The organism is Salipiger pallidus, from assembly GCF_014643635.1.
Taxonomy (GTDB): domain Bacteria; phylum Pseudomonadota; class Alphaproteobacteria; order Rhodobacterales; family Rhodobacteraceae; genus Salipiger; species Salipiger pallidus.
This window is the reverse complement of record NZ_BMJV01000007.1, coordinates 111,531-166,427: the sequence shown is the minus strand read 5'-3', so window position 1 is coordinate 166,427 and position 54,897 is coordinate 111,531. Positions and strand designations below refer to the sequence as shown.

58 protein-coding genes (2 of these 58 running past the window's edge) are annotated in these 54,897 nt (G+C 65.2%); 31 read left to right on the top strand and 27 right to left on the bottom strand.

Features of this window, described 5'->3' with window-relative positions; all coding sequences use genetic code 11:
- From dxs to IEX41_RS16865, 6 genes are all read right to left on the bottom strand, one after another.
- Nucleotides 1–1,703, bottom strand: partial view of a 1-deoxy-D-xylulose-5-phosphate synthase gene (gene dxs / locus IEX41_RS16890; RefSeq protein WP_188791486.1) — the 5' portion only. It extends 199 nt beyond the left edge of the window; 1,703 of the gene's 1,902 nt are visible here — the first part of the coding sequence; the start codon lies at nucleotides 1,701–1,703; its stop codon lies beyond the left edge, outside the window.
- Nucleotides 1,704–1,718: 15 nt separating this feature from the next.
- Nucleotides 1,719–2,588 (bottom strand): polyprenyl synthetase family protein, encoded by an 870-nt coding sequence (locus IEX41_RS16885; RefSeq protein ID WP_188791484.1) that lies wholly within the window; start codon nucleotides 2,586–2,588, stop codon nucleotides 1,719–1,721.
- 6 nt (nucleotides 2,589–2,594) lie between these two features.
- The gene (locus IEX41_RS16880) at nucleotides 2,595–2,849 is read right to left on the bottom strand and encodes an exodeoxyribonuclease VII small subunit (protein WP_188791482.1); all 255 of its coding nucleotides are present in this window, start codon (nucleotides 2,847–2,849) and stop codon (nucleotides 2,595–2,597) included.
- Nucleotides 2,846–3,772: a histone deacetylase family protein gene (locus tag IEX41_RS16875; protein ID WP_188791481.1), complete on the bottom strand. Its 927-nt coding sequence runs from the start codon at nucleotides 3,770–3,772 to the stop codon at nucleotides 2,846–2,848. The genes IEX41_RS16880 and IEX41_RS16875 overlap by 4 nt, the downstream gene beginning before the upstream one ends.
- Before the next feature lie 87 nt (nucleotides 3,773–3,859).
- Nucleotides 3,860–4,561 (bottom strand): response regulator, encoded by a 702-nt coding sequence (locus IEX41_RS16870; protein WP_188791479.1) that lies wholly within the window; start codon nucleotides 4,559–4,561, stop codon nucleotides 3,860–3,862.
- The gene (locus tag IEX41_RS16865; protein ID WP_188791478.1) at nucleotides 4,558–5,070 is read right to left on the bottom strand and encodes a MarR family winged helix-turn-helix transcriptional regulator; all 513 of its coding nucleotides are present in this window, start codon (nucleotides 5,068–5,070) and stop codon (nucleotides 4,558–4,560) included. Before IEX41_RS16865 ends, IEX41_RS16870 begins: the two co-directional genes overlap by 4 nt.
- A 190-nt stretch (nucleotides 5,071–5,260) precedes the next feature.
- Here IEX41_RS16865 and IEX41_RS16860 point away from each other — a divergent pair, with 190 nt between their 5' ends.
- From IEX41_RS16860 to IEX41_RS16850, 3 genes are all read left to right on the top strand, one after another.
- Complete coding sequence (locus tag IEX41_RS16860; RefSeq protein ID WP_188791476.1) at nucleotides 5,261–6,130, top strand: branched-chain amino acid aminotransferase; 870 nt, start codon at nucleotides 5,261–5,263, stop codon at nucleotides 6,128–6,130.
- 382 nt (nucleotides 6,131–6,512) lie between these two features.
- Nucleotides 6,513–7,997 (top strand): AMP nucleosidase, encoded by a 1,485-nt coding sequence (locus tag IEX41_RS16855; RefSeq protein ID WP_188791474.1) that lies wholly within the window; start codon nucleotides 6,513–6,515, stop codon nucleotides 7,995–7,997.
- A gap of 131 nt (nucleotides 7,998–8,128) precedes the next feature.
- On the top strand, nucleotides 8,129–8,419 hold the full coding sequence (locus IEX41_RS16850; RefSeq protein WP_188791472.1) for an HU family DNA-binding protein: 291 nt from the start codon (nucleotides 8,129–8,131) through the stop codon (nucleotides 8,417–8,419).
- A 97-nt stretch (nucleotides 8,420–8,516) separates the two neighbouring features.
- Here the strand turns inward: IEX41_RS16850 and argC are convergent, their stop codons facing one another.
- The 4 genes from argC to IEX41_RS16830 all read right to left on the bottom strand — a co-directional run bounded on the left by argC (nucleotide 8,517) and on the right by IEX41_RS16830 (nucleotide 13,224).
- Nucleotides 8,517–9,491, bottom strand: a complete 975-nt coding sequence (gene argC / locus IEX41_RS16845) for an N-acetyl-gamma-glutamyl-phosphate reductase (protein WP_188791470.1) — start codon at nucleotides 9,489–9,491, stop codon at nucleotides 8,517–8,519.
- A gap of 262 nt (nucleotides 9,492–9,753) precedes the next feature.
- Nucleotides 9,754–10,449: a GNAT family N-acetyltransferase gene (locus IEX41_RS16840; protein WP_188791468.1), complete on the bottom strand. Its 696-nt coding sequence runs from the start codon at nucleotides 10,447–10,449 to the stop codon at nucleotides 9,754–9,756.
- Between the two features lie 4 nt (nucleotides 10,450–10,453).
- The gene (locus tag IEX41_RS16835) at nucleotides 10,454–11,854 is read right to left on the bottom strand and encodes an aminotransferase family protein (RefSeq protein ID WP_188791467.1); all 1,401 of its coding nucleotides are present in this window, start codon (nucleotides 11,852–11,854) and stop codon (nucleotides 10,454–10,456) included.
- 404 nt (nucleotides 11,855–12,258) lie between these two features.
- Nucleotides 12,259–13,224: a zinc-ribbon domain-containing protein gene (locus IEX41_RS16830; protein ID WP_188791465.1), complete on the bottom strand. Its 966-nt coding sequence runs from the start codon at nucleotides 13,222–13,224 to the stop codon at nucleotides 12,259–12,261.
- Between the two features lie 172 nt (nucleotides 13,225–13,396).
- Here IEX41_RS16830 and IEX41_RS16825 point away from each other — a divergent pair, with 172 nt between their 5' ends.
- From IEX41_RS16825 to IEX41_RS16815, 3 genes are read left to right on the top strand one after another with little or no spacing between them, the layout of a single operon-like run.
- Complete coding sequence (locus IEX41_RS16825) at nucleotides 13,397–14,074, top strand: cell division ATP-binding protein FtsE (protein WP_188791464.1); 678 nt, start codon at nucleotides 13,397–13,399, stop codon at nucleotides 14,072–14,074.
- A 14-nt stretch (nucleotides 14,075–14,088) separates the two neighbouring features.
- Nucleotides 14,089–14,964, top strand: a complete 876-nt coding sequence (locus tag IEX41_RS16820) for a cell division protein FtsX (RefSeq protein WP_188791526.1) — start codon at nucleotides 14,089–14,091, stop codon at nucleotides 14,962–14,964.
- Entirely contained in the window at nucleotides 14,964–15,701 is a 738-nt protein-coding gene (locus IEX41_RS16815; protein ID WP_188791462.1) for a lysophospholipid acyltransferase family protein, read from the top strand. The genes IEX41_RS16820 and IEX41_RS16815 overlap by 1 nt, the downstream gene beginning before the upstream one ends.
- A 126-nt stretch (nucleotides 15,702–15,827) precedes the next feature.
- On the opposite strand, the gene lpdA is transcribed toward IEX41_RS16815, so the two are convergent.
- The 10 genes from lpdA to sucC all read right to left on the bottom strand — a co-directional run bounded on the left by lpdA (nucleotide 15,828) and on the right by sucC (nucleotide 26,533).
- Complete coding sequence (gene lpdA / locus IEX41_RS16810; protein WP_188791460.1) at nucleotides 15,828–17,222, bottom strand: dihydrolipoyl dehydrogenase; 1,395 nt, start codon at nucleotides 17,220–17,222, stop codon at nucleotides 15,828–15,830.
- Between the two features lie 95 nt (nucleotides 17,223–17,317).
- On the bottom strand, nucleotides 17,318–17,707 hold the full coding sequence (locus IEX41_RS16805) for an MAPEG family protein (protein WP_188791459.1): 390 nt from the start codon (nucleotides 17,705–17,707) through the stop codon (nucleotides 17,318–17,320).
- Nucleotides 17,707–18,099, bottom strand: a complete 393-nt coding sequence (locus IEX41_RS16800; protein ID WP_188791457.1) for an MAPEG family protein — start codon at nucleotides 18,097–18,099, stop codon at nucleotides 17,707–17,709. The genes IEX41_RS16805 and IEX41_RS16800 overlap by 1 nt, the downstream gene beginning before the upstream one ends.
- A gap of 115 nt (nucleotides 18,100–18,214) precedes the next feature.
- Nucleotides 18,215–18,451 (bottom strand): DUF3303 family protein, encoded by a 237-nt coding sequence (locus IEX41_RS16795; protein ID WP_188791454.1) that lies wholly within the window; start codon nucleotides 18,449–18,451, stop codon nucleotides 18,215–18,217.
- Between the two features lie 176 nt (nucleotides 18,452–18,627).
- Entirely contained in the window at nucleotides 18,628–20,193 is a 1,566-nt protein-coding gene (gene odhB, locus IEX41_RS16790; protein ID WP_188791453.1) for a 2-oxoglutarate dehydrogenase complex dihydrolipoyllysine-residue succinyltransferase, read from the bottom strand.
- A 4-nt stretch (nucleotides 20,194–20,197) separates the two neighbouring features.
- Nucleotides 20,198–23,167: a 2-oxoglutarate dehydrogenase E1 component gene (locus IEX41_RS16785; RefSeq protein ID WP_188791452.1), complete on the bottom strand. Its 2,970-nt coding sequence runs from the start codon at nucleotides 23,165–23,167 to the stop codon at nucleotides 20,198–20,200.
- Nucleotides 23,164–23,790: a hypothetical protein gene (locus tag IEX41_RS16780; protein ID WP_373285654.1), complete on the bottom strand. Its 627-nt coding sequence runs from the start codon at nucleotides 23,788–23,790 to the stop codon at nucleotides 23,164–23,166. The genes IEX41_RS16785 and IEX41_RS16780 overlap by 4 nt, the downstream gene beginning before the upstream one ends.
- Nucleotides 23,791–23,871: 81 nt before the next feature.
- Nucleotides 23,872–24,756: a succinate--CoA ligase subunit alpha gene (sucD, locus tag IEX41_RS16775; RefSeq protein WP_188791448.1), complete on the bottom strand. Its 885-nt coding sequence runs from the start codon at nucleotides 24,754–24,756 to the stop codon at nucleotides 23,872–23,874.
- Between the two features lie 142 nt (nucleotides 24,757–24,898).
- Nucleotides 24,899–25,252 carry a hypothetical protein gene (locus IEX41_RS16770; RefSeq protein ID WP_188791447.1) on the bottom strand — a complete coding sequence of 118 codons (354 nt, stop codon included), beginning with the start codon at nucleotides 25,250–25,252 and terminating at the stop codon, nucleotides 24,899–24,901.
- A gap of 87 nt (nucleotides 25,253–25,339) precedes the next feature.
- Entirely contained in the window at nucleotides 25,340–26,533 is a 1,194-nt protein-coding gene (sucC, locus tag IEX41_RS16765; protein WP_188791445.1) for an ADP-forming succinate--CoA ligase subunit beta, read from the bottom strand.
- Nucleotides 26,534–26,815: 282 nt separating this feature from the next.
- On the opposite strand from sucC, the gene IEX41_RS16760 reads away from it, so the two are divergent.
- Nucleotides 26,816–27,862 (top strand): glycosyltransferase family 2 protein, encoded by a 1,047-nt coding sequence (locus IEX41_RS16760; protein WP_188791443.1) that lies wholly within the window; start codon nucleotides 26,816–26,818, stop codon nucleotides 27,860–27,862.
- An 18-nt stretch (nucleotides 27,863–27,880) separates the two neighbouring features.
- Here the strand turns inward: IEX41_RS16760 and mdh are convergent, their stop codons facing one another.
- Nucleotides 27,881–28,843 carry a malate dehydrogenase gene (mdh, locus tag IEX41_RS16755; RefSeq protein ID WP_188791441.1) on the bottom strand — a complete coding sequence of 321 codons (963 nt, stop codon included), beginning with the start codon at nucleotides 28,841–28,843 and terminating at the stop codon, nucleotides 27,881–27,883.
- Nucleotides 28,844–29,128: 285 nt separating this feature from the next.
- Nucleotides 29,129–29,449 carry a hypothetical protein gene (locus IEX41_RS16750; protein ID WP_188791438.1) on the bottom strand — a complete coding sequence of 107 codons (321 nt, stop codon included), beginning with the start codon at nucleotides 29,447–29,449 and terminating at the stop codon, nucleotides 29,129–29,131.
- A 323-nt stretch (nucleotides 29,450–29,772) separates the two neighbouring features.
- On the opposite strand from IEX41_RS16750, the gene IEX41_RS16745 reads away from it, so the two are divergent.
- The 19 genes from IEX41_RS16745 to IEX41_RS16655 all read left to right on the top strand — a co-directional run bounded on the left by IEX41_RS16745 (nucleotide 29,773) and on the right by IEX41_RS16655 (nucleotide 44,158).
- Nucleotides 29,773–30,624, top strand: coding sequence for an HpcH/HpaI aldolase/citrate lyase family protein (locus tag IEX41_RS16745; RefSeq protein ID WP_188791436.1), 852 nt, complete (start codon nucleotides 29,773–29,775; stop codon nucleotides 30,622–30,624).
- A 42-nt stretch (nucleotides 30,625–30,666) separates the two neighbouring features.
- A complete protein-coding gene (locus IEX41_RS16740; RefSeq protein ID WP_188791434.1) occupies nucleotides 30,667–31,212 on the top strand; it encodes an NnrU family protein in 546 nt (181 codons plus the stop codon).
- Nucleotides 31,213–31,221: 9 nt separating this feature from the next.
- On the top strand, nucleotides 31,222–31,425 hold the full coding sequence (locus IEX41_RS16735) for a DUF1737 domain-containing protein (RefSeq protein WP_188791433.1): 204 nt from the start codon (nucleotides 31,222–31,224) through the stop codon (nucleotides 31,423–31,425).
- Nucleotides 31,425–32,456, top strand: coding sequence for a MaoC family dehydratase (locus IEX41_RS16730; protein WP_188791432.1), 1,032 nt, complete (start codon nucleotides 31,425–31,427; stop codon nucleotides 32,454–32,456). The genes IEX41_RS16735 and IEX41_RS16730 overlap by 1 nt, the downstream gene beginning before the upstream one ends.
- 444 nt (nucleotides 32,457–32,900) lie before the next feature.
- Nucleotides 32,901–33,296, top strand: coding sequence for a succinate dehydrogenase, cytochrome b556 subunit (gene sdhC, locus IEX41_RS16725; protein WP_188791430.1), 396 nt, complete (start codon nucleotides 32,901–32,903; stop codon nucleotides 33,294–33,296).
- A 9-nt stretch (nucleotides 33,297–33,305) separates the two neighbouring features.
- Entirely contained in the window at nucleotides 33,306–33,677 is a 372-nt protein-coding gene (sdhD, locus tag IEX41_RS16720) for a succinate dehydrogenase, hydrophobic membrane anchor protein (RefSeq protein WP_188791429.1), read from the top strand.
- A gap of 18 nt (nucleotides 33,678–33,695) precedes the next feature.
- The gene (gene sdhA / locus IEX41_RS16715) at nucleotides 33,696–35,501 is read left to right on the top strand and encodes a succinate dehydrogenase flavoprotein subunit (RefSeq protein ID WP_188791427.1); all 1,806 of its coding nucleotides are present in this window, start codon (nucleotides 33,696–33,698) and stop codon (nucleotides 35,499–35,501) included.
- Nucleotides 35,501–35,854 carry a hypothetical protein gene (locus tag IEX41_RS16710; RefSeq protein ID WP_188791425.1) on the top strand — a complete coding sequence of 118 codons (354 nt, stop codon included), beginning with the start codon at nucleotides 35,501–35,503 and terminating at the stop codon, nucleotides 35,852–35,854. Before sdhA ends, IEX41_RS16710 begins: the two co-directional genes overlap by 1 nt.
- Before the next feature lie 8 nt (nucleotides 35,855–35,862).
- The gene (locus tag IEX41_RS16705; RefSeq protein ID WP_188791423.1) at nucleotides 35,863–36,186 is read left to right on the top strand and encodes a hypothetical protein; all 324 of its coding nucleotides are present in this window, start codon (nucleotides 35,863–35,865) and stop codon (nucleotides 36,184–36,186) included.
- A gap of 5 nt (nucleotides 36,187–36,191) precedes the next feature.
- Complete coding sequence (locus IEX41_RS16700) at nucleotides 36,192–37,013, top strand: hypothetical protein (RefSeq protein ID WP_188791422.1); 822 nt, start codon at nucleotides 36,192–36,194, stop codon at nucleotides 37,011–37,013.
- Between the two features lie 95 nt (nucleotides 37,014–37,108).
- Nucleotides 37,109–37,888: a succinate dehydrogenase iron-sulfur subunit gene (locus IEX41_RS16695; RefSeq protein WP_188791421.1), complete on the top strand. Its 780-nt coding sequence runs from the start codon at nucleotides 37,109–37,111 to the stop codon at nucleotides 37,886–37,888.
- A gap of 196 nt (nucleotides 37,889–38,084) precedes the next feature.
- On the top strand, nucleotides 38,085–38,234 hold the full coding sequence (locus tag IEX41_RS16690; RefSeq protein ID WP_229673306.1) for a hypothetical protein: 150 nt from the start codon (nucleotides 38,085–38,087) through the stop codon (nucleotides 38,232–38,234).
- Between the two features lie 88 nt (nucleotides 38,235–38,322).
- A complete protein-coding gene (locus IEX41_RS16685) occupies nucleotides 38,323–38,526 on the top strand; it encodes a hypothetical protein (RefSeq protein WP_188791417.1) in 204 nt (67 codons plus the stop codon).
- 113 nt (nucleotides 38,527–38,639) lie between these two features.
- Nucleotides 38,640–39,785 carry an ABC transporter substrate-binding protein gene (locus IEX41_RS16680; RefSeq protein ID WP_188791415.1) on the top strand — a complete coding sequence of 382 codons (1,146 nt, stop codon included), beginning with the start codon at nucleotides 38,640–38,642 and terminating at the stop codon, nucleotides 39,783–39,785.
- 155 nt (nucleotides 39,786–39,940) lie between these two features.
- Nucleotides 39,941–40,861 carry a branched-chain amino acid ABC transporter permease gene (locus IEX41_RS16675; RefSeq protein ID WP_188791413.1) on the top strand — a complete coding sequence of 307 codons (921 nt, stop codon included), beginning with the start codon at nucleotides 39,941–39,943 and terminating at the stop codon, nucleotides 40,859–40,861.
- On the top strand, nucleotides 40,858–41,832 hold the full coding sequence (locus IEX41_RS16670) for a branched-chain amino acid ABC transporter permease (protein WP_188791411.1): 975 nt from the start codon (nucleotides 40,858–40,860) through the stop codon (nucleotides 41,830–41,832). The genes IEX41_RS16675 and IEX41_RS16670 overlap by 4 nt, the downstream gene beginning before the upstream one ends.
- Nucleotides 41,829–42,575, top strand: coding sequence for an ABC transporter ATP-binding protein (locus IEX41_RS16665; protein WP_188791409.1), 747 nt, complete (start codon nucleotides 41,829–41,831; stop codon nucleotides 42,573–42,575). Before IEX41_RS16670 ends, IEX41_RS16665 begins: the two co-directional genes overlap by 4 nt.
- Complete coding sequence (locus tag IEX41_RS16660) at nucleotides 42,572–43,258, top strand: ABC transporter ATP-binding protein (protein WP_188791408.1); 687 nt, start codon at nucleotides 42,572–42,574, stop codon at nucleotides 43,256–43,258. Before IEX41_RS16665 ends, IEX41_RS16660 begins: the two co-directional genes overlap by 4 nt.
- Before the next feature lie 54 nt (nucleotides 43,259–43,312).
- A complete protein-coding gene (locus IEX41_RS16655) occupies nucleotides 43,313–44,158 on the top strand; it encodes an urea carboxylase-associated family protein (protein ID WP_188791406.1) in 846 nt (281 codons plus the stop codon).
- Between the two features lie 133 nt (nucleotides 44,159–44,291).
- Here the strand turns inward: IEX41_RS16655 and glyA are convergent, their stop codons facing one another.
- From glyA to IEX41_RS16630, 5 genes are all read right to left on the bottom strand, one after another.
- Nucleotides 44,292–45,611 carry a serine hydroxymethyltransferase gene (glyA, locus tag IEX41_RS16650; RefSeq protein ID WP_188791405.1) on the bottom strand — a complete coding sequence of 440 codons (1,320 nt, stop codon included), beginning with the start codon at nucleotides 45,609–45,611 and terminating at the stop codon, nucleotides 44,292–44,294.
- Entirely contained in the window at nucleotides 45,604–46,308 is a 705-nt protein-coding gene (gene deoD / locus IEX41_RS16645; protein WP_188791404.1) for a purine-nucleoside phosphorylase, read from the bottom strand. The genes glyA and deoD overlap by 8 nt, the downstream gene beginning before the upstream one ends.
- Complete coding sequence (locus IEX41_RS16640) at nucleotides 46,308–46,619, bottom strand: H-NS histone family protein (protein WP_188791403.1); 312 nt, start codon at nucleotides 46,617–46,619, stop codon at nucleotides 46,308–46,310. The genes deoD and IEX41_RS16640 overlap by 1 nt, the downstream gene beginning before the upstream one ends.
- Nucleotides 46,620–46,800: 181 nt before the next feature.
- A complete protein-coding gene (locus tag IEX41_RS16635; RefSeq protein WP_188791402.1) occupies nucleotides 46,801–48,765 on the bottom strand; it encodes an ethylmalonyl-CoA mutase in 1,965 nt (654 codons plus the stop codon).
- Between the two features lie 43 nt (nucleotides 48,766–48,808).
- Nucleotides 48,809–49,048, bottom strand: a complete 240-nt coding sequence (locus tag IEX41_RS16630) for a hypothetical protein (RefSeq protein WP_188791401.1) — start codon at nucleotides 49,046–49,048, stop codon at nucleotides 48,809–48,811.
- Between the two features lie 143 nt (nucleotides 49,049–49,191).
- Here IEX41_RS16630 and ccrA point away from each other — a divergent pair, with 143 nt between their 5' ends.
- From ccrA to IEX41_RS16605, 5 genes are all read left to right on the top strand, one after another.
- A complete protein-coding gene (ccrA, locus tag IEX41_RS16625; RefSeq protein ID WP_188791400.1) occupies nucleotides 49,192–50,478 on the top strand; it encodes a crotonyl-CoA carboxylase/reductase in 1,287 nt (428 codons plus the stop codon).
- A gap of 373 nt (nucleotides 50,479–50,851) precedes the next feature.
- Complete coding sequence (locus IEX41_RS16620) at nucleotides 50,852–51,571, top strand: helix-turn-helix transcriptional regulator (protein WP_188791525.1); 720 nt, start codon at nucleotides 50,852–50,854, stop codon at nucleotides 51,569–51,571.
- A 215-nt stretch (nucleotides 51,572–51,786) separates the two neighbouring features.
- Complete coding sequence (locus IEX41_RS16615; protein ID WP_188791399.1) at nucleotides 51,787–52,455, top strand: acyl-homoserine-lactone synthase; 669 nt, start codon at nucleotides 51,787–51,789, stop codon at nucleotides 52,453–52,455.
- A gap of 160 nt (nucleotides 52,456–52,615) precedes the next feature.
- Nucleotides 52,616–53,902, top strand: coding sequence for an Nramp family divalent metal transporter (locus IEX41_RS16610; protein WP_188791398.1), 1,287 nt, complete (start codon nucleotides 52,616–52,618; stop codon nucleotides 53,900–53,902).
- 51 nt (nucleotides 53,903–53,953) lie between these two features.
- Nucleotides 53,954–54,897: the 5' portion of an ATP-dependent DNA helicase gene (locus tag IEX41_RS16605; RefSeq protein ID WP_188791397.1), read on the top strand. 592 nt of this gene lie beyond the right edge of the window; 944 of the gene's 1,536 nt are visible here — the first part of the coding sequence; its start codon is at nucleotides 53,954–53,956; the stop codon falls past the right edge of the window.

Here is a 54,897-nt window from a genome sequence, read left to right as displayed (position 1 = left end):
CCTTCCTCTATCGTGATGAGCGCCTCATGATCCCGTGCCAGCCCGAGGATCAGCTCCTCGTCCAGCGGCTTGGCGAAACGGGCGTCGGCGACAGTGGGGGTAATCCCCTCTGCGCCAAGACGGTCGCAGGCGGCCTCGACCTCGGACAGCCGGGTGCCGAAGCTCAGGATCGCGACGCGTGCGCCCTCGCGGATCATGCGGCCCTTGCCGATCTCCAGCACTTCGCCCCGTTCAGGCATCTCGACGCCCGATCCTTCGCCGCGCGGGTAGCGGAAGGCGATGGGGCCGTCGTCATGCGCGGCGGCGGTGGCGACCATGTGCTTCAGCTCGGCCTCGTCGGCGGCGGCCATCACCACCATGCCCGGCAGGTTCGCCATGAAGGCAATGTCGAAGGCGCCCGCATGGGTCGCGCCATCGGCACCGACAAGACCCGCGCGGTCGATGGCGAAACGCACCGGCAGACGCTGAATCGCGACGTCATGCACCACCTGGTCGTAGCCGCGCTGCAGGAAGGTGGAGTACATCGCGCAGAACGGCTTCATCCCGCCCGCCGCGAGGCCCGCCGCGAAGGTCACGCCATGCTGTTCGGCAATGCCCACGTCGAACACGCGGCTGGGGTAGCGTTCCGCCATGAGGTCGAGCCCCGTGCCATCGGGCATGGCGGCGGTCACGGCGCAGATGCGGCTGTCCTCGGCGGCGATGCGGGTCAGTTCCTTCGCGAAGACCTTGGTGTAGGAGGGCGCGTTTGAAGGCGCCTTGCTCTGCTCGCCTGTGAGCACGTTGAACTTGGCGCGGGCGTGGCCCCGGTCGGCGGCATCCTCGGCGGGGGCGTAACCCTTGCCCTTCTTCGTCACCACGTGCAGCAGGATCGGTCCGTCCGCGCGGGCCTTCACGGTGCGCAGCACCGGCAGCAGGTGCGGCAGGTCGTGCCCGTCGATGGGACCGACATAGCTGAAGCCGAAATCCTCGAAGAGCGTGTTGCCCACGGCCATGGTCTTGAGCACGTCGCGCGCGCGCTTTGCGCCTTCACGGAAGGGGCCGGGCAGCAGCGACACCGCGCCCTTGGCGGCGGCCTTGAGGTCCTGGAAAGGCGCCTCGGCGTAGAGCTTGGACAGGTAGGTGGACATGGCGCCGGTGGGCGGGGCGATGGACATCTCGTTGTCGTTGAGCACGACGATCAGCCGTTTGCCAAGGTGGCCGGCGTTGTTCAGCGCCTCGAAGGCCATGCCGGCGGACATGGCGCCGTCGCCGATCACCGCAATGGCATCGCCGTTTTCCCCATCACCGCCAAGGTCGCGCGCAACGGCAAAGCCGAGCGCCGCCGAGATCGAGGTCGAGGAATGGCCCGCGCCGAAGCAGTCGTAGGGCGACTCGGACCGCTTGGTGAAGCCTGAGAGCCCGCCTTCCTGACGGATCGTGCGGATGCGGTCCCGGCGGCCGGTAAGGATCTTGTGCGGGTAGGCCTGGTGCGACACATCCCAGATGATCTTGTCGCGGGGCGCGTCGAACACCGCGTGCAGTGCCACGGTCAGCTCCACCACGCCAAGCCCTGCGCCAAGGTGGCCGCCGGTCTCGGACACGGCGGCGATGGTCTCGGCCCGCAGCTCGTGTGCCAGCTGGATCAGCTGATCATCGGAAAGCTGTTTCATGTCCGCCGGGGTGGTCACCCGGTCGAGCAGCGGCGTTTTGGGCGTGTCGGCCATGTGCATCCTCGGCGTTCAGTTGCGCCTCGAGATAACGAAGCGGGCGGCCTCCCGCAAGGTATCGGCCCGGCTGCCGTAGGGGGCGAGGGCATCGCAGGCCTCGGTGACCAGCTGATCCGCGCGGGCCTTGGCCGCATCGAGGCCGAGCAGGGACACGAAGGTGGCCTTGCCGCGCCCTTTGTCCTTGCCCACCGCCTTGCCCACGGTCTTTGCATCGCCTTCGACATCGAGGATGTCATCGGCGATCTGGAAGGCAAGGCCCAGCCGGTCGGCATAGGCGGTCAGCGGCGCAAGGTCCGCCTGCGCCAGCCGCGTGCCCGCCAGTGCCGACCAAGTGATGAGCGCGCCGGTCTTGCCGGCCTGAAGCGTGGTGATCTGCTCCAGTGTCAGCGGCGTGCCCGCGGTTTCGGCGGCCATGTCGAGCGCCTGTCCCAGCACCATGCCCCGCGCCCCCGAGGCGCGGGCGAGGCTGAGCGTCAGATCAGCGCGGACCTCGGCCGAGGGGTGGCAGCGCGGGTCCGAGACCAGCTCGAACCCCAGTGCCTGAAGCGCGTCGCCAGCAAGGACGGCGGTGGCCTCGTCCCACTTGCGGTGCACCGTGGGCTGGCCCCGGCGCAGGTCGTCGTCGTCCATGCAGGGCAGATCATCATGCACCAGCGAATAGGCGTGGATCGCCTCGATGGCGCAGGCGGGCCAGAGCGCGCGGTCCTCGCTCACGTCGTGCAACCGTGCGCCTTCCAGCACCAGCCAGCCGCGCAGACCCTTTCCGCCAACCACCGCGTAGCGCATGGCGTGGATCACCGGCAGGTCGGCCATGTCGGCGGTCATCGCATCGAAATGGGCTGCGACGCGCTGCGCGCCGGCCCCGAGGCTATCGCTGAACATGGGGTGTTACAGACCTTCGACGGGCTTGAGGCCCTGAGGCTCGCCATTGGCGTCGAGGGTGATCGCGGCGACCTTTTCCTCGGCTTCCTTGAGCTTGGTCTCGCAACGGGCCTTGAGCAGGGCGCCACGTTCGTAAAGCTTGATGGATTGCTCGAGCGGCACTTCGCCGCGCTCCAGCTGACCCACCACCTGCTCGAGCTCGGCCATGGCCTGCTCGAACGACATATCCTCGACGGGGGTTTCGACCGGCGTTTCGCTCATTTTCCTGCCTCGATCAGTTCTTCCACGTGGGCGCGGGCCGATGCGGCCAGCGCGTCCAGATCATAGCCCCCTTCGAGGACCGAGACCACCCGCCCGTCGCAATGCCGCGCCGCGATGCGGCACAGCTGGCCGGTGAGCCAGCGGAAATCCTCCTCGCGCCAAGACAGCTGGGCCAGCGGGTCGTCGTGGTGGGCGTCGAAGCCCGCCGAGATGATCAGCAGTTCGGGGGCGAAGGCGTCGAGACGGGGTAGTCCGTCGCGCGTCCACGCCGCGTACATCTCGGTCCCGCCACTGCCCGGGGGCAGGGGGAGGTTGACCACGTTGTCATGTCCGCCGCGTTCCGTGGCCGCGCCGGTGCCCGGCCAGAGCGGGAATTGCTGCGACGACACGAACAGGGCGCGCGGCTCGTCCCAGAGCAGATCCTGCGTGCCGTTGCCGTGATGCACGTCAAAATCCACCACAGCCACCCGCTTCAGCCCGTGCCTGTCGAGCGCGTATTGCGCTGCCAGCGCGGCATTGCCGAATAAGCAGAAGCCCATGGGTGTCTCGCGTTCGGCGTGGTGGCCCGGCGGGCGGGTGGCGCAGAAGACGTTTCTGGCCTCGCCAGCCATCACTGCGTCCACCGCGCGGATCGCCGCCCCGGCGCCGCGCCGGGCGGCCATCATGGAGCCGGGGGTCATCCATGTGTCGCCATCCAGCGCGACCGCGCCAGTTTCGGGCGCAGCGGCGGCGATGCGGTCGATGTAAGCTTGCGGATGGACGTGGGCGATGTCTTCGTCGCGGGCGGGTGGCGCGGCCATGCGCAGCAGGTCGAGGCTGGCCAGCGCGTCAAGCACGCGCCCTTGCCGCGCCACCTGTTCGGGGTGGCCCTCGGGCGTTGTGTGGCCAAGGCAGTCGTCGTGGCTGATGAGTGCGGTGGTCATGTCGGTCCTCCCCCGGATGGGCCTGTGGTCAGGCCTTTGGATGAAACCGCAGCACGGCGCGAGGTGACAGGGGCGGTCTGCCCCGGCTCACTCGGGCGCCAGCATGTAGCCCGCACCGCGCACGGTCTGAAGGTAACGCGGCTGCTTGGGGTCCGGTTCGATCTTGCGTCGCAGCCGGGTGATCTGAACGTCCACCGCGCGCTCCTGTGCCTGCCCCTTGTCGCGGCCCAGCTCTTCGACGAGCTGGGTGCGGCTGAGCGCCTCACCGGGACGGGCGGCGAAGATCCGCATCAGGTGGCTTTCGGTGGCGGTAAGGCGCACTGGCTCTTCGCCCTTCCACATCTCGGCACGTTCGATGTCGTAGCGAATAGGGCCAAGGGTGAGCAGCTTGGGGGCGCTGTCCGCGGCGCGGGTGTCGGGCACCCGGCGCAGGATGGCGTTGATGCGCAGCAGCAGTTCCTTGGGCTCGAAGGGCTTGGGCAGGTAATCGTCGGCCCCGGCCTCGAACCCCTTGATGCGATCCTCGGTCTCGCCCCGGGCGGTCAGCAGCATGATCGGGGTCTGGCGGGTCTCGCGGATGGCGCGGGTCAGGCTGACGCCGTCCTCGCCGGGCATCATCACGTCCAGTACCAGCATGTCGAAGTCGAGCCCCGACAGAATGCGCCGGGCGTGCGCCGCGTCGCGCGCGGTGGTGACGAGAAAGCCGTTGCGCACGAGGAACTTCTGCAACAGGCCGCGGATACGTTCGTCGTCGTCGACGACAAGGATGTGGGCGTCGGGTTCGGTCATGAGCGGGCCTCGCGCAGGCCTGAGAAGTGGCGGTGCATCTCGGGGTCCATCATCGCCTCAAGCACGCGGCGAAAGCCGGTGACCGCCTCGGGGCCGGCCTGCCGGTAGGCGGCGCGCATGCGGGCGCGCTGCGCGTCCGACAGCTGGTGTTCCAGCGCGGCGCCGGCCTCGGTCAAGTAGAGATGGCGTTCGCGCTTGTCCATGCGGCCCACACGGCTTTCCACCAGCCCGTCTTCGACCAGCGTGCGCAGCACCCGGTTCAGGGACTGCTTGGTCACCCCGAGGATCGACAGCAGGTTGTTCACCGTGGTGCCCGGCTGGATGTTGATGAAGTGGATCGCCCGGTGGTGGGCGCGGCCATAGCCGTTGCCCTGCAGGATCCTGTCGGGATCGGCAGTAAAGGCCCGGTAGGCAAAGAACATTGCCTCGATCCCTTGCCGCAGCTGTTCGTCGGTCAGGTACAGCAGGCTTTCGCCCCCGTGCCCCTGGTTTCCGGGCCCCTCCGCCATGTGCTGTCCCTTCGCCTTCCGGTATTGGGCCGCACTTTAAGTCAGCGTTGTTGACATTCCAAGACCGAACTGTTAGCGAGTCTCAGTTTTTGCGCAACTTTGTGTCCGAAGCGGACTTGATTGACGCAATATATGTAAAGACTCTCTCGCTTTCGTGAGGGATCTTGATGACGCTGAAAAGGAGAGCGTGATGGAAGGTGCATACGACGACCGCGACGGCAAGATCTGGCTGGACGGCAAGCTGGTGGAATGGCGCGACGCTAAGGTGCACGTACTGACCCACGCGCTGCACTACGCCTCTTCCGTCTTCGAGGGCGAGCGCTGCTACGATGGCAAGATCTTCCTTGGCCACGAGCATTCGAAGCGCCTGCGCTTCTCGGCGAACGAGCTCGATTTCGAGATCCCCTACACCGCCGAGCAGATCGACGCCGCCAAGGAAGAGGTGCTGAAGGCCAACGGCCTGACCAACGCCTATGTGCGCGCCGTGGCGTGGCGTGGGGCAGGGCAGGACATGGGTGTCGCCTCGGCGCGCAACCCGGTCCGGCTGGCCGTGGCCGCGTGGGAGTGGGGCAACTACTACGGTGACGCCAAGACCAAGGGCGCCAAGCTCGACATCGCCAAGTGGAAGCGCCCGTCGCCGGAAACCATCCCGGTTCATGCCAAGGCCGCCGGTCTTTACATGATCTGCACCATGTCCAAGCACGCGGCCGAGGCCAAGGGCTGCTCGGACGCGCTGTTCATGGATTACCGCGGCTACGTGGCTGAGGCGACCGGCGCCAACATCTTCTTCGTCAAGGACGGTGAGGTTCACACCCCGCTGGCGGACTGCTTCCTCAACGGCCTGACCCGTCAGACGGTCATCAAGCTGCTGAAGGAAAAGGGCATCACCGTGCACGAGCGGCACATCATGCCCGAGGAGCTGGACGGCTTCGAGCAATGCTGGCTGACCGGCACCGCCGCCGAGGTGACCCCGGTGGGCCAGATCGGCGACTACAGCTTCGAGGTCGGCGCGCTGACCCTCGACATCGCCGCGACCTACGAGAAGCTGGTCCGCAGCTGATCGCCGGATACCGGATCCGATCCGGGCCCAAATGTCTGGCTGGATTGCCGGCCCGCCCGCCGGGCTTGCCTGCAAACTGACCCATGCGCCGCGCAGCCCCAAGGCCGCGCGGCGTTTTCTTGAGCGGTGGATCGTCGCCGTGATGCTGCGCCGGCGGTCCGCCACGGTCGCATCGCCGATTGGCGGCTTGTCGGGTGCGCGATGCCGCGCCGGGGCCAACATGGCCAAACTGCTGAGCTCCGCTCCGCCACGACCGCGGCGATGCGCCGCGATCAGCCGTTTCCCCACGGCGCACCGATCATGCGGGCGTGTCATGAATGTCTGCCTTGAACGCCCCTGCGCTTGCTGTCACCTTGCCTGTAAAACCGCGCAAGAGGTACGCATGCAGGACACAACGGCACCGCTCCAGATCGTCACCCCCGAGGCGGCAGCGCCCGAGCTCTTCACCGATGCCTCCGCCGCCGTGGACCGGCTTTGCGCGCTTTACGACGAGGCGGTGGGCTTTCTGCATGACCGCTTTCTCGAGGCCATGGCCAAAGGTCATCCCGGCGTGCGCATCCGCGCGTACTACCCCGAGATCCGCGTCACCACGACCACCTACGGGAAGGTCGACAGCCGTCTGAGCTTTGGCCATGTGCCGAGCCCCGGCACCTTTGCCACCTCGGTCACGCGGCCCGATCTCTTCCGCTACTACCTGCGCCAGCAGATCGGCCTTTTGCTGGAAAACCACCAGGTCCCTGTGCAGATCGGCCTGTCGTCGGTGCCGATGCCGGTGCATTTCGCCGTTGCCAACTACCCCGACCTCACCGTGCCGCAGGATGGTGCGGGGGACTTCGTGTTGCGCGATGTGTTCGACGTGCCGGACCTCAACGTGACCAACGACGACATCGTCAACGGCCTCGCGGTTCCGGCCGAGGACGGCGCCCAGCCGCTGGCGCCCTTCACCGCGCAGCGGGTGGATTACTCCCTCGCCCGGCTGGCGCATTACACCGCCACCGATCCGATGCATTTCCAGAACCACGTGCTGTTCACCAACTACCAGTTCTACGTTTCGGAATTCGAGGCTTACGCCCGCGCCCAGCTGGCGGACCCGGACAGCGGCTACACCAGCTTCGTGTCCACCGGTAACGCCGAGATCGACACGCCGGACGGAGATCTGCCCATCAGTCTCAAGATGCCGCAGATGCCGACCTATCACCTCAAGCGCGCGGACGGATCCGGGATCACGTTGGTGAATATCGGGGTAGGGCCGTCCAATGCCAAGACCGCGACGGACCACATCGCCGTGCTGCGCCCGCATGCATGGCTGATGGTCGGCCACTGCGCAGGGCTGCGCAATTCGCAAAGCCTTGGGGATTTCGTGCTCGCCCACGCCTACCTGCGCGAGGACAAGGTGCTCGATGACGATCTGCCGCTCTGGGTGCCGGTGCCGGCGCTGGCGGAAATCCAGGTGGCGCTCGAGGATGCGGTGGCCAAGGAAACGAAGCTGGACGGGTTCGACCTCAAGCGGATCATGCGCACGGGTACCGTGGCTTCGGTGGACAACCGCAACTGGGAATTGCGCGAGCAATCCGGCCCGGTGCGCCGTCTCAGCCAGAGCCGGGCGGTGGCGCTTGACATGGAAAGCGCGACCATTGCGGCCAACGGCTTCCGCTTCCGGGTGCCTTATGGCACCTTGCTCTGCGTCAGCGACAAGCCGCTGCACGGCGAGCTGAAGCTTCCCGGCATGGCCTCGGATTTCTACAAGACTCAGGTGGCGCGCCACCTGATGATCGGGATACATGCCATGGAGACGCTGCGTGGCATGCCTCTTGAGCGGCTGCACAGCCGGAAACTGCGTAGTTTTGAGGAAACAGCGTTCCTGTGACGGCAGCGTTTGCGGCGGAAATCAGCGTTTTTCCCTTGCAAACAGCCACTATTCGTTGTGTCTGAACTCCAGATAAAGTTATCAAAGCATATCGAGGCCCAATTCTTCGGGCAGCCAAGGAGACCATAGAAATGGCGACGAAACCGATGACCAAGACCCAGCTCGTGGCCGCTCTGGCCGAGAAGATGGACGCGGACAAGAAGACCGCGACCACCGCGCTGGACGCGATCACCGATCTCATCACCCAGGAAGTCGCAGCAGGCGGCGCCGTGACCCTTCCGGGCGTCGGCAAGATCTACTGCCGCGAGCGGCCCGAGCGGATGGTGCGCAACCCCGCCACCGGTGAGCAGTTCAAGAAGGAAGCCGACAAGCAGGTCAAGATGACCATCGCCAAGGCTCTGAAGGACAGCGTGAACGGCTAAGCCCGTTCCTGACCTGATCGAACTGAAAGGACCGCCTCGGCGGTCCTTTTCTTTTGTGCGGGGCAGGCGGGCCATGTCTTCGCCCGCCCCGGGCGGCTCACGGCCAGACGGGCATCCCTTCGAGCCCGGCGGTTTCCGGCAATCCGCAGGCAAGGTTGGCGTTCTGCACTGCCTGTCCCGCAGCGCCTTTGCCGAGGTTGTCCACCACCCCCAGGCCGATCACCAGATCACGCTCGGGGTCGGCGGCGTAATGGACGAAACTCAGGTTCGACCCCGAGGCCCATTTCGTCTGGGGAGGCCTGTCCGTAACCCGGACGAAGGGCCGGTCCGCATAGAAATCCCGGGCGGCATCAAGGCATTGTGCCGTGGTGGCGCTACCCCGCGCGTAGATCGTCACGAGGATGCCCCGCGTCATCGGCACGAGGTGCGGCGTGAAGACAAGGCCCCGCGCGCTGCCGCCGAACCCTTCTATGGTGCGGGCCATCTCGGGCATGTGGGTGTGCTGCAGAAGGCCGTAAGGTTGTAGCGTCTCGTTGCTGTCCGCATAGCCAAAGCGGCTGTCACCGCCGCCGCGCCCCGCGCCCGAGATGCCGGTCTTGGCGTCGATGATGATGCCCTCCGGCCGGATCAGCCCGGCGCTCAGCAGCGGTGCCAGCGTGTTCAGGGTTGCCGCTGGAAAACAGCCGGGATTGGCGATGCGGGACTGCCCGGCGATGCGGTCCGGCCAGACATCGGCCAGTCCGTAGGTCCAGCCCGGTGCGTAGCGGTGATCGCCGCCGATGTCGACGATCTTCACGCGGCTGGGCACCTTCGCCAGCGCCTCGGCCGACGCGCCGGTGGGCAGGGAGGCGAAGAGCACGTCGAGATCGGGCAGCGTCTCGGGATCCCACGGCGCGATCCGTAGTGCGGCAAGCTTCGGGGGCACGCCCGGAAAGCGGTCTGCAAGGCGACTGCCAGCGCTGCCGCTGCCTGCCGCAAAGACCAGTTCGAATTCGGGGTGGGCGGCGATCAGACGCAGCGCTTCGCCGCCGCCAAAACCGCTGATGCCGACAATGCCGACGCGTATGCTCATGGGGTGTCCTTTCGGGGATCTGGATGTCTGGAATACGAAAAACCCCCGAAGCCGGGGGCTGCGGGGGTTCGGACGATGCGGGCGTTGCGGGCCGGGTGGCGGTCTTTAACGGACCGTCATGCCTCGGCTCTGGAACAGGCGCGCAGCGGGACCGGCCACCGCAGAAGGGCTGCGGCGTCGACGGAATGCGCAAGGGGTCATTGTTCCGAACATGACCGAAGCAATGCGGCCCCTGTGCCGTCCGGTCAAGGGAAAAGCGGCCTCAGCATGCGTTCAACGGGTGGATCTGCCGGCCCTCCGCGTCGAAGTTTTCGGGGGCGAGCCAGCGGTCGAACCGTGCTTTCAGCGCGGGCCATTCGCTGTCGATGATCGAAAACCACGCGGTGTCGCGGTTGCGGCCCTTTACCACGGTGGCCTGCCGGAACGTCCCTTCATAGGTGAACCCCAGCCGCTCTGCCGCCCGCCGCGACGGCGCGTTGAGCGCATCGCATTTCCATTCGTAGCGCCGATACCCAAGCGTGCCGAGCGCGTGGCCCATCATCAGGGCCATCGCCTCGGTGGCCGCCTTGGTGCCACGCATGGCCCGGCCAAAATGGATGTAGCCAACTTCGATGCTGCCCACCTCCGGTGCAATGCGCAGGAACGAGCAGAAGCCCATGGGCGCGCCATCGGGGCGGCAGATGGTGAAGAACAGCGGGTCTTCGCTGGCTGACGAGGCAAGGGCCCAGTCGGCGGCATCGGCGCGGTCCGTGAAGGGCCCGCGGGGCATGTAGGTCCAGCCCGCGCCATCGGTGTCCACCGCGAACACGTCGAACAGCGCATCTGCATGTTCCGGATGCATCGGCACAAGCTGCACATGCCGCCCCGCCAGCGTGCTGCGCGTGGGGCGGGGGCGAGGCAGGGCGGACGTCACGGGCGCGCCCATCGGCTGCCCGTGCTCGTTGATCTGGGTGCTCATGACCTCAGCCGAACACCTTCGCAAGGCTCTGATCCACCGCATCGACGATGGCGTCGATGTCTGCCTTCGTGGCGATCAGCGGCGGCGCGAAGCACAGCACGTTGTTGCGCCCCGGGACCGATCGGTTGGTGGCCCCGATGATGACCCCAAGTGCACCGCAGTTGGCGACGACCGCGCCGACCTGCGCCTCGGGCACCGGCTCCTTGGTGTCCCGGTCCGAGACCAGCTCGAGCCCGAGGAACAGCCCCTTGCCGCGGGCCTCGCCCACGACCGGGTGCTTGTCCTTGAGCGCCTCGAGCCGGCCAAGCATATAGGTCCCCATCTCGGCACAGTTCGCGAGCAGGCCTTCCTCCTCGATGATCCGCATGTTTTCCAGCGCGGCGGCGGGACCGGCGGTGCAGCCGCCGAAGGTCGAGATGTCGCGGAAATAGCTGAGCGGATCGTTTGCGTCATCCTTGAAGAAATCGAAGACCTTCTCGTTGGTGACGCAGCAGGCGATGGCCGCGTAGCCGCTGGCAACGCCCTTGGCCATGGTCACGAAATCGGGCTCGATGCCGTAGTGCTGGTAGCCGAACCAGTGGGTGCCGGTGCGCCCGATGCCACAAACCACCTCGTCGATGTGAAGCAGGATGTCGTACTTGCGGCAGATCTCCTGCACGCGGGGCCAGTATCCTTCGGGCGGAACGATGACGCCGCCCCCCGCCGTCACCGGCTCGAGACAGAGCGCGCCGACGGTCTCGGGGCCTTCGCGCAGGATGACCTCCTCGATGGCATCGGCGGCACGGCGGCCATACTCCTCGCCCGAAAGCTCGCCCCAGCCCTGCTCATGGGCGCGGTATTCAAGGCAGTGCGGCACCCGTACGAAGCCCGGCGCGAAGGGACCGTACTGCACGTTGCGCTCATCCTGACCGCCCGCCGACATGGTGCCGATGCTCGAGCCGTGGTAATCGCGGTCGCGGTAGAGGATCTTGTGCTTCTTGCCGCCGTATTTCCTGTGCGCGATCTGGCGCACCATCTTGAAGGCCTTCTCGTTCGCCTCCGATCCGGAGTTGGTGTAGTAGACGCGGCTCATGCCCGGCATCTTCTCGATCAGCTTCTCGGCAAAGAGCGCGCCGGGGATCGAGCCTGCGGCCCCGGCGAAATAGTTCAGCTTCATCAGCTGTTCGGACATCTTGTCTACGATGGACTTGCGGCCGTAGCCGACGTTGACGGTCCAGACCGCGCCGGACACGGCGTCGATAAATTCCTTGCCGTTCTGGTCCCAGACCCGCATGCCCTTGCCTTCGACGATGATCCGGGGATCGGTCGACTCGAAGGCCTTGTGTTGGACAAGGTGGTGCCAGACATGGGCCTTGTCGGCCTCGACTACGTGGCTCAGATCGTTCTGGGAATGGGTGCCGTCCATCTTGTCATCGTCTCCAGCAGATGCGCGAATCCGGCCCGCCGCCGGTTCGGCCGAATGTTAGCACAGATATGATCAAAAATGCCACGGGATAGCAGCGCGGGTGCGCCGGGATCGGGCCGGTTGCAAGCCTGAGCGGCGTTTCGGTGGGCATCTGCAGGACATTCGCTCGTCGATGGACCGACGACGGGAGGTGTCGCATCAGTGCGGAGCGATCTCCGCGCTATCCTGCGGCGACCAGCGGGGCGGATCACCGGAAAAGTCGGAGACGGTGCCCGTCCCGGCAATGCCGTCGGGGACCGCCGCCGCCCTCTTGGACGGCACCGCGCAGGTGGCCTAGAAAGAGCGGGACATGGCCGCAGCCCTGCGCTCGCTCGTCCAGTCCTCGTCCAGCGCTTGCAGGGCCTTCACTCGGTGGGCGAGCCGCCGGCGATCATCTGCACCAGAGCGCTCACCTGGCTATCAAGCCAGAGCCGCAGCCCGTCCACCCATGAGGTGTAGGCATTCATGATTTCGGCTGACTCGGGGAAGACGGTGACCACCTTGTCCGCCATGATGTAGACCAGCACCGCGAGCACCATGATGGCGATGACCAGACGGAAGCCGGCGGCAAACCCGCTACGCTCAGCCTCGTCTTCTTCGTCCTCGACCATGCGCCCCTGCGGCGTTTCCATGCCATGCCGTTCCGACGATGCACGGAGGGTCTGGTTGATCTCTTCGATGTCGGGAAGCATCTCCCGGCGCGACCCGGCAACGGCTGCAGCTGCCACGCCATCCTGCCGGGACGCGTCCGCATTGCCCGGCGGGGCCTTGACGACAGGGACGTGGGGCGCCGGCGTGTCGGGCTCCGTGCCCTGGATGTGCGCCATGCGGTCGCGCGCCTCGCGTGAGCGGCGGGCCACCTTGTCCTCGGACGGTTCCTGAAGCCCGAGATCGGGCTGGCTTTCGAGGCTTTCCGCCTCGCGGCGACGTTTCTCGCGCTCGGCCTCGGCGCGCAGCACCTCTGCGACCGACGGGTCGAGTTCGCGGCGCGGTTTGGTCGGGGCCTCAGGGACGGGCACCGGTTCGCGGGTGGGCTCGGCCTTGTCTTCGTCGTCGGGATCGCTGAGATCGTCGTCGCCGAATGCGTCTTCTGAGGTGCCGTCGGGATCGGACGGCGGCGGGGGAGGCGCGATGGCCTCGTCCGACGCCTCCTGCAGGTCAGCAGTCGGCCTGTCCTGATTTTCTGCGGGGGCGGTTTTCAGATCGTCGTCTGGGTGCGCCTGGAACCACGTATGACCACAATTGGAGCACTGAACGTCGCGCCCGCCCTCGGGTATGACGTTCGTCGGCACCTCGTATTGCGCACCGCAATTCGGGCAAATCAGCCGCATCTGGTCCCCATATGCCTGTGGGCGCGAAAGCGCCTCGTTTCCTTGTGTGACAATAGGTTGCCGGCCCCCCTTGGAAAAGCCCATTTCCGCGGTCCGCGCGGATTGCATAAGCGTCGCGGCTCATGCACAACAGGCCTCAGCCTGGCGGGGGTGTTTCAGGGGTGTATCTGGCGTGATCGAGTTGGACAATGTGGCCTACAGCTACGGCGGTGGCGAGCTGCTGAGCGAGCTGTCCCTGCAACTGGCACCCGGATCGTTCCATTTCCTCACCGGCCCATCTGGTACCGGCAAGACCACCCTGCTGAAGCTCTGCTACGGCGCGCTGCGGCCCACGGCGGGCTATGCGCGTCTGTTCGGGCAGGATGTGCGGCAGATGGGGCGCGACGATATCGCCATGAGCCGCCGGCGCATCGGTGTGGTGCACCAGGACTGCCAGTTCCTCGACCACCTGCCACTGGCTGAAAACGTTGCCCTGCCTCTGGCTGTATCCGGCCAGCCCATCGCGTCGGGGGACGAGAACCTGCGCGAGCTGCTGGCCTGGGTCGGCCTTACAGAGCGCGCCTTGGCGTTGCCGCCCGAGCTGTCGGGGGGCGAACGCCAGCGCGCTGCGCTGGCCCGGGCGGTGATCATGTCGCCCGAGGTCATCCTCGCAGACGAGCCCACGGGCAACGTCGACTGGGAGATGTCACAGCGCCTTCTGCGGCTGCTGGTCGAGCTCAACCGCATGGGCAAGACCATCCTCATCGCGACCCACGACCTTGCCCTGATCCGCGCCGCCAAGAGCCAGGTGCCCGCGCGGGTGCTGCGCATCGTGAACCGCAAGTTGCAGGCGGCGGGATCAGAGCTGTGAGGATTGCACTGGACATGCTGCAGGGCGACAGGGCCTCGGACCGGGTGGTGCCGCCCACCGGCTTTACCGCGCGGCTGACGGTCTTCGTGTCGGCGGCGATGGCCTTCCTCGCGGTCTTTGCGCTGGCGCTGTCGCTGGCAGCGGGGCGGCTTGCCACCACGTGGGGTGATGAGCTGGCACGCGCCTCCACAGTGCGCATTTCGGCCCCCGAGGGACAGATGGCGGCGCAGACCTCGGCGGCGCTGCGGCTACTGCAACAGACACCCGGCGTGGACTCGGCTCGTGCGCTGAGCGAGGCGGAACAGCGGGCCCTGCTCGAGCCGTGGTTCGGCCCCGACTTGCCGGTCGACCAGCTGCCCGTGCCGCAGCTGATCGAGGTGACCGAGACTGCGGACGGCTACGATGCCGCGGGCCTGCGCCTGCGCCTGCAGGCCGAGGTGCCGGGCGCGGTGCTTGACGATCACGCCCGCTGGCGGCGGCCACTGGTAGCGGCGGCGGCGCGTCTGAAGCTGATGGGCTGGGTGTCGGCGATCCTGATCGCCGGGGCGGTCGGCGCGATGGTGACGCTGGCGGCCAACGCTGCGCTGGCCGCCAATGCACAGGTCATCGCGGTGCTGCGCCTCGTGGGGGCCACGGATGCCTATATTTCTCGCGCCTTTGTGCGGCGCTTCACGTTGCGGGCGCTGACCGGCTCGGGTATCGGGACCTTCGTCGGGGTGCTGGCGGTGTTCCTGCTGCCCGCGAGCGGCGAGACGGCAGGGTTCCTTACGGGGCTGGGGTTCAAGGGCTGGCACTGGGTCGTGCCGCTTCTGGTGCCGCCCCTTGCCTCTGCCGTGGCCTTTGCCGCGACGGTGGTCGCGGCCCGGCGTGTACTGGGAGATCTGAGCTGATGACATACGCGATCCAGTGGGTTCGTTCACTGCTGTTCCTCGTTGCAATGTACGGTGGCATGGCCTTGGTCGGCATCCTCTATGCGCCTTGGGCGATCGTGTCGCGGCGCGGCGCGCTGGCGGCCTGCCGTCACTGGTGCAAGCTGGTGTGCTGGCTGGCGGGCTGGATGGTCGGCCTCAAGACCGAGATCCGCGGCACCCCGCCCACGGACGAGGTGATGGTCGCATCCAAGCACCAGAGCTTTCTCGACATCATAATGATCTTCGCGCATGTCCCGGCGGGCCGCTTCATCATGAAGCGCGAGCTTCTGTGGATGCCGGTGCTGGGGCAATACGCCGTGCGCATCGGCTGCGTGCCGGTGAACCGCGGCAAGCGGGGTGCGGCGATCCAGAAGATGCTGAGCGACGTGGAAAGCGGCAAGAGCTTCCCGGGCCAGCTGATCATCTACCCGCAGGGCACGCGCGTCGCGCCGCATGTGAAGGTGCCCTACAAGGTCGGGGCCGCGCTGCTCTACCGTGAACTGGGCCAGCCTTGCGTGCCTGCGGCCACCAATGTCGGCCTGTTCTGGCCGCGCAAGGGCATCTACCGCAAGCCGGGCCGTGCCATCGTGGAGTTCCTGCCGCGCATCGAGGCGGGCCTGCCGCGCGACCAGTTCCTGCCGCAGCTCGAGGCCGTGGTGGAAGAGGCCAGCGACCGGCTCATGGCCGAGGCAGGCTCGCCGAAACCGGCGGAGTGATCTTTTCGTAAACTTCGGGGGGCAGCAAATTCCTTTGCAAGGAATTTGGCTTTGCCATGGCGCGCGCCGGGTGCTGACCGCGCACAGGGCAGATGGAGGGGCCGCGACAGCCCCTCCGGTAATGCCTCAGGCGTGGATGGCGCCGTCGCCGCAGGCCAGAGCCGCCTCGCGCACCGCTTCCGAGAAGGTCGGGTGGGCGTGGCAGGTCAGCGCGAGATCCTCGGCAGAGCCGCCATATTCCATGATCACGCAGACCTCGTGGATGAGATCGCCCGCCGCCGGCCCGATGATATGGCAGCCAAGCACACGGTCGGTTTCCTTGTCCGCGAGGATCTTGACGAAGCCGTCACCGGCGAACACAGCCTTGGCGCGGCCGTTGCCCATGAACGAGAACTTGCCGACCTTGTAGGCGCGGCCCTCGTCCTTCAGCTGGGCTTCGGTCTTGCCGACCGAGGCGACCTCGGGGTGGGTGTAGATCACGCCGGGGATCACGCCATAGTTCACGTGACCGGCCTTGCCCGCCAGCACTTCGGCGCAGGCCATGCCTTCGTCCTCGGCCTTGTGCGCCAGCATCGGGCCCTCGATGGCGTCACCGATGGCGTAGACGCCCTTGACGCTGGTTTCCCAGTGGTCATTGGTGGCAATCTGGCCACGCTTGGTCATCTCGACGCCAAGCGCCTCGAGGCCAAGCCCGTCGACGAAGGGCTTGCGGCCGGTGGCGACCAGCACCACGTCGGCATCGACCTCGTGTTCGCTGTCATCCTTGCGCAGTTTGTAGGTCACCTTGCCCTTGCCATCCGTCGCTTCGACCTTTGACACTGCGGCCCCGAGGGTGAACTTCAGGCCCTGCTTGGACAGCAGCTTTTGCAGCGATTTCTGCACGTCCGCGTCCATGCCGGGGGTGATGTGGTCGAGGAACTCGATCACCTCGACCTCGGCGCCGAGGCGGGCATAGACCGACCCCATCTCGAGCCCGATAACACCGGCGCCGATGACGATCATCTTCTTGGGGATTTCCGGCAGCTCGAGCGCGCCGGTGGACGTGACGATGACCTTCTCGTCGATCTCGACCTCTGCGCCGGGCACGGAGGAGGGCACGGAGCCTGATGCGACGATGATGTTCTTGGCCTCGTAAACGTCGTCACCGACCTTGACCTTGCCCGCCTCTGGGATCGAGCCCCAGCCCTTGAGCCAGTCGATCTTGTTCTTCTTGAACAGGAACTCGATGCCCTTGGTGTTCTGGCCGATCACGTCATCCTTGTAGGACAGCATCTGTTTCCAGTCGACCGACGGCGTCTCGCCCTTGAGACCCATGGCGGCAAAGTTGTGCTCAGCCTCGTGCAGCTGGTGAGAGGCGTGCAGCAGCGCCTTCGAGGGGATGCAGCCCACGTTGAGGCAGGTGCCGCCGAGGGTTTCGCGGCCTTCGACGCAGGCGGTCTTGAGGCCGAGCTGAGCGCAGCGGATGGCGGCGACGTAGCCGCCGGGGCCCGCGCCGATGACGATGACGTCGTATTGTGCCATGGGGTTTTCCTTTCCGTTATCGTGGGCCGGGTGGGGGCGCTGCCCCCGTCCGCGTTCCGCGGACTCCCCCGGGATATTTGAGGCAATTGGAAGGTCTAGAGAAGCGCCGCGATCAGCATGGTGGCGGTTGCGGCAAGGCCGACGATCCAGATCAGCGACCGCCAGGGCGTCCAGCCGAAAAGGTAGGCCGGGACGTAGAGGATACGGGCGAGAAGGTAGATCCCGGCGGCCAAGGCGGTCACGGCGCTGCCGGCGTCGGCGAAGCTGACCGTGAGCGCGGCGATGCCGAAGAGGATCAGCCCCTCGAAGTGGTTGTTCATCGCACGATGCGCGCGGCCTGCCATGCCGCTGAGCTGGCGGCCTTCGTCGCGGGGGGACATGGCGTAGCGTCGGCCGACCTGCTTCTGGGCGAGGACCGAGAACAGAGCCATCTGCAGCAGCTGCAGCAGCGTCGCGAGGATCAGGACGGTAAGTTCCGGGGTCATCAGAAGAAGCTCGCTGCAATCATGCCGAAGCAGGACAGCAGCCCCACCATGAAGATGACGGAGCGCCAGGGCGCCCAGCCGAAGGCGTAGGCCGGCAGGTAGAGCGCGCGGGCGGCAACGAAGATCCACGCCAGCAGTGCGGTCAGCCATGAATTGCTGTCCGTGAACTGCACCAGCACGACGGCGATGATGAAGATGCCGATGTTCTCGGTGTGGTTCGCCAGCGCCCGGCGCAGTCGCTTGGTGTGTTCGGACAGGCGGCCTTCGACCCCGTCGCGCGGGCCGGTATTGCCGTCGCGGCCCACATCGGCTTCGAGGGCGCGCTGGGACCACATGACCGCGGCCATGTGTACAAGGACGGTGGCGGCGAGGGCGGCAAGTTCGGGCGTCATGGGCAAATCTCCACTCCGAGGCCGGGGCGGGCCTGCGGCAGGGACAGGGAAAAGGGCAGGCCCCGGAGCTGATCCGGGGCGCAGGTGGTCATGAGAGGGGCGTGACGCATAAGCATCAGGCGGTTCTCAGGAAATGCGAGGATTCGGGTGCGTGGCCGAGGCTGCCGGCCTTGCCGAGCCAGCCTTGCGCCTTGGCCTGATCGTTTACCTCGAACAGGATCCACGTGGCGGCGCCTTCGGTTTCAGTCCAGCGCTGAAGTGGCGTAAGGCCGGCGTTGGCGCGGTTCTCGGCGTCACTGTCGAACTGTGCTTCGTCGAAGCCGGTATAGCGGGTGAGCAGTTGCAGGGTCATCAGGTGGCCTCCCTTTGCGTTGCAGGCCGGGCGGTGCCGGTGATGCCGTGCGCCCGGATCGCGGTGCCGCGATACTGGTTCAACGCCGTCTTCTCCGGTCGGTTGCGCCGCATGCTACCCTCTTGGATGCGCCCGGGCAGGAACTCCCGCCCGGGCAATGCGATTGCGTGTCGCGATTACAGGTCCATCAGCAGACGGCGCGGATCCTCGAGCGCTTCCTTGACGCGCACGAGGAAGGTCACTGCGCCCTTGCCGTCGACGATGCGGTGATCGTAGCTAAGGGCGAGGTACATCATCGGGCGGATCTTGATCTCGCCGTTGACGACCATGGGACGGTCCTGGATCTTGTGCATGCCGAGGATGCCCGACTGCGGCGGGTTCAGGATCGGCGAGGACATCAGCGAGCCGTAGACACCACCGTTGGAGATGGTGAAGGTGCCGCCCTGCATTTCCGCCATCGAGAGCTTGCCGTCACGGGCTCGCTTGCCCTTCTCGGCGATCTCGCCTTCGATCTCGGCAAAGGACTTCTCGTGGACGTCGCGCAGAACCGGAACCACGAGGCCCTGCGGGGTGCCTGCGGCGATGCCCATGTGCACGAAGTTCTTGTAGACCACTTCGTTGCCGTCGATCTCGGCGTTCACTTCCGGCACTTCCTTCAGCGCGTGCACGCAGGCCTTGGTGAAGAAGGACATGAAGCCAAGGCGCACGCCGTGCTTCTTCTCGAAGAGATCCTTGTACTGCTTCCGCAGCGCCATGGTCTCAGTCATGTCCACCTCGTTGTAGGTGGTGAGCATGGCCGCGGTGTTCTGCGCATCCTTCAGGCGGCGCGCGATGGTCTGGCGCAGGCGAGTCATCTTGACGCGCTCTTCGCGGGCGGCGTCCTCGGCGGGCGAGGGGGCGCGCTTGGGCGCTGCCGGCGCGGACGAGGCGGCAGGGGCAGACTTCGCGGCGGCGATCGCTGCCGAGACGTCTTCCTTCATGACGCGGCCGTCCTTGCCAGAGCCCTTGACGGAGCCTGCATCGAGACCCGCTTCGGACATGGCCTTCTTGGCCGAGGGCGCATCCTCGATGTCCTTGCGACCATTTTTCGGCGGCTCCTGGTCGGAGGCCGAGCTGGGCGCGGGGGCTTCGACGGCGCCCTTGCTGGCGGCATCGCCCGACGCGGCAGATCCGCCTGCGCCGCCAAGAACGGCAAGCTTGCCGCCTGCCTCGACGGTGGAGCCTTCCTCGGCGAGGATCTCGGTCAGGGTACCGGCGGAGGGGGCGGGCACTTCGACGGACACCTTGTCGGTTTCAAGCTCGCAGAGCATCTCGTCCTGCTCGACCGTGTCGCCGACCTTCTTGAACCATGTTGCCACCGTCGCTTCGGACACGGATTCGCCAAGGGTCGGCACCATCACGTCGACGGCCTCACCGCCACCCGAAGCGGGCGCTTCGGACGCGCCCTTGTCAGCCGACTTGGAGGCCGAGGGGCGCTCTTCGGGCGTTTCGGAGCCGGCTTCGCCTGCCGGGGCGATGTTGGCGAGCAAGGCGTCTACACCCACGGTGTCGCCTTCGTTCGCGACGATATCGGCCAGCTTGCCTTCGACCGGGGAGGGCACCTCGACGGTGACCTTGTCGGTTTCCAGCTCGCACAGCATCTCGTCGACCGCCACGGCGTCACCCGGTTTCTTGAACCAGGTGGCCACGGTTGCCTCGGTCACGGATTCCCCGAGCGTGGGGACGCGCACTTCGGTCGTCATCAGATCAGTTCCCTTCGATGGTCAGCGCTTCGTCCACGAGCGCCTGTTGTTGTGCTTTGTGCTGGCTTGCCAGGCCCGTGGCGGGCGAGGCGGAGGTGGCGCGGCCGACATAACGCGGACGCGGGTGTGCGGCGTCGATGCGGCTCAGCACCCATTCGATGTTGGGTTCGATAAAGGTCCATCCGCCCTGGTTCTTGGGCTCTTCCTGGCACCAGAGCATCTCGGCGCCCTTGAAACGCTCAAGCTCCTTGACCAGCGAAAGCGCCGGGAACGGGTAGAACTGTTCGACCCGCAGCAGGTAGACATTGTCGATGCCCCGCGCGTCACGCTCTTCGAGCAGGTCGTAGTAGACCTTGCCCGAGCACATGACCACGCGCTTGATTTCGGCGTCGGGCTTCAGCTGGGTCTGGCTTTCGCCGGATTCCGCGCTGTCCCAAAGGACGCGGTGGAAACTCGAACCGGTGGTGAAGTCCTTGGCCTCGGACACCGCCAGCTTGTGACGCAGAAGCGATTTCGGCGTCATCATGATGAGCGGCTTGCGGTAGCTGCGGTGCAGCTGGCGGCGCAGGATGTGGAAGTAGTTCGCCGGGGTCGTCACGTTGGCGACGATCCAGTTGTCCTGGCCGCACATCTGCAGGAACCGCTCGAGGCGGGCCGAGGAGTGTTCAGGGCCCTGGCCTTCGTAGCCGTGGGGCAGCAGGCAGACGAGACCCGACATGCGCAGCCACTTGCTTTCGCCTGAGGACACGAACTGGTCGAACATGATCTGAGCGCCATTGGCGAAGTCACCGAACTGCGCTTCCCAAAGCGTCAGCGCGTTGGGTTCGGCCAGCGAATAGCCGTATTCGAAGCCGCAGACCGCATATTCCGACAGGGCGCTGTCGATCACCTCGTAGCGGGCCTGGCCCTCGCGGATGTGGTTGAGCGGGTAGTACCGGTCTTCGTCATCCTGGTTCACGAGGCCCGAGTGGCGCTGCGAGAAGGTGCCGCGCGTGCTGTCCTGACCTGCAAGGCGCACCGGATAGCCTTCGGTCAGCAGCGAGCCGAAGGCGATCGCCTCGCCCGTGGCCCAGTCAAAGCCCTGTCCGCTGTCGAACATCTTGGAGCGCGCGTCGAGGAAGCGGCCGATGGTCTTGTGCAGGGGGAAGCCGTCCGGCGTGGTGGTCAGTCCCTTGCCGATCTCGGCCAGCGTCTCGGGCTTGATGGCGGTTTCGCCGCGCTGGTAGTTGCCCTCTTTCTGCTTGTCGAGGTGGCTCCAGCGGCCATCGAGCCAGTCAGCCTTGTTCGGCTTGTAGGTTTTGCCGTTCTCGAACTCCTCGTTGAGGTGCGCCTGGAACGAGGCCTTCATGTCCTCGATCTCCCCTTCGGGGATCAGGCCGTCCTTGACGAGGCGGTCGGTGTAGAGCGTCAGCGTCGTCTTCTGCTGCTTGATCTTCTTGTACATCACCGGGTTGGTGAACATGGGCTCGTCGCCCTCGTTGTGACCAAAGCGGCGGTAGCAGAAGATGTCGATCACGACGTCCTTGCCGAACTTCTGGCGGAACTCGGTCGCGACCTTGGCGGCGTGGACCACGGCCTCGGGATCGTCACCGTTGACGTGGAAGATCGGCGCCTCAACCACCAGTGCGTTGTCGGTGGGGTAGGGGGACGAGCGCGAGAAGTGCGGCGCGGTGGTGAAACCGATCTGGTTGTTCACCACGATATGGATGGTGCCGCCGGTGCGGTGACCGCGCAGGCCCGAGAGCGCGAAGCATTCCGCCACAACGCCCTGGCCGGCGAAGGCCGCGTCGCCGTGCAGCAGGATCGGCAGAACCTGCGTGCGCTCCACGTCACCCAGCTGGTCCTGCTTGGCGCGGACCTTGCCCAGAACCACCGGGTTCACCGCCTCGAGGTGCGAGGGGTTGGCGGTCAGCGAAAGGTGAACGGTGTTGCCGTCGAACTCGCGGTCCGACGACGCGCCGAGGTGGTATTTCACGTCGCCCGAGCCGTCCACGTCGTCAGGCTTGAAGCTGCCGCCCTGGAATTCGTTGAAGATCGCGCGGTAGGGCTTGTTCAGCACGTTGGCCAGCACCGACAGGCGGCCACGGTGCGGCATGCCCATCACGATCTCCTTGAGACCAAGGTTGCCGCCACGCTTGATGATCTGCTCCATCGCGGGGATGAGGGATTCACCGCCGTCGAGACCGAAGCGTTTGGTGCCCATGTACTTGACGTGTAGGAACTTCTCGAAGCCCTCGGCCTCGACCAGCTTGTTGAGGATGGCGCGGCGCCCCTCGCGGGTGAACTTGATCTCGCGACCGTAGCCTTCGATCCGCTCCTTGAGCCATGCCGATTGCTCGGGGTCCGAGATGTGCATGTACTGCAGCGCGAAGGTGCCGCAGTAGGTGCGCTTCAGCACGCCCATGATCTCGCGCATGGAGGCGACCTGAAGGCCGAGCACGTTGTCGATGAAGATCGGGCGGTCCATGTCGGCATCGGTGAAGCCGTAGGCCTTGGGGTCGAGCTCGGGGTGCGGCTCCTTGCCGTGCAGACCCAGCGGGTCCAGATCGGCGGCAAGGTGGCCGCGGATGCGGTGGGCACGGATGATCATCAGCGCCCGAATGGAATCCAGCACGGCGCGCTTGATCTGGTCGTCGCTGACCTTCACGTCCATCGACGCGGCCTTGTCGGCGATCTTCTTGCCGGCGCCCTTGGCTTCGGCCACGGGCATCAACGGCCATTCGCCGGTGATCGCGGCGGTCAGGTCATCCTCGGGCTGGGGCGGCCAGTCCTGGCGGCCCCAGGAGGCACCGGCGGCCTCGGCCTTGACGTTGGTGTCTTCGTCGCCAAGCGCCTTGAAGAACTCGGCCCATGCTTCGTCGACCGCATTCGGGTCGTTGGCATAGCGGGCATACATCTGTTCGAGGTATTCCGCGTTCACGCCCTGCAGGAAGCTGGAGGCGTGGAACTGGTCGTTAGGGCTTTGATCCGTCATGGGTTGGTCTCTCCAACGGGCGTGTCTGGGTAGCCTGCCTTGTCGAACATCCAGGCAAAGATGTCGTGAATCCGCGCGGTGGATGCACGGTCATAGAAATCGGCCACCGAAAGGCCGAGGCGCATGTCCCCCGTCCTCTTGGTTACGGGGAGGCGGTCGGCCTCGAAAGACAGATCCAGCGCTTCGCAGACGCGGGCCAGATCCTCCTGCATATACTCGCAGCGAACAATCATCCGTGGCGCGAATTCGCCCTGATCGTAGACGATGTTTTCACAGGAATAATACTTGTCCTTCTTCACCGCCTTGCGGAAGGCGGTCACGTGGGCCTCGGGGTGGTCCGGCAGCGTAAGGTTGCGCGTCCGGAGCCGGAAATAGAACTGCGACACGGCGATGGCGAAAGGATTCCGCACCGTCGTGATTTTCATGTAGTCCGGCCACTGGTCAGGACCAAGCAGAGTGCGGATTTCTGTCGCGGACATGTGATTGTACCATGTCCGGTCGAGATCGGTCTGCTCTTCGGCAGGGATGCGACGCCGCCCCACAATGCAGTGCGGCGTCACTTGGGCGTGCGTGCGTTCATCAGGCGTCTCGGGCTGACCGGCGCAATAGGATTGCAGGAACATCTCGGCGGATGTCCCTGCAGTCTTGCGCGTCTTCAGGAAGACGAACCGATTATCGTGGCACACCAGAACCATGGAAGCGGATCAGCCCTTGATTGCCTTCATCACGGCTTCACCAAGCGTTGCGGGGCTGTCGGCAACGACGATGCCCGCGGACTTCATGGCTTCGATCTTGGATTCCGCGTCACCCTTGCCACCGGCAACGATCGCGCCGGCGTGGCCCATGCGGCGTCCCGGAGGCGCGGTGCGGCCCGCGATGAACCCGGCGGTCGGCTTCCAGCGGCCCTTCTTCTTTTGCTCGGCGAGGAACTCTGCAGCTTCCTCTTCGGCGGTACCGCCGATTTCGCCGATCATGATGATGGACTCGGTTTCCGGATCATCGAGGAACATGTCGAGCACGTCGATATGCTCGGTGCCCTTGATGGGGTCGCCGCCGATGCCCACGGCCGACGACTGGCCAAGGCCCATGTCGGTGGTCTGCTTCACAGCTTCGTAGGTCAGGGTGCCGGAACGGGACACGACGCCAACCGAGCCGCGCTTGTGGATGTGGCCGGGCATGATGCCGATCTTGCAGGCGTCAGGGGTGATGACGCCCGGGCAGTTCGGACCGATGAGGCGCGAGGCGCTGCCTTCGAGGGCGCGCTTGACCTTCATCATGTCGAGCACCGGGATGCCTTCGGTGATGCAGACGATCAGCTCAATCTCGGCGTCGATCGCCTCGAGGATCGAATCCGCCGCAAAGGGCGGCGGCACGTAGATGACCGAGGCGTTGGCTTCGGTGACGTGCTTGGCTTCGTGGACCGAGTTGAACACGGGCAGACCCAGATGTTCCTGGCCGCCTTTGCCGGGAGTCACGCCGCCGACCATCTTGGTGCCGTAGGCGATCGCCTGTTCCGAGTGGAAGGTGCCCTGCGAGCCGGTGAAGCCCTGACAGATGACCTTGGTGTTTTCGTTTACGAGGACTGCCATTGGTGGCGTTCTCCTTGTTGGGCCGCAATCGTGCGGCACGCTTTGGAAGACGGCTCCGCGAAACGCGGGCCGATGACACGAAGAAGCAGCGCGGCACCAAGAGGTGCGCGCTGCCCTGCAAAGCTTCCGGAAATCCCTGCGGTTACTTGCCCGTGCGGCCGGACATCTCGTCCAGCGCCCGCGCCGCGAGAAGCGCAACGCCCCCGAGGATCAGCGACCGGCCCACGGAATCCGTCACGTTCGACGGAGCGAAGGCCTGCACGCCGTCCCGGCCATGCTGCGCCGCACGACGCCAGCGACCGATGCGGGGCGCATCGCCGTTCTGTATCGGCGACGGCACCTGGCCGAATCTCGGCTTGGCGATCAGCAGCGCCGTTCCCACGGCAAATAGCCCCATCGCGTAGCCAACAGGCGCAAGACGCGCCTTTCGGCTTGCGGGCAGGGCCTTTTTGGCAAGGGCAGGCAGGGTGTTTCGGTCGGGCAGATAGGTCGACATGGCAGAATCCTTCCTTTCCGGAAGAACCTCTCAGACCTGCGCGAAGTTCCGCGCAAACGTCGATATGCTGCCCGATCCACATCCGGTTCAGCCCTTCACGGCTTTCACGATCTTCTCGGCGCCGTCGCTGAGGTTGTCGGCGGCGATCACGTCCAGACCGGACTCGTTGATGATCTTCTTACCGAGATCCACGTTGGTGCCTTCAAGACGGACGACCAGCGGAACCTGCAGGCCGACTTCCTTGACCGCGGCGATGACGCCCTCGGCGATCACGTCGCAGCGCATGATGCCGCCGAAGATGTTCACGAGGATGCCCTTCACGTTCTTGTCGGACGTGATGATCTTGAACGCCTCGGTCACCTTCTCCTTGGTCGCACCGCCGCCCACGTCGAGGAAGTTGGCAGGCTCGGCACCGTAAAGCTTGATGATGTCCATGGTCGCCATGGCAAGGCCCGCGCCGTTCACCATGCAGCCGATCTCGCCGTCGAGGGCGATGTAGTTCAGATCGTACTTGGACGCTTCAAGCTCCTTGGAATCTTCCTCGGTCTCGTCACGCAGCGACATAATGTCGGCGTGCTTGTAAAGCGCGTTGCCGTCGAAGCCGACCTTGGCGTCGAGCACCTTGAGGTTGCCGTCTTCCATGACGATCAGCGGGTTGATCTCGAGCATCTCCATGTCCTTCTCGACGAAGGCGGAATAGAGCTGGCCCAGAAGCTTGACCATCTGCTTGACCTGTCCGCCCTCGAGCCCGAGCGAGAACGCAACGCGGCGGCCGTGGTAGGGCAGGTAGCCAGTGGCTGGGTCGATGGTGATGTTGAGGATCTTCTCAGGCGTGCTTTCAGCCACTTCCTCGATGTCCATGCCGCCCTCGGTGGAGCAGACGATGGAGATGCGCGAAGAGCCGCGATCCACCAGCAGCGCAAGGTAAAGCTCGCGCGAGATGTCCGAACCGTCCTCGATGTAGATGCGGTTGACCTGCTTGCCCGCCGGGCCGGTCTGGTGCGTGACCAGCGTGTTGCCCAGCATCAGCTTGGCCTGCTCGGCGGCTTCCTCGACGGATTTGGCAAGGCGAACACCGCCTTTTTCACCGGCGCCGGCTTCCTTGAAGGAGCCCTTGCCGCGGCCGCCCGCGTGGATCTGCGCCTTGACGACCCAGAGAGGTCCGTCCAGTTCGCCCGCCGCCGTCTTGGCTTCGCTTGCGTTGAGCACGACACGACCGTCCGAGACCGGGCAGCCGTATTCGCGCAGCAGCGCTTTCGCCTGATATTCGTGGATGTTCATGGAAGACTCTTCCTTGCTGCGATTTTCCGGGCCGGTATAGCCCCCGAGAGGCGGCCCCGTGAATCGAAAATTTGGAAGATTGCGCGAATAGACGCCGAATTCCGACCTTCGTGATCACACGTTTCGGGACTGTGATCACATACCGGGGCGCGGTGCTGATCCTGTTAGCGCTGATGCCGCAGAATCAGTCGAAATGCTTGTTCTGGCGTTTCGGATTGTGACCGGAGCATGCGGCGGGTACTCAGGAAACGGAATGTTCCCCGTGTGATGAAGGACAGGAAGATGCAACGTCTGGCGATGTATGGCCCCGACCGGCACGACCCCAAGGCCGTTCCCGTGGTGACGCTGGCCCACAACGAGCTCAACATCCTGCCCGATTTCCTCGCGCATTATCGCAGGCTGTGCAACGCAACCTTTCTCATCGTCGATGACCGCTCCACAGACGGCACCGCCGAGTATCTCGCCGCCCAGCCGGACGTTACGGTGTTTCATCCGCTGCCCCATTCCAGCTTCGGCACGGACAAGGCGGAATGGCGCGGCGAGATCATGGACGCCTATTGCCCGGACCGCTGGAGCCTCGTGCCCGATCTCGACGAGCATTTCGTCGCCCCGGTGTCCGTGCCCTTCGATACTTGGCTGGGCCAGCTAGACAACGAGACCGCGCAGGTGGTGCTGACGCTGATGGTGGACATGTACGGCGATCTGCCGCTCGCCGAACACGTCTACCCCGACGGCACGGGCCGCCCGCTTGCGGAGTGCTTCCCGTTCTTTGATGCGCCCGCGGAATTTCCCGATGGCTATGTCATGCGCCCGGTGACCCGGAAGGTGGCGGCGCAATACCCGTCGCCGCCGGTGATCTTCAATGGAGGCATGCGCCACCGGCTGTTCTACCCCCGCCCGCTCGGGGCCGGGCCGCTGGCAACGTGGGTGGTGCGCAATCGCTTCGGTCTGGACCGGCCGATCGGGCGCAGGCCCGGCCGGCTATCACGCAAGGTGTCGCGCAACCTGTTCTCGGGCTCGCTCAACTGCACGAAGCTGGGGCTGCTACGCTGGCAGACCGGCATGCGCTTTGCCGGGGGGCCGCACAAGGCGGACACTGCCCTGCGCTGCTCCGAGGCGATCGCGGCCTTCCTGCACTACCCGCTGACCCGCGGGCGCAAAGGCGTGGAATACATCGCGCAGCGCGGGCAGCACGCCGACAATTCCGAACATTATCACAAGCTTCTGGACGGGGGGGCGCTGGACCGTTCGCCGGTGTTCGGCGGGTCGAAACGCTATGACGGGCCGCAGTCTCTGCAGGGCCTGATCCGGGAAAAGCCGGGGCGCTGAACGCCCCGGCCCAAAGGCTTACGCCAGCGTCTCGTCGATGCCCTTGCAGGCTTCGACCAGGCCCTGAACGGCCTTCACGGAGGTGTCGAACATCTCCTGCTCGTTCTTGTTGAGCTTGATGTTCATGATCTTCTCGATGCCACCGGCGCCGATGACGGTGGGCACGCCCACGTACATGTCGGAAACGCCGAGGTCGCCGTCGCAGAACGCGGCTGCGGGCAGAACGCGCTTCTGGTCCTTGAGGTAGGCTTCGGCCATCTCGATCGCCGAGGTGGCGGGGGCGTAGAAGGCCGACCCGGTCTTGAGCAGGCCGACGATCTCGGCGCCGCCGTCACGGGTGCGCTGCACGATCGCGTCAAGCTTGTCCTGCGTGGTCCAGCCCATTTCGACGAGGTCCGGCAGCGGAACGCCAGCAACGGTCGAGTAGCGCACGCACGGCACCATGGTGTCGCCGTGGCCGCCCAGAACGAAGGCGGTGACGTCCTTCATGGACACGTTGAATTCGGTCGCGAGGAAATGGCGGAAGCGGGCGCTGTCGAGAACGCCGGCCATGCCGCAGACCTTGTTGGTCGGCAGGCCCGAGAACTTCTGCAGGGCCCAGACCATCGCGTCGAGCGGGTTGGTGATGCAGATGACAAAGGCATCCGGAGCGTTGTCGCGGATGCCTTCACCGACGGCCTTCATGACCTTGAGGTTGATGCCAAGCAGGTCGTCGCGGCTCATGCCCGGCTTGCGCGGTACGCCGGCGGTGACGATGCAGACGTCCGCGCCCGCGATGTCAGCGTAATCGGTGGTGCCCTTCAGAGTCGCGTCAAAGCCCTCGGACGGGCCGGATTCCGCGATGTCGAGCGCCTTGCCCTGGGGAGTGCCTTCCGCGATGTCGAAGAGAACGACGTCACCGAGCTCCTTGAGTGCGGCGAGGTGGGCGAGGGTGCCACCAATCTGTCCCGCGCCGATCAGGGCGATCTTGGGTCTGGCCATGGATCTTATCTCCGCTCCATTTGGTGAATTCCGCCGCTTGCGTAAGGGTTTGCCGATCGGCGCGCAAGAGCGCTGCGGGGCAGCATGGCGCGCGCGCGGGCGGGCATGAGCTTTAATGATGGCGCTAAAGACAAGGAAATCTATGGCTTAGGAGGGGCTTCCATTCGCGATGCCCGAATGTATGGCAGTCCCGGTTTCGCCATCGTTCTCGTGACTTGCAGAGCCCCATGCGAGCAACGCGAGACCACTTCGGCTCGATTCTCGTGCACCAGGAGTCGGGCGCGCTCAGGCATCGCTTTCGGGCTTGGCGAGCGCTTCTTCCAACATCTCGTAGGCCTGCCCGCTGGCCACGAGGCAGGTCATCCCGCCGGCAGAGGTCACGGTGATGGTCCAGGTGCCGGTTTCCGAAGAGGCATAGACCTCCATCATGGCGTTGTTGGAGCCAAGTCCGATGCTTTGGCGGGTCTCGCCGTACTTCTCGGTCAGCTTGCTGACCACCTGATCACGTGGGGCGCAGGCGCGGGCACCCTGCGCCTGCGCGGTCCCGGTGGTGGCCGCCGCGATGCCGGCGGCTAGAAGTGCCATGCGTGCAGTGTTCACTTTCATCGCTTCGCCCTTTCGGCTGTGCGCGGTGTGTCCCCGGCTTTGCCGGTGCCCCGCGCCGATCATGCCCTCCGGTGGTCCTGCGGCTTCGATCCCATCTGGCGGCGCGTCACGGCGCGGCCTTCACAAAGCCTGCACGCTAAGGTGAAAAGGAGAGGTTAACGCTGCGCACGTCACCGCACTGCCCCACGCAACGCGATGAGCCGGACAATCGGATCTTGTCGGTTCGTCGGGGTTTTCTGCGATGCGGCGACAAACTACTTGCATTTTAGGCAAGACAATGCCCCATTTCGCGCAACATTATTACCCATGCAGGGAGGAGACCCATGGACCTTACGATGCGCCCCTACCGTTCGGTGCTTTACATCCCCGGCTCCAAGGATCGTGCGCTCGACAAGGCGCGCAGCCTTGCCGTGGACGCGATCATCTTCGACCTCGAGGACGCGGTGTCGCCGTCCGAAAAGCCAGCCGCCCGTGAAACCCTTGCCACCGCACTGGCGCAGGGGGGGTATGGCAAGCGGGTCAAGGTGGTGCGGATCAACAGCCTCGACACCGAGTGGGGAGAGGATGACGCCCGCGCTGCTGACACCATGGACTGCGACGCGGTGCTGCTGCCCAAGGTGGAAAGCGCCGCGCAACTGGATGCGCTGGCCGCGCTCACGGACAAGCCGCTCTGGGCGATGATGGAGACCCCGAAGGGCATGCTTGCCGCCGCCGAGATCGGCGCGCACCCCAAGCTTGCCGGCATGGTCATGGGCACCAACGATCTGGCCAAGGAGCTGAACTCGCGCTTCCGGGCAGACCGGCTGCCGATGCTGACCTCGCTCGGCCTGTGTCTGCTGGCGGCCAAGGCCACCGGCTGTGTCATCATCGACGGCGTCTACAACGCCTTCAAGGACGATGCGGGCCTCAAGGCGGAATGCAATCAGGGGCGCGACATGGGCTTTGACGGCAAGACGCTGATCCACCCCGCGCAGGTGGACATCGCCAACGCCGCCTTCGCGCCCTCCGAGGCCGAGATCGACGTGGCCCGCCGCCAGATCGCCGCCTTCGAAGAAGCCGAGGCATCGGGGCAGGGGGTTGCGGTGGTCGATGGCAAGATCGTCGAGAACCTGCACGTGGCGACCGCGCAGACCATTCTTGCCAAGGCGGAAGCCATTGCCGCCATGCAGGAATAATCGCAGGGTGGCGGCCAAAGCTTTCGGCCAAAGGAGACACCCATGGTCCTTCTCGTTCTCGGCGTAGCCCTCTGGTGGGGCGCCCATCTGTTCAAGCGCCTCGCACCGGCGCAGCGCGCCGCCATGGGCTCCAAGGGCAAGGGCCTCATCGCGCTTGCGCTGGTCGCTTCGGTGTTGCTGATGATCTTCGGCTACCGCATGTGGGATGGGGCGTTCTTCTGGGGCCGCCATCCGGCCACTGTGGGGATCAACAACCTCATCATGGTCGCGGCGCTTTACTTCGCCTCGCCCGGGCCGAAGAAGGGCGCATTGTTCTACAGGATGCGTCATCCGATGCTGCTGGGCTTCCTGCTCTGGACCATCGCGCACCTGCTGGTGAACGGCGATACGCCGTCCTTCGTTCTGTTCGGCGGTCTTGGCCTCTGGGCCATCGTCGAGATGATCATCATCAACCGGACCGAGCCCGGCTGGACCCCGCCCGCCAAGGGCAGCATCGCCAAGGATGCCATGTTCCTCGTCGCCAGTCTCGTGCTGCTGTTCGTCATCGGGATGATCCACACCTGGCTGGGCTACCCGGTCTTTGGATAAGGTAACGCTATGAAACTCTATCGTTTTCTCTCTGCCGACGACACGTCGGAATTCTGCCACAAGGTGACAGCGGCCCTGAACAAGGGCTGGGAACTGCACGGCGATCCCACCTATGCCTATGACGCGGCCAATGGCGTCATGCGCTGTGGGCAGGCCGTGACCAAGGAGGCCCCTGGCGAATACACCCCGGACACCAAGCTGGGAGAGCAGTGATGGCCAAGACCAACGCGGGACGCTTCTTCGAGGATTACGCGGTTGGGCAGGTCATCGACCATGCCGTGCCGCGCACCGTGTCGGGCGGGGAGCGGGCGCTGTACCACGCGCTTTACCCTGCGCGGCATGCGCTTCATTCATCGGACGAATTCGCGCGGGCCTGCGGGCTGGCGGGCTCTCCGCTGGATGACCTCGCCGCGTTCCACGTGGTCTTTGGCAAGTCGGTACCCGACGTGTCGCTGAACGCCGTCGCAAACCTCGGCTATGCCGAGGGGCGCTGGCTGCTGCCGGTGCACGCAGGGGACACGCTGCGGTCCTCGTCCGAGGTGATCGGGCTCAAGCAGAACTCCAATGGCCGGACGGGGGTTGTCTGGGTGCGCACCACCGGCACCAACCAGCGCGGCGAGACGGTGATGGAGTACGTGCGCTGGGTCATGGTGCGCAAACGCGACGCGTCAGCCCCGGCGCCCGAGACCGTGGTGCCAGACCTCAAGGCGGTGCTGCCCCCGGAAGATCTGGTGATCCCCGAGGGCCTTGATTTCAGCGCCTACGATTTCACCCTCGCGGGCGAGCGGCATCGCTGGGGCGATTACGAGGTGGGCGAGACCATCGACCACGTCGACGGCGTCACCATCGAGGAAGCCGAGCACATGATGGCCACGCGCCTGTGGCAGAACACCGCCAAGGTGCATTTCGACGCCACCTTCCGCGAGGACGGGAAGCGGCTGATCTACGGCGGGCATGTCATCTCCATGGCTCGGGCGCTGTCGTTCAACGGTCTGGCCAATGCGCAGTTGATCGTGGGCCTGAACGGCGGGGCGCATGCCAACCCGTGCTTTGCCGGCGACACGGTGAAGGCCTGGACGGAGGTGCTGGACAAGGCCGATACCCCCGCGCCCGGCGTCGGCGCAATCCGGCTGCGGCTGGTGGCCACGAAGGGCGGGGCACCGTTCGAGTTGAAGGATGACAACGGCAAGTACCGGCCCGAGGTGCTGCTCGACCTCGATTACTGGGCTCTTATGCCGCAGTGAGGGTTCGCGTCATGCGTGAATGAGTGCTTCGTCGAATCATTTCAGAGGGCATAGCATTGCTATGGGGACGGAAGACATTTCACGCGATGGAGGTCGCCATGTCTGCAACTGCACTGCTTTATGGTACCAATGACGTGCTGGTGTTTTCCGACGGCGCACTGGCCCTTTGGCGCCTTGGCCTCACCGAGTAGGCGAAGCCTACCGCTGGGCTGATCCTTGGAAATTCCTGACAGAATCACTGCGCCGCGTTCCGGGAAGCGGCGTATCTTAGCGAACTGCCCTGTTAGCGTCAAAAATGTGATCACGCAATTTATCCTGTGATCACGCATCACGGAGTTTTTTCCGAATTGATCGAAAAAACCACTGCGCTGCATGTGCACAATGGTGACAGGAGGGCTACAAACTCGGTAGAACGCCCCCACAAGGGAACCGAAAGGACTAGCCATGGCCGAAGCTAAACGGATCGAGCGCCCGCTCTCCCCCTTCATGATCGGACAGTATTACCGCCCGCAGCTCACCTCCATGAGCTCCATCCTCACACGCATCACCGGCAACGCCCTCATGGTGGCGACCCTGTTGATCGTGTGGTGGCTGTTGGCGCTTGCCGCAGGCCCAGAGGCCTTCGAGACCGCCGAGTGGTGGATCACCTCCTGGGTCGGCAACCTCGTGATGTTCGTGTCGCTCTGGGGGCTGTGCTACCACTACCTTGCCGGTCTGCGTCACCTGATCTGGGACGCGGGCAAGGGACTCGACCTCGAGACCGCCGAAAAGCTCGGCTGGGTCTGCATCTACGGGTCGGGCGTCCTGACCGTTCTCGCCGTCATCATCATCTGGCTCTGAGGGATCCCCATGCGTTACATCACCGATCGTCAGCGCGCCGTCGGCAAGGGTTCGGCCCACCACGGGGCGGAGCACCACTGGTTCATGATCGTCAGCTCCGTCGCGCTGGCCTTCATGCTGCCGACCTGGGTCATCATCTTCGGCAAGGCGCTTGGCTCGGGCTACGATGCCGCGCTGGAGACCATGGCGCGCCCGTTCCCCGCGATCCTCACCGCGCTAGTCCTCGTCGTGGGCATGATCCACTTCCACAAGGGCGCGCGCACCATGCTCGAGGATTACACCCAAGGCACCACCCGCAAGCTGCTGATCATGGCCTTCGTCGGCTTCAGCTACGTCATGATCGCCTGCGGGCTTTTCGCGCTCGTCAAGATCGCGCTCTGAGACAGGAAGACCAGCAAAATGGCAGCATACGAATACGAGACGCATAATTATGACGTCGTGGTCGTGGGGGCCGGCGGCGCCGGACTGCGCGCCACGCTCGGCATGGCCGAGCAGGGCCTGCGCACCGCCTGTGTGACCAAGGTCTTCCCGACCCGTTCCCACACCGTCGCCGCACAGGGCGGCATCGCCGCGTCGCTGTCCAACATGGGCCCCGACAACTGGCAATGGCACATGTACGACACCGTCAAGGGCTCGGACTGGCTGGGGGATACCGACGCGATGGAGTACCTCGCGCGCAATGCCCCCGCCGCGGTCTACGAGCTGGAACATTACGGCGTACCGTTCAGCCGCACCGAAGAGGGCAAGATCTACCAGCGTCCCTTTGGCGGCCACACCACCGAATTCGGCGAAGGTCCCGCCGTGCAGCGTACTTGCGCCGCCGCGGACCGGACCGGTCACGCCATCCTGCACACGCTTTATGGCCAGTCGCTGAAGAACAACGCGGAATTCTACATCGAGTATTTCGCCATCGACCTCATCATGTCCGACGATGGCGTGTGCCAGGGCGTGGTGTGCTGGAAGCTCGACGATGGCACCTTCCATATCTTCAACGCCAAGACCGTGGTGCTGGCGACCGGCGGCTACGGCCGTGCCTATTTCTCGGCCACCTCGGCGCACACCTGCACCGGTGACGGCGGCGGCATGGTGGCCCGTGCGGGTCTTGCGCTGCAGGACATGGAATTCGTGCAATTCCACCCCACCGGCATCTACGGTTCGGGCTGCCTCATCACCGAGGGCGCACGGGGCGAAGGCGGCTACCTCACCAACTCCGAGGGCGAGCGCTTCATGGAGCGCTATGCGCCACAGTACAAGGATCTCGCGCCGCGCGACTACGTCTCGCGCTCGATGACCATGGAGATTCGCGAAGGGCGCGGTGTGGGCGAACATGGCGACCACATCCACCTGAACCTGCAGCACCTGCCCGCCGAAGCGCTGGCCGAGCGCCTGCCGGGCATCTCGGAATCCGCCAAGATCTTTGCCGGTGTCGATGTCACCAAGGAACCGATCCCGGTTCTGCCGACGGTGCACTATAACATGGGCGGCATCCCCACGAACTACTGGGGCGAGGTGCTCAACCCCACCGCCGACAACCCCAACGCCACCGTGCCGGGCCTGATGGCCGTGGGCGAAGCGGGCTGCGCGTCGGTGCACGGTGCGAACCGCCTTGGGTCCAACTCGCTGATCGACCTCGTGGTCTTCGGCCGCGCCTCGGCCATCCGTGCCGGCCAACTGGTGGACCCGACGACGAAGAACCCCCTCGCCAACCAGGCGTCCGTGGACAAGGCCTTCGACCGGTTCGACACGCTTCGCCACGCCAGCGGCGGCCTTCCCACCGCCGAGTTGCGGCTCGAGATGCAAAAGACCATGCAGGAAGACGCGGCGGTGTTCCGCACCGACAAGACCCTGAAGGAAGGCGTCGAGAAGATGACCGCCGTTGCCGGCAAGATGGCCGACATCAAGGTCACCGACCGCACGCTGATCTGGAACTCGGATCTCATGGAAACGCTTGAGCTGACCAACCTGATGCCGAACGCGCTGGCGACCATCGTCGGTGCCGAGGCACGCAAGGAAAGCCGCGGCGCCCACGCGCACGAGGATTACCCGACGCGGGACGATGACGACTGGCGGGTGCACACCATCGCCCACGTGGACGATACCAAGGTGACGCTCACCCACCGCCCGGTGGTGCTCGACACCCTGACCACCGAGGCCGAGGGCGGCATCAGCCTCGCCAAGATCGCGCCCAAGGCCCGGACCTTCTGATGCGGGGCGGGATCGTCATTGCAGCGATGGGGATGCTGGCCATGTCGGCCTGCGACCTCGTCGCGCCTGCAAGGGATGCGATCCTGCCGCCACCGGATCGCAACGCGCTGGCCTTCCGCAATGCCGAGATCGCGGTGACACCGATCATGGCACGCAAGGCCCCCGGCATATCGCCCGACCGGGCGGTGGCCTGCATCCTCGACTATGCCTCGAAAGGGCAGGTCGAGGCGCTATCCTTCAACCAGGCGACCGGCCAGCCGGCGCTCAACGACAACATCGTCATGGACATCCTCTACAAGCCCGGTGTCCGGCAATGCCTGCGCGGTGGCCCCGTGTACTGGCTGATGTTCTAGGACAAGACATGTTTCGCAAGGCCCTCATCGCAATCGTCCTCCTGTCCGCCTGCTCGGCCCAGAGCCAGGATCAGATCGCCCGGCAGGCGGCACGCTCGACCGTGTCCAAGGTCGTGGCCGAACGGCTGCCCGGTGTGCCGGTGCAGCCGATGATCGACTGCGTCATCAACAATGCCAGCTCGACCCAGATCTACGCGCTTGCCGCCGATGGCCTCACCGGCCCGACCCGCAGCACCATCGAGGTGGTGAGCGACATCATCGTCCAGCCCTCCACCGTGCAGTGTCTGTCCTCCAAGGGCCTGCCTGCGCTGATGGCGCGGGGGGGGATGTGACCGCGATGCCACTGTTCGGCACCACCACACGCGCCACTGCGTGGTCCGGCCCGCGCCGGGTGGTGCTGCACTGCGGCTTCCGCAAGACCGGCACGACCTTCATTCAGGACGTGCTGGCCGCCAACGCGTTGCCTGACGGCCTTGCCGCCAGCGCCCGTGACGACGTCACCCGCCCATGGCGTCGTGCCGTGGACGAGGACATTGCCAAGCGCAGCCGCGCCAGCGCCCGCGCGGTGCGCGATCAGGGCAGGGCCCTGCGCAGCGCCATTGAGGCCAGCCCGGCGGAGACGTTCCTTGTCTCTGACGAGAACCTGTTCGGTGCGGACCTGATCGCACCTGACGGCGAAACGATCTTTGACCTTGCGGCGCGTTACCTGCCATTGCTGGAAGAGGCGTTCGAAGGGGCCCCCATCGAATTCGTCCTCTACACCCGTGACATGGACAAGTGGCTACGCAGCTCTTGGGGGCAGGCGGTCAAGCGCAAGGGGGAAACCCGCGATCATGCTGACTGGCGCGCAGGGCTTCCTTCCCTTGACTGGGACAGCGGCCTTGCCAAGATCCGCACTGCCATCCGCGCGCCTCTGACGGTGTTCTCGATGGAAGATGACGTGACAGCCGGTGGATTGATGGGGCAAGGGCTGTTCCGTCACATCGGACTGACGAGCGCCCAGATTGCGGCCTTTGACACCCCCCAAAGCTCGAACAACGCGCTGCCCGCCGGCGCGCTGGAACTGATGCAGCAGATCAATGCCCTCGGCCTTGCGCCGCGCGACCGCCGCCGCGTCGCCGACGTGGTCGAGGCCAACGGGCAGGTCTTCCGCCCATGATGCACCTGCCGACATATATCATAGAACGGCCCGGCCCCGCCGGACCGGACCTTGCCAACCCAATGTATCACCCGAAAGGATAGCAGAGGCTCGCCATGGTTCAGTTCACGCTTCCCAAGAACTCCAAGATCCGTACCGGCAAGACCTGGCCGAAGCCCGAGGGCGCGACCAATGTCCGGGCGTTCAAGATCTATCGCTGGAACGCCGAAGACGGCCAGAACCCCAGCGTCGACACCTACTACCTCGACATGGACAAGTGCGGCCCGATGGTTCTCGACGCGCTTATCAAGATCAAGAACGAGATCGACCCGACCCTGACCTTCCGTCGCTCCTGTCGCGAGGGGATCTGCGGATCCTGCGCCATGAACATCGACGGGATCAACACGCTGGCCTGCATCTACGGCCTCGACGAGGTGAAGGGTGACGTGCGCATCTACCCGCTGCCGCACATGCCCGTGGTCAAGGACCTGATCCCCGACCTGACGCATTTCTACGCGCAGCACGCCTCGATCATGCCGTGGCTGGAGACCAAGACAAACCGCCCCGAGAAGGAGTGGAGGCAGTCCATCGAGGACCGCAAGAAGCTCGATGGTCTCTATGAATGCGTGATGTGTGCGTCCTGCTCGACCGCGTGCCCAAGCTACTGGTGGAACTCCGACCGCTACCTCGGCCCGGCCGCGCTGCTGCACGCCTACCGCTGGATCATTGACAGCCGCGATGAGGCCACTGGCGAGCGTCTCGATGCGCTCGAGGATCCGTTCAAGCTGTACCGTTGCCACACGATCATGAACTGCACCAAGACCTGCCCCAAGGGTCTCAACCCGGCAAAGTCCATCGCAGAGATCAAGAAGATGATGCTCAACCGCCAAGTCTGAGCCAGCGCAGCGATTTGCCGCAAATTTGGACGCGCCGCTCTCTGGAAAGAGGGCGGCGCGTCTGCGTTGGCGCGAGCATTGCACAGCGCGCAGGGCAAGTTTGCGCAATCACGGGGTGCGCTGCACAGCAGCAAGGACTATCTGGAGGTCAGAGGGAGGAACGATGGAACCAAAGACGCACCGAAAGGTCCAACCGATGACCCAGACCACCTCCGCCGCCGAAGCGCTCGCCATTCTCGACGAAGCCTATGCCTACTACCAGCCCGAGCCCGTTCTGGTGCATCAGGCTGCCGAAGCCGTTTCCGAAGACGATGACGCTGGCTTCACCTATTACGAAGCTGCCTGATCGCGCTCGCGATTCCGGCTCTGGACAAACGGATCTTCCGCGCCATTCTTTCCCTCATGGTTAGTCACGGATCCGAACGAGGCCCCCGGTGATCTTCGCCGTGGGCTTCGTTGTCGCTTTCATCATCCTGCTTGTCTTCAACATGCGGCACCGCGATCAGCGTGCCTGCCGCTGGCGCGAGCGCAGGCAGGGTGAGATCACCCACTGGACCTGCATCCAGTGCGGCGCCGAGGTGGACGGTGTGCCGGGCAAAAGCCCCGACCGCTGCTTCGCCCCCGGCAAGGACGCCTGAGCCTCGGCTTTTGCGGGCCTTCCTGCATGGACATCCCTCGTTTTTCCGTTAACCCTTGGCGCAAATGACGCGCCGGGCGCAGATCCGGCCACGGGACGACAGGGAGTTTCCACATGATCAGGACCACGCTGCTTGCGGCTGCAAGCCTTGCTGCCACGACTGCCGCCATGACCGCCGCCGCGCAGGCCGAGGTCAAGGTCGGCGTCATCACCACGCTGTCGGGCGGCGGTGCAAGCCTTGGCATCGACACCCGCGATGGCTTCATGCTCGGGATGGAGCAGGCGGCGCGTGATGACATCGAGATCGCCATCGAGGATGATCAGCGCAAGCCGGACGTGGCGGTGCAGATCGCCGACAAGATGATCCAGTCAGACAAGGTCGACATTCTCACCGGCATCGTGTGGTCCAACCTTGCCATGGCGGTGGTGCCTGCCGCGACGGCGCAGGGCAAGTTCTACCTGTCCACCAACGCCGCCCCCGCGCAGCTGGCGGGTCGTGGCTGCAACCCCAACTACTTCGCGGTGAGCTACCAGAACGACAACCTGCACGAGGCGGCAGGGGCCTATGCCAAGTCCGAAGGGTTCTCGAACCCCTTCATCATGGCACCCAACTACCCCGCCGGGCAGGACAGCCTTGCAGGGTTCAAGCGCTACTACGAGGGCGATCTCGCGGGCGAGGTCTATACCCAGCTGGGCCAGACCGACTATGCCGCCGAGATCGCGCAGATCCGCGCCAGTGGAGCTGACAGCATCTTCTTCTTCCTGCCGGGCGGCATGGGCATCAGCTTCGTCAAGCAGTTCGCCGATGCGGGGATCGACCTGCCGGTGATGGGCCCGGCGTTCTCGTTCGACCAGTCGATGCTGCCCGCCCTCGGGGACGCGGCGCTCGGGGTGAAGAATGGCGCGAACTGGTCCAAGGATCTCGACAATGAGGCGAACGCCGCCTTCGTCTCGGCCTTTGAGGAAAAGTACGACCGCCTGCCGTCGATCTACGCAGCCTACGGCTATGACACCGCGAACCTCATGCTATCGGCGCTCGAGAAGGCCGAGCCGTCGGATGCGGATGCCTTCCGCGCGGCGCTGAAAGAGGCTGATTTCGACAGTGTGCGTGGCGATTTCAAGTTCGATACCAACAACCACCCGATTCAGGACATCTACATCCGCGAGGTGGTCAAGGAAGGTGACGTGCTGACCAACCACCTTGTTTCCACGGTGATCGAGGACCGCTCGTCGGCCTACGTGGACGAGTGCAAGATGTGATGGCGCGGGGCGCGGCCCGGCTGCGGACTTGATCCGCGAGAACCGGTCCGCGTCGCCCTGACCGCACCTATCGCAGCCGACCGGCCCTGTGCTGCTCGCCTCTGTCTCTCAGTCTGCGTTCTTCCCCGGTCCGCGCTCACGAAAACGGCCCCAAGATGTCCCCGATCCTGCTTGCTGAACAGGTCCTCAACGGCCTGCAATCCGGCGTCATGCTGTTCCTCATGGCGGCGGGCCTCACGCTGATCTTCGGCGTCATGGGGCTCATCAACCTTGCCCATGGCTCGCTTTACATGGTGGGGGCCTTCGCGGCGGCCACGGTGGCGGGCCTCACCGGGTCCTTCGTGCTGGCGCTGGTGACAGCTCTTGCAGGAGCGGCGCTTGCGGGGGCTCTGATGGAGGTGGTGGTGATCCGGCGGCTTTATGCCCGGGATCACCTCGATCAGGTGCTGGCCACCTTCGCGCTGATCCTGATCTTTTCGGAAGGCACCCGCTGGGCCTTTGGCTCCTTCCCGCTGTACCTAGACACGCCGGACTGGCTGTCGGGTACGGTTCAGCTGCCGGGCGGCATCACCTATCCTGCCTACCGGCTAGCGCTGATCGGCGTGGGGCTGGTGGTGGGCGTTGGGCTGTGGTGGCTGAACGCCCGCACGAGGCTTGGCATCCGCATCCGCGCCGGTGAGAACGACCGCGAGATGATCGCCGCCCTCGGCGTCGACATCGGCAGGCTCTACACGCTGGTCTTTGCCCTTGGGGCGGGGCTTGCGGGGCTGGCGGGGGCGCTGGTCGGTGCGATCCAGTCGGTGCAGGTGGGTATGGGCGAGCCGGTTCTGATCCTCGCTTTCGTGGTCATCGTCATCGGTGGCATCGGCTCCATCCGGGGGGCGCTCATCGGGGCGCTTCTGGTGGGCCTGACTGGCACGCTGGGAAGCGTGCTTTTGCCGGAACTCTTCAAGCTCTTCACCGATGCGTCGAGCGCGGCGACCCTCGGGTCGGCGTTCTCGTCCATGGCGATCTACGTGCTAATGGCCGGGGTGCTGATCTGGCGTCCCACGGGCCTGTTCGGAGCCCGCTCATGACCCGCGAACGCCTGCTGAACGCCGCGCTGGTGCTGGCGCTGTTTGCCGTGCCCGCGTGGGCGCTCTGGGCCGATGAGCCCTTCACCATCACCCTTGCCACCCGCGCGGTGATCTTCGCGCTGGCTGCCGTGGGCCTCAATATCGCGCTTGGCCTTGGCGGGCTGGTGAGCCTCGGCCACGCGGTGTTCTTCGGCATCGGCGGCTATGCCATGGGCATCCTCGCCAGCCACGCGCAAAACTATACGCCGATCATGGAGGCGCCCTTCCTGATCGAAGGCACCAAGTCCATGCCCATCATCTGGCTGGTGGCGGTGCTAGCCTCAGGGCTGGCGGCATGGCTCATCGGGCTGCTGAGCCTGCGGACCTCGGGCGTCTACTTCATCATGATCACGCTGGCCTTCGGTCAGATGGCCTATTTCTTCGCCACCTCATGGCCCACCTACGGTGGCGAGGACGGGCTGTCGATCTATGTCCGCAACGGCTTTCCGGGGCTGAACACGCTTGTCCCGATCCAGTTCTATGGCATCTGCCTTGCCTGGCTTTTGCTGGTATTGGCGCTGAACCGGGCGCTGATGCGCTCGCGCTTCGGGCTGGCTCTGAACGCAGCGCGGCAGGTACCGGACCGTGTGCGGGCGGTGGGGCTCGACCCGCCCCGCCTGCAACTGGTGGCGCTGGTGCTGTCGGGGGCGATCACCGGGCTGGCAGGAGCGCTGTTCGCGGACCTCAACCGCTTTGTGTCGCCCACCATGCTCAGCTGGCAGATGTCGGGCGAAATCATGGTCTTCGTCATCATCGGCGGCGTGGCGCGCCTGTTCGGCCCGGTGGCCGGGGCAGGGTTCTACGTGCTGATCGAACACTGGCTGGGCGGGGTCAGCGAATACTGGCAGATCTTCCTTGGCCTCGTGCTACTGCTGGTGGTGCTGTTCGGGAAGGGCGGCCTTGTGGGCATGATCGCGGGGGCACGCAAATGACCGCCGTTCTTGCCGCCACCGACTTGCGCAAATCCTTCGGCGCACTCAAGGCCACCGACGGGGTGAGCCTGACCCTGCGTGAGGGCGAGATCCACGCCATAATCGGCCCCAACGGCGCGGGCAAATCCACGCTGATCGCGCAGCTGTGCGGATCGCTTGCCCCCGATGCAGGGACGGTGAGCTTCCTCGGGTGCAACGTGACAGCTCAGCCGGTGGCGGCGCGGGCGCGGATGGGGCTGGCGCGGACCTTCCAGACCTCGGCGCTGGCGATGGAGGACACGGTGCTGCAAAACGCCCTGCTGGGTGCGCTTGGGGCCAGCGGCAAGCCGTGGCACTTCTTTGCCCCCGTGGCCCGCGACCGAGGCCTGAAGGGCAGGGCCGAGGCCGCGCTGGATGCGGTGGGTCTGGCTGATCTGAGGGATGTGCGCACCGCCGATCTCAGCCACGGCCAGCGCCGCCAGCTCGAGGTTGCCGTAGCTCTGACGCTGGAGCCGAAGGCCTTCGTGATGGACGAGCCGATGGCGGGGCTGGGGCAGGAGGGCTCGGCCCAGCTCACCAGCTTCCTTGCGGATCTGAAACGCACCGCGCCGATCCTGCTGGTCGAGCATGACATGGACGCGGTGTTTGCCCTTGCAGATCGGATCAGCGTGCTGGTCTACGGGCGCATCATCGCCACCGGCACCGTGGACGAGATCCGCCGCGATGCCGCGGTGCGCGAGGCCTACTTGGGGGATGAGGCATGACGCTGCTGTCGCTGACCGATGTGACCGCCTCCTACGGCGCGGCGCAGGCGCTGTTCGGCGTGTCGCTGGACATTGCTGAGGGTGAGGCGGTGGCCATGATGGGCCGCAACGGCATGGGCAAGACCACCACGGTGCGATGCATCTGCCGGATGTTGCCCGCCAAGGGCACGCTCGTGTTCGACGGCCATGACCTGTCGCGCCTTCCCAGCCACAAGGCGGCGCGGCTGGGGCTTGGCCTCGTGCCCGAGGGGCGGCGCTGTTTCCGCGACCTTACGGTGTCCGAGAACCTCGTGGCCGCTGCCCGGCCCGGCCATTGGGACATAGCCCGCGTCGAGGCGCTGTTTCCCCGGCTGGGCGAGCGGCATGGTCAGAGGGCGGCATCGCTCTCGGGGGGGGAACAGCAGATGCTGGCCATCGGCCGAGCGCTGATGACCAATCCGCGCCTTCTGATCCTTGACGAGGCGACCGAGGGGCTGGCCCCCACCGTCCGCGCCGAGATCTGGGCCGCCATCGCCCGCCTCAAGCGCGACAGCGGCATGGCCATGCTGGTCATCGACAAGTCCCTGAAGGAGCTGCGCGGCGCCTGTGACCGCGCGGTGATCCTCGAACGGGGGCGCAGCGTCTGGGCCGGGGAGATGGCGGCGCTCACGCCGGACATCAGCGCGCGGCATCTCGGGGTCTGAGCCTTGCCTATTGCGCGTCGGTAGGGTTCCCTCGCCGGGAGAAGGAGCCATCCAATGACCAAACCGCCCCCCGACGCCGAGGCGCGCCGCGCCGTTCCGCCCGTCATCTGCTATCCCAACGACAGCCTGCCGCAGCCGGACCTCGGCCTCTACGGGCAGGCGCTTGCCGGGGCAGAGGTCACCGACACCGTCCTTGCCCCGCCGCGCGACGCCTGCGCCTTCCGGGTGCCTGCGGGCAGCTTCTTCCGCATCACCTCGGTCGACGGGCCGCAGGTGGGGGACCTCAACCTGTGGAACGCGCAGGACCTTACCGAGCGCTTCTACAGCGGCAAGACCCGCGCCCTGCACGGCACCCATGTCACCACCGGTGAACGGCTCTGGTCCAGCTTCCCCCACCTGCGCCCCATGGCGACCATCGTGGAGGACACGCTGGGCTGGTACGGCATCGACGGCTTCGGCGGGTCGGTGCATGACGTGATCGGCACGCGCTGCGATCCCTACACCGGCAACCTTCTGGCGGACTCGCAGTACCACCATTGCTGCCATTCCAACCTTGTCCGCGCATTGGCAGACGCCACGGGGATGACCTTGAAGGAGGCCGAGCCGCATGTGCATGACGTGCTCAACGTCTTCATGTGCACCGGCTTTACCCGCGACACCGGGCAGTACTTCATGAAGGCCAGCCCCGTGCGCCCCGGCGATCACCTGACGCTGTTCGCCGAAATTGATCTGCTGGGCGCGCTCAGCGCCTGTCCGGGGGGCGATTGCTCGTCTGAGCACAGCTCGGACACGGCGGCCTGTTTCCCGCTGAAGGTCGAGGTGCTGACACCAGAAGCGGGGGCGTTGTCCGACTGGCAGTCGCCGCAGCGCAATGGCTACGACGGAAGCCACGGGCGTTAGCGGGCCGCGCTGCGCTCTAGCCCAGGCGAGAAACGGCATCGAAGTCTCATCGCCTTCGCCCGGCTTGTGAACGCCGGCCGAGGGGCCGGATGCCGAAGACAGCGCCTGCTCGAAAACCTGCGTCGGCGGCATCTTAGCCGTGGATGAAGTGGACCGAATCGAATGTGCGCCGCCACTCCGCAACCTCCGGGGCCAGCGCCTCGGGGGTGCCGCCGCGCAGGGCCGTGGCGATCAGCGCGGCAAGGCGGGGGGCGTGGTCGGGCGTCATGCCCCAGCGCACGAGCTCTGGCGTGCCGATGCGCAGGCCGTTCATGTCGCCCGCGACGGCTGGACCGGGCAGGCCGATGCCGCAGGCGAGGAAACCTGCCTTGCGCAGCCGCTGAGATGCTGCCTGACCGCCACCGAGGGGCGCGGCCATGAGTGCGAACTGATGGGACGCTGTAAGACCTTTCTCGCCGCAGAACACCTCAAGCACCTCGGCTTCCAGCGCCTCGGCTAGTGCCTGTGCGAGGCCAAGCATGGCCTGCGCGTAGGCCGGGCCGTAATCGCGCCAGTCGAGCAGGGACATGGCCAGCGCCGCCGTCTTGGATGCATCGAAATTGGCGGTCATGCCGGGGAAGGCGATGGTGTCGAGCTTTTCGGCCAGTGCCGCATCATTGGTGACGATAAGGCCGGAGGGCGGCCCCCCGAGCGACTTGTAGGTGCTCATGGTCATCACGTCCGCCCCGAGGTCAAGCGGGTTTTCCCACGCGCCCCCCGCGATGATGCCGCATTGATGCGCCGCGTCGAAGACCAACTTTGCACCCACGTCGCGGGCGATCTGCGCCACCTCTGCCACCGGGTGAGGCCAAAGGTTCAGCGACCCGCCAAGGGTGATGACCGAGGGGCGCACGTCGCGCGCCATCAGGGCCAGCGCGTCCACGTCCACGGTGTAGTCGGAGACTTTGACCGGGGCAGGGTGGCTCAGCAGGCCATAGAGCCCGGCGCATCCCGACGCGTGATGTGTGACATGGCCGCCGATCTCGCCCGGTGGGGCGATGATGCAATCGCCGGGCTCGGCCAGCGCCATGAAGCTGTAGAGGTTGGCGAGCGCGCCGGACCCGACGCGAACCTCGGCGAAACGGGCGCCGAAGATCTCGCAGGCGAGGGAGGCGGCGATCAGCTCAACCTCCTCGATGGCCTCGAGCCCGGTTTCGTACTTGTCCCCCGGCGCCCCGAGGGATGGGCGCATGCCAAGGCCGGAAGCCAGCAGCGCCTCGGCGCGCGGGTTCATGACATTGGTGGCGGGGTTCAGGTTGAAGCAATCGCGTTCGTGAATCTCGCGGTTGCGGTTGGCAAGCGCATCCAGCCGGTCCGCGATATCCGCAGACTGACCGGACGCCACGGGGGCAATCCGGTCAAAGAGGTCTCGAGAGGCCTCTGGCCACCACGTGCGCTTGGCCGGATCAGGCAAAGGCCGCCTCCAGAGCGATCTGCACCATGTCCCCGAACGAGCTCTGACGGTCCTCGGCAGGCAGTGCCTCGTGGGTCAGCAGGTGATCCGAGACCGTAAGCACCGCAAGCGCCCGAGCGCCGTGCCGGGCAGCAAGATTGTAAAGCTCGGCCGCTTCCATCTCGACCCCGAGGATGCCGTGGCGGGTCATCATCTCGTTGAGATCAGGGCGCTCGTCATAGAAGACGTCCGCCGAATAGATCCCGCCCACGTGGCACGCGGCATCAAGCTTGCGTGCGGCGGTTTCCGCGGCAGTCAGCAATTGATAATTCGCGCATGGCGCGAAATTCAATTCCTTAAAGATTCCGACTGACGGCGTGGAAATCGACGAAGCGGTCATCGCGAGGATCACGTCACGGATGTTCACATGGCTTTGCATCGCCCCGCACGAGCCAATGCGGATCAACGTTTTTGCGCCGTATTCCTGAATGAGTTCATTGGCATAGATGGAAAGGCTGGGCATTCCCATGCCGGAACCGTGAATGGTGACCGGATTGCCTTTCCATGTGCCGGTAAAGCCCAGCATCCCGCGGACTCGGTTTACGCAAACCGGGTTTTCGAGAAATTCATGGGCCGCCCATTCCGCCCGGAGCGGATCACCGGGCATCAGAACGGTTTCCGCAATCTGGCCGGGTTCTGCGCCGATATGGACTGTCATCAGATGGCGAGGTCGTCGATGGACTTGCCGGAATCGAGCGCCTCGATCACCCAGTTGGGTTTGCGGCCACGGCCGGTCCAGGTCTGGCTCGGGTCGGCGGGATTGGCGTATTTCGGCGCACCCTTGGAGGTTTTGGAATCCGTCGCGGTCACGACTTCTTCGAGAGAGAAGCCAAATTCCTTGGCGGCCTTTTCAGCGGCGCGCTTGGCCTCTGCGCGACGGCGGGAGTCTATCGTTTTGAGAGCTTTTTCAACGTCGGCCTTGAGCTTTTCCAGTTCCGGGCGCGAGAGCGTTTCGAGTTCGATGTTCATCATTTCGATCCTTATCAGAATATAGCGACGGTCATTCCTCAGGAGTTCTGTAAATTCAAGGTATATTGCGCCAACTCATCAAAGAAAGAATAAAATGCGATCGGCCCCTCATCAAATTGACGGGAGGCCGATGGCTGTATTCGCTCTTGGGTTGAGGATTCGCTGCTTTTGATGCGAATGATTATTCTGCAGCCACTGCCTCGGGATCGGCGAGGGTGACGATATCCATCATGATCGTGTTGAGCACGAAGTCCTTTGGCGTATAGACCTTGGCCACTCCCATAGACAGAAGACGGCGCGCGTCCTCGTCGGGAATTATGCCACCGACGATGACCGGCACATGCCCCAGCCCCTCCGCACGCATCCGCTCCATCAGGTCCTCGACCAGTGGAATATGGCTGCCCGACAGGATCGACAGGCCGACCACATGTGCGCCATTCTGCGCAGCCGTGACAATCTGGTCCGGGGTGAGGCGAATGCCTTCGTAATCGATCTCCATGCCGCAGTCGCGTGCGCGGAAGGCGATCTGCTCGGCGCCATTGGAATGACCGTCGAGCCCCGGCTTACCCACGAGGAACCGCAGACGTTTTCCGAGCCGGTCCGACACAGCGTTGACGGCATCGCGGATATCCTCGAGTCCCTCCGTCTTGTTGCTCACCGCCTTGGACACCCCGGTGGGGCCGCGATATTCGCCGTGGATGACGCGCATCTGCTGAGCCCATTCGCCTGTGGTCACCCCGGCCTTCGCCGCCGCGATGGATGCCGGCATGACGTTGCGCCCCTCGCTCGCGGCGGCGCGCAAGTCGGCCAGCGCTGCTTCGACCGCTGCCTGATCGCGGCCCTCTCGCCATTCGGCCAGCTTTGCGACCTGCGCCTGTTCGACCGCCGGGTCGACGACCATGATGCCACCGTCCTCGCCCAAGAGGGGGGATTTCTCGCCCTCGGTCCACTTGTTGACTCCGACCACGATCGTCTCGTTTTTCTCGATGCGGTTCAGGCGCTCGGCGTTGCTGTCGACAAGGCGGGCCTTCATGTACTCGATCGCGCCGATGGCCCCGTCCATCGCCTCGATATTGGCCAGCTCGGCGCGAGCGCCATCCTTCAGCGCCTCGACCTTGGCATCCACGGCCGGGTTGCCGTCGAAGAGATCGCCATATTCCAGAAGGTCGGTTTCGTAGGCCAGGATCTGCTGCATGCGCATGGACCACTGCTGATCCCAGGGGCGGGGCAGGCCAAGCGCCTCGTTCCAGGCAGGCAGCTGCACGGCGCGGGCGCGGGCCTTTTTCGACAGGGTCACCGCAAGCATCTCGATAAGGATGCGGTAGACGTTGTTTTCGGGCTGCTGTTCGGTCAGGCCAAGGCTGTTGACCTGCACGCCATAGCGGAAGCGGCGGAACTTGGGGTCCTCGATGCCGTAGCGCGTCGCTAGGATCTCGTCCCAGAGATCGACGAAAGCGCGCATCTTGCACATCTCGGTCACGAAACGGATGCCCGCGTTGACGAAGAAGGAAATCCGCCCGCACAGCGCCGGAAAATCCGCGGGATCGACGCGGGGGCGCAATTCGTCCAGCACCGCGATGCCGGTGGCGAGGGCAAAGGACAGCTCTTGTTCAGGCGTCGCGCCGGCCTCCTGAAGGTGATAGGAACACACGTTCATCGGGTTCCATTTCGGGACATTGGCATAACAATACTCGGCCACGTCTCCGATCATCTTGAGCGACGGTTTGGGTGGGCAGATATAGGTACCCCGGCTGAGATATTCCTTGATGAGATCGTTTTGCACCGTGCCCTGAAGCTTGGTGACATCGGCACCCTGTTCCTCGGCCACGGCGATATAAAGCGCCAGCAGCCACGGTGCGGTGGCGTTGATCGTCATCGAGGTGTTCATCTGCTCGAGAGGGATCTGGTCGAACAGGGTGCGCATGTCTCCCAGGTGGCAGACTGGAACGCCGACCTTGCCGACTTCGCCGCGAGCGAGGATGTGGTCGCTGTCATAGCCGGTCTGGGTGGGCAGGTCGAAGGCCACCGACAGGCCGGTCTGCCCGCGCGCAAGGTTGCTCCGGTAGAGCGCGTTCGACGCCTCTGCGGTCGAATGGCCGGCATAGGTGCGGATCAGCCAGGGGCGGTCGCGGTTCGGTTCGGTCATGACGTCGGGCTCCCTCTACAAAAGCAGGAATATGATGGGGCAATCATGTTGCGCTGAATGGGTGATATTGGAAATAATGTGTCTCGTCAATTCGCCGCGCTGCGGCGACGTTGCGACTTTCGGGGCGTTTCGCGGCGGTCATCGCCAGAATAGGATCGTGATGCGCGTATGCGTGACGTGAAGCCGCGCAGAACGTGTATTTTGCTTCAATGACATGCGCGAAACGCCTGAAGTCACGGTGTGACTGGCAGGTCTCTGGATTTTTCTGCATCCGCTCGGTCATAAAATTACAAAAACGACCTTAGTTGGAGTTGCATTGTTTCGTCTCCAAGTTTATCTCCCCTTTAGACGGCCCGCGATTCTGCGTCGCGGCGTCGCGGAGAGGACAAAGATCCGCACACGGATCGCTTGAGGAAGGAGGCCCCGATGGCTTTGGATACGCAGACCGGGATCGCGCCCTACGATGCGCCCGAAAAAGACCTCTACGAGATCGGCGAGATGCCGCCTCTGGGGTACGTGCCCAAGAAGATGTACGCGTGGGCCATCCGCCGCGAGCGTCACGGCGAGCCGGACAAGTCGTTCCAGAAGGAAGTGGTCGACACTTGGCAGGTCGACAGTCACGAGGTGCTGGTTCTCGTGATGGCCGCCGGAGTCAACTACAACGGCGTCTGGGCCGGACTCGGTATTCCGATTTCGCCCTTCGACGTGCACGGCGATCCGTTCCATATCGCCGGGTCCGATGCATCGGGCATTGTCTGGGCCGTGGGGGATAAGGTCACCAACTGGAAAGTCGGGGACGAGGTCGTCATCCACTGCAACCAGGACAACGGCGACGACGAGGAATGCAACGGCGGCGACCCGATGTTCTCGCCCACCCAGCGGATCTGGGGCTACGAGACCGGCGACGGCTCGTTCAGCCAGTTCACCCGCGTTCAGGCACAGCAGCTGATGCCGCGCCCCAAGCACCTGACATGGGAAGAGAGCGCCTGCTACACGCTGACGCTTGCCACCGCCTACCGGATGCTGTTCGGCCATCACCCGCACGAACTCAAGCCCGGCCAGAACGTGCTGGTCTGGGGCGCGTCGGGGGGGCTTGGCTCCTACGCGATCCAGCTCATCAACACCGCGGGCGCGAATGCGATCGGGGTGATCTCGGACGAGGACAAGCGCGATTTCGTGCTGGGCCTTGGCGCCAAGGGGGTCATCAATCGCAAGGACTTCAACTGCTGGGGCCAGCTGCCCACGGTCAATACGCCCGAGTACAACGAATGGCTGAAAGAGGCGCGTAAGTTCGGCAAGGCGATCTGGGAGATCACCGGCAAGGGCGTGAGCGTCGACATGGTGTTCGAGCATCCGGGCGAGAGCACCTTCCCGGTCTCCACTCTGGTCTGCAAGAAGGGCGGCATGGTCGTGATCTGCGCCGGCACCACCGGCTTCAACTGCACCTTCGACGTGCGGTACATGTGGATGCACCAGAAGCGCCTTCAGGGCTCGCACTTCGCGCACCTAAAGCAGGCGGCGTCGGCCAACCGGCTGATGGTCGAGCGGCGGCTTGATCCATGTATGTCCGAGGTCTTCGAATGGGATCAGATCCCCCAAGCCCACATGAAGATGCTGCGCAATCAGCATAAGCCCGGCAACATGTCAGTGCTGGTGCAAGCCCCCAAGGTTGGCCTGCGCACCTTCGAAGAGGCACTGACCGCCCGCAGCTAAGAGCACCGCTGCCGCCTGGCCCCCGCCATCTCGGCCCGCGAATCGCAACAGCGACTCGCGGGCTTTGTTTTGCGCGGGGGAGGGGTGTTTGCCTTCAGGCGCTTCGAAATCCGGCCCTCGCCAGTTCCGGGGAGGGGGAATGCGCGAGTATTCAGGGGCCGGCCGGACTTGCTATTGTTCTCTTAACGCTTTGTTAACTCACTCCGGAAAAGGCTCATCATGCGACATGACTGGATCATCGACGTCCTGACCGATCTGAAGAAGTTCGCGCGGTCCAACGATCTCGACGCCCTTGCCGAGCAGCTGGACGCGGTTGAGCTTGTGGCAAGGGTCGAGCTGACGTCGTGGGGTGAAGGAACGGGCTTTGGGCGTTGTGGAGAGCAACCCCTCGACAGGAGGGTTTCTGGAAGAGCTTGATCGCGCCGAACGGCGCGAACAGCTGCAGGCGGTCAGCGAAAACTTTCGCGATAAGCTGAGGATCAGGCACCTAATCTACCATTGGGTCAGTGCCGACGGCGAGCAATACGGCTGCGGCACCTATGATCCCGCGTGGGTGCAGCGCTATATCGACAAGGGCTACCTGCGGATCGACCCGGTCATCCAGGGGTGCTACCAGCATTTCCACCCGGTGGACTGGAAGCAGCTCGACTGGTCATCGAGAGCCGCCCGCGCGTTCCATCGGGACGCCATGGCGCACGGGCTTGGCAACCAAGGGTATTCGGTTCCCCTTCGCGGCCCCAATGGTCAGTTTGCGCTATTCACCGTGAATCACGCCTGCGACGACGACACGTGGGATGACTTCACCAGCCAGAACCGCGGCGATCTCATCTTGCTTGCCCATTACTTCAATCAAAAAGCGCTCGAGCTTGAACCGGGTCGCCAGCCGGAACCGGCGCAGCCGCTCAGCCCGCGCGAGATCGAGGCGATGACGCTGCTGGCGGTGGGCAACAGCCGTGCGCAGGTGGCAGAGGCGCTGTCGATCTCTGAGCACACCTTGCGGGTCTACATCGAAAGCGCGCGGTTCAAGCTGGGGGCAATGAACACCACCCATGCCGTTGCGCGTGCCCTGTCGCGGGGGCTGATCGTCGTCTGAGGTGGCGCCTCCCCGCAACTCCGGTCCCGACCGCCATAGGGCCGTCAACATGCCATCCAGTCCCAGCGGCACAGGGCCTTCGCGCCGTTTTACCCCATGGTAAGGCGTCCGTGCGTTGCGCGCGGCCTTGCTTAACCGCACCGCGCGGGGTCGGAAAACCGGTTTAATCATGCATCTGCAGGCTTCTCCCATCGAACGACACGGGAGACACGCCAATGATCCGCTACCTCTATGCAGACCAGCTTCACGCCTTTCCGCAGCTTGCCCGCAGCATGTTCCTCGACCGGGCGGACCAGTTCCGCACCCGGCTTGGCTGGGACGTGCGGGTCGGTGCCGATGGCGAAGAGCGCGACGAATACGACGACAGGAACCCGCTTTACGTGATCTGGGAAAAGACGGACGGCAGCCATGGCGGTTCCATGCGGCTGTTGCCCACGGTCGAGGGCTGCATGGTCAATGACCATTTCCTGCACCTGACGGACGGAGTGCGCATCCAAAGCCCGGCGATCTGGGAATGCACCCGCTTCTGCCTTGCCCGCGACACCGACCCGGGCGCTGCCGCTGCGCTGATGCTGGCGGGGGGCGAGATCATGCAGGGCTTTGGCGTGCGCCATTACCTCGGGGTGTTCGACGCCCGGATGGTGCGCATCTACAAGCGCATCGGTGCCTCGCCCGATGTGCTGGGAACGCAAGGCGAGGGGCGCGAGCGGATCTCGGTGGGGCTGTGGGAATTCACCCCCGAAGCGCAGGCCCGCGTCAGCGCCAGCGCCGGCATCAGCCTCGCGCAATCCCGCGCGTGGTTCGATGCGGCGTTCGGTTCGGTGACCCCGGCCATGGCCGCGCCTGTCGGCCCTCAGCAGGCTATGCCGTCCGTCGCCGCCTGAGAAACGCCGCCAGAGGCTCTCTGCCTGTGCGGCGGGCAGCCCCGGAGGTTGCCCGCCGCGATGCCTGCGTGCCGCATTGCCATCCACGGCCCGCAGGCTATTGATGGCCCCTGCATCCCGCGCACCCGCGCGAGCCCGGACGCAGGAAGGACCAGCACCCATGTCCAGCACCGACAAAGCCCGCCTCGGCATGGCCGCCGTCCTCTCCGGGCAGCGCCATGGCATCAGAGCGCGACTTTTGTTCGTGGGGCCGGCGGTCATCGCCTCGATCGCCTACATGGACCCCGGCAATTACGCCACGAACATCCAGGCAGGGGCTGGCTATGGCTACCAGTTGCTTTGGGTGGTGCTGGTGGCCAACCTCATCGCAATGCTGTTCCAGGCGCTGTCCGCGCGGCTGGGGATCGTGACGGGGCGCAACCTTGCCGAGCTTTCCCGCGATCACCTGCCCCGCCCGTTGGTCTGGGTGATGTGGGCGGTTTCCGAGATCGCCGCCATGGCCACTGACTTAGCGGAGTTTCTCGGGGGAGCCATCGGGCTTGCGCTGCTCATGGACATGCCGCTCATCTGGGGCATGGGGGTGACCGCCATCGTCACCTACGGCCTGCTGGTGTTCGAGCGGCAGGGTTTCCGGCCCATGGAGCTTATCATCGGGGCGATGGTGGGGGTCATCGGCCTGTGCTACCTGATCGAGCTGCTCATCGCCCCCGTGGCATGGGGCGAGGCGGGGGCGGGGCTGCTCACGCCGAACCTGCCCGATGCCGCCGCGCTGACCATCGCCGTGGGGATCATCGGGGCCACGGTCATGCCGCATGCCATCTACCTGCATTCCGGCCTCACCCAGAACCGGGTCACCATCCGCAACGAGGCCGACCGCCGCCGGGTGCTGAGCTTTTCCAACACCGAGGTGGTCGTGGCCCTTGCCGTCGCGGGGCTGGTCAACATGGCAATGGTGATTATGGCCGCCAGCGCTTTCCACCGGGGCCATTCCGAGGTGGCCGAGATCGAGACGGCCTATCACACGCTGACCCCGCTTCTGGGGTCGGCGGCGGCGGGGGTGTTCCTTGTCTCGCTCATCGCCTCGGGGATCTCGAGCTCGGTCGTGGGGACCATGGCGGGGCAGATGATCATGCAGGGCTTCCTGCATTTCCGGGTGCCGATCTGGCTTCGGCGGCTGGTCACCATGGCCCCCGCCTTCGCGGTGGTGCTGGCCGGGGTGGACGCCACGCAGGCGCTTGTCCTCAGCCAGGTGATCCTGTCCATCGCGCTGCCGGTGCCCATGCTGGCGCTGATCCACTTCGTGTCGCGCCGCGACGTAATGGGGGACTACGCACTGGGGCCGCTGCTGCGCTGGGCGGCGGTCCTTGGGACGGTCGCGGTGCTGGGCCTCAACTTCGTGCTGCTGGCGCAGTTCTTCGGGCTGCCGGTGCCCTTCCTCGCGCAGTGACGCGCAGATCGCATCTGGCCCTCGCCCGCGCGCCGCTTTAGGGTCCGCGCCATGACGCTTCCCGCAGTGACCTTCTCCGACGACCAGGCCGAGGCCTGGGACCGCGTGGCCGACATGCTCGCCGACGCAGGCGTGCATCTCAGCGACGGGCACACCGAACCTGCGCATGACGGGCCGGGACAGGTTATGGCGGTGATGGGCAAGGCGGGCTCGGGCAAGACGCTGCTGCTGTCCGAGCTGTGCAAGGCGCTTGGCGAAGCAGGGGCCGACATCGTCTCGGGCGATTACGAGAGTCGCAAGAGCAAGGAAAAGCGCAGCTTTGCCGTGCTTGCCCCCACCAACAAGGCCGCCAGCGTGCTGCGCATGCGCGGCGTGCCGGCCACCACGATCCACCGCATCATCTATACGCCGGTCTATGACCCGCTCTACGAGCAGATCGCCGAATGGCTCATGGGTAACGTGGAAAAGCCCGAGATCGAGGACCTGTCGCCCGAGGCGCTGGACCGCGCCCTTGCGGCCTATCAGACCCACAAGTCCGTGCCCGCCGCGCTGGCCGCCGCAGGCGCCCGGGGGAGCGACTTCATCACCGGCTGGAAGCGACGGGAAGAGCCGCTCGACATCGGCTTCGTGGACGAGGCGTCGATGCTCGACGACAAGCAGTTCGAAGACCTCAAGGAGATCTTTCCCAACCTCGTGCTGTTCGGGGACCCGGCGCAGCTGGCCCCGGTCAACCAGTCGGGCCGCATGGTCTTTGACGCGATCCCCGAGGAAGACAGCCTCGAGCTGAGCCGCATCCACCGGCAGGAAGCGGACAACCCGATCCTCGACCTTGCCCACGCGCTTTCCGATCCGGACATCGACTTCGCGGCCTTCGAGCGACTCGTGGAGGAAAAATCGCGCGAGGATGACCGCGTGGTGCTGGCACAGCGGGTCGAGGTGGACCTGATGGCGCGCTCGCCGGTACTGGTCTGGCGCAATGCCACACGCATCCGGCT

Bases quoted from the DNA above. Each gene is read 5' to 3' on its own strand.
- IEX41_RS16865 (WP_188791478.1), bottom strand. From the start codon at position 5,070: ATGGCGGAGGGGCCCGGAAACCAGGGGCACGGGGGCGAAAGCCTGCTG.
- IEX41_RS16680 (WP_188791415.1), top strand. From the start codon at position 38,640: ATGATCAGGACCACGCTGCTTGCGGCTGCAAGCCTTGCTGCCACGACT.
- IEX41_RS16665 (WP_188791409.1), top strand. From the start codon at position 41,829: ATGACCGCCGTTCTTGCCGCCACCGACTTGCGCAAATCCTTCGGCGCA.
- deoD (WP_188791404.1), bottom strand. From the start codon at position 46,308: ATGACAGTCCATATCGGCGCAGAACCCGGCCAGATTGCGGAAACCGTT.
- IEX41_RS16670 (WP_188791411.1), top strand. From the start codon at position 40,858: ATGACCCGCGAACGCCTGCTGAACGCCGCGCTGGTGCTGGCGCTGTTT.
- sdhA (WP_188791427.1), top strand. From the start codon at position 33,696: ATGGCAGCATACGAATACGAGACGCATAATTATGACGTCGTGGTCGTG.
- ccrA (WP_188791400.1), top strand. From the start codon at position 49,192: ATGGCTTTGGATACGCAGACCGGGATCGCGCCCTACGATGCGCCCGAA.
- IEX41_RS16735 (WP_188791433.1), top strand. From the start codon at position 31,222: ATGAAACTCTATCGTTTTCTCTCTGCCGACGACACGTCGGAATTCTGC.
- sdhC (WP_188791430.1), top strand. From the start codon at position 32,901: ATGGCCGAAGCTAAACGGATCGAGCGCCCGCTCTCCCCCTTCATGATC.
- IEX41_RS16615 (WP_188791399.1), top strand. From the start codon at position 51,787: ATGATCCGCTACCTCTATGCAGACCAGCTTCACGCCTTTCCGCAGCTT.
- IEX41_RS16655 (WP_188791406.1), top strand. From the start codon at position 43,313: ATGACCAAACCGCCCCCCGACGCCGAGGCGCGCCGCGCCGTTCCGCCC.
- IEX41_RS16610 (WP_188791398.1), top strand. From the start codon at position 52,616: ATGTCCAGCACCGACAAAGCCCGCCTCGGCATGGCCGCCGTCCTCTCC.
- IEX41_RS16660 (WP_188791408.1), top strand. From the start codon at position 42,572: ATGACGCTGCTGTCGCTGACCGATGTGACCGCCTCCTACGGCGCGGCG.
- IEX41_RS16705 (WP_188791423.1), top strand. From the start codon at position 35,863: ATGTTTCGCAAGGCCCTCATCGCAATCGTCCTCCTGTCCGCCTGCTCG.
- IEX41_RS16630 (WP_188791401.1), bottom strand. From the start codon at position 49,048: ATGACCGAGCGGATGCAGAAAAATCCAGAGACCTGCCAGTCACACCGT.
- IEX41_RS16760 (WP_188791443.1), top strand. From the start codon at position 26,816: ATGCAACGTCTGGCGATGTATGGCCCCGACCGGCACGACCCCAAGGCC.
- sdhD (WP_188791429.1), top strand. From the start codon at position 33,306: ATGCGTTACATCACCGATCGTCAGCGCGCCGTCGGCAAGGGTTCGGCC.
- IEX41_RS16860 (WP_188791476.1), top strand. From the start codon at position 5,261: ATGGAAGGTGCATACGACGACCGCGACGGCAAGATCTGGCTGGACGGC.
- IEX41_RS16640 (WP_188791403.1), bottom strand. From the start codon at position 46,619: ATGAACATCGAACTCGAAACGCTCTCGCGCCCGGAACTGGAAAAGCTC.
- argC (WP_188791470.1), bottom strand. From the start codon at position 9,491: ATGAGCATACGCGTCGGCATTGTCGGCATCAGCGGTTTTGGCGGCGGC.
- IEX41_RS16780 (WP_373285654.1), bottom strand. From the start codon at position 23,790: ATGTTCCTGCAATCCTATTGCGCCGGTCAGCCCGAGACGCCTGATGAA.
- IEX41_RS16880 (WP_188791482.1), bottom strand. From the start codon at position 2,849: ATGAGCGAAACGCCGGTCGAAACCCCCGTCGAGGATATGTCGTTCGAG.
- IEX41_RS16675 (WP_188791413.1), top strand. From the start codon at position 39,941: ATGTCCCCGATCCTGCTTGCTGAACAGGTCCTCAACGGCCTGCAATCC.
- IEX41_RS16710 (WP_188791425.1), top strand. From the start codon at position 35,501: ATGCGGGGCGGGATCGTCATTGCAGCGATGGGGATGCTGGCCATGTCG.
- IEX41_RS16870 (WP_188791479.1), bottom strand. From the start codon at position 4,561: ATGACCGAACCCGACGCCCACATCCTTGTCGTCGACGACGACGAACGT.
- IEX41_RS16695 (WP_188791421.1), top strand. From the start codon at position 37,109: ATGGTTCAGTTCACGCTTCCCAAGAACTCCAAGATCCGTACCGGCAAG.
- IEX41_RS16750 (WP_188791438.1), bottom strand. From the start codon at position 29,449: ATGAAAGTGAACACTGCACGCATGGCACTTCTAGCCGCCGGCATCGCG.
- IEX41_RS16700 (WP_188791422.1), top strand. From the start codon at position 36,192: ATGCCACTGTTCGGCACCACCACACGCGCCACTGCGTGGTCCGGCCCG.
- IEX41_RS16785 (WP_188791452.1), bottom strand. From the start codon at position 23,167: ATGACGGATCAAAGCCCTAACGACCAGTTCCACGCCTCCAGCTTCCTG.
- IEX41_RS16745 (WP_188791436.1), top strand. From the start codon at position 29,773: ATGGACCTTACGATGCGCCCCTACCGTTCGGTGCTTTACATCCCCGGC.
- IEX41_RS16770 (WP_188791447.1), bottom strand. From the start codon at position 25,252: ATGTCGACCTATCTGCCCGACCGAAACACCCTGCCTGCCCTTGCCAAA.
- sucD (WP_188791448.1), bottom strand. From the start codon at position 24,756: ATGGCAGTCCTCGTAAACGAAAACACCAAGGTCATCTGTCAGGGCTTC.
- IEX41_RS16835 (WP_188791467.1), bottom strand. From the start codon at position 11,854: ATGGACGGCACCCATTCCCAGAACGATCTGAGCCACGTAGTCGAGGCC.
- sucC (WP_188791445.1), bottom strand. From the start codon at position 26,533: ATGAACATCCACGAATATCAGGCGAAAGCGCTGCTGCGCGAATACGGC.
- IEX41_RS16690 (WP_229673306.1), top strand. From the start codon at position 38,085: ATGACCCAGACCACCTCCGCCGCCGAAGCGCTCGCCATTCTCGACGAA.
- IEX41_RS16855 (WP_188791474.1), top strand. From the start codon at position 6,513: ATGCAGGACACAACGGCACCGCTCCAGATCGTCACCCCCGAGGCGGCA.
- lpdA (WP_188791460.1), bottom strand. From the start codon at position 17,222: ATGGCACAATACGACGTCATCGTCATCGGCGCGGGCCCCGGCGGCTAC.
- IEX41_RS16885 (WP_188791484.1), bottom strand. From the start codon at position 2,588: ATGTTCAGCGATAGCCTCGGGGCCGGCGCGCAGCGCGTCGCAGCCCAT.
- IEX41_RS16840 (WP_188791468.1), bottom strand. From the start codon at position 10,449: ATGAGCACCCAGATCAACGAGCACGGGCAGCCGATGGGCGCGCCCGTG.
- IEX41_RS16730 (WP_188791432.1), top strand. From the start codon at position 31,425: ATGGCCAAGACCAACGCGGGACGCTTCTTCGAGGATTACGCGGTTGGG.
- IEX41_RS16795 (WP_188791454.1), bottom strand. From the start codon at position 18,451: ATGACCCTGCAACTGCTCACCCGCTATACCGGCTTCGACGAAGCACAG.
- IEX41_RS16635 (WP_188791402.1), bottom strand. From the start codon at position 48,765: ATGACCGAACCGAACCGCGACCGCCCCTGGCTGATCCGCACCTATGCC.
- IEX41_RS16815 (WP_188791462.1), top strand. From the start codon at position 14,964: ATGACATACGCGATCCAGTGGGTTCGTTCACTGCTGTTCCTCGTTGCA.
- odhB (WP_188791453.1), bottom strand. From the start codon at position 20,193: ATGACGACCGAAGTGCGCGTCCCCACGCTCGGGGAATCCGTGACCGAG.
- IEX41_RS16875 (WP_188791481.1), bottom strand. From the start codon at position 3,772: ATGACCACCGCACTCATCAGCCACGACGACTGCCTTGGCCACACAACG.
- mdh (WP_188791441.1), bottom strand. From the start codon at position 28,843: ATGGCCAGACCCAAGATCGCCCTGATCGGCGCGGGACAGATTGGTGGC.
- IEX41_RS16800 (WP_188791457.1), bottom strand. From the start codon at position 18,099: ATGACGCCCGAACTTGCCGCCCTCGCCGCCACCGTCCTTGTACACATG.
- IEX41_RS16830 (WP_188791465.1), bottom strand. From the start codon at position 13,224: ATGCGGCTGATTTGCCCGAATTGCGGTGCGCAATACGAGGTGCCGACG.
- IEX41_RS16740 (WP_188791434.1), top strand. From the start codon at position 30,667: ATGGTCCTTCTCGTTCTCGGCGTAGCCCTCTGGTGGGGCGCCCATCTG.
- IEX41_RS16805 (WP_188791459.1), bottom strand. From the start codon at position 17,707: ATGACCCCGGAACTTACCGTCCTGATCCTCGCGACGCTGCTGCAGCTG.
- IEX41_RS16850 (WP_188791472.1), top strand. From the start codon at position 8,129: ATGGCGACGAAACCGATGACCAAGACCCAGCTCGTGGCCGCTCTGGCC.
- IEX41_RS16820 (WP_188791526.1), top strand. From the start codon at position 14,089: ATGCTGCAGGGCGACAGGGCCTCGGACCGGGTGGTGCCGCCCACCGGC.